This is a genomic window from Alkalilimnicola ehrlichii (assembly GCF_003399765.1).
Taxonomy (GTDB): Bacteria; Pseudomonadota; Gammaproteobacteria; order Nitrococcales; family AK92; genus AK92.
Genome location: NZ_NFZV01000003.1, coordinates 170966 through 228067, shown reverse-complemented (window position 1 = coordinate 228067; position 57102 = coordinate 170966). Strand labels below are relative to the sequence as shown.

At 59.2% G+C, this 57102-nt stretch carries 52 protein-coding genes and 3 pseudogenes (2 of these 55 only partly in view); 32 read left to right on the top strand and 23 right to left on the bottom strand.

What is annotated here, in order from left to right:
* A protein-coding gene (locus CAI21_RS04750; RefSeq protein ID WP_220347761.1) for a DUF4879 domain-containing protein crosses the window boundary here: on the top strand, nt 1–63 show its 3' end. 381 nt of this gene lie to the left of the window's left edge; only the last 63 of its 444 coding nucleotides appear in the window; its start codon lies beyond the left edge, outside the window; it ends in the stop codon at nt 61–63.
* Nucleotides 64–124: 61 nt separating this feature from the next.
* Here CAI21_RS04750 and CAI21_RS04745 read toward each other — a convergent pair whose 3' ends face one another.
* A complete protein-coding gene (locus CAI21_RS04745; RefSeq protein WP_116301245.1) occupies nt 125–568 on the bottom strand; it encodes a hypothetical protein in 444 nt (147 codons plus the stop codon).
* A gap of 393 nt (nt 569–961) precedes the next feature.
* Here CAI21_RS04745 and CAI21_RS04740 point away from each other — a divergent pair, with 393 nt between their 5' ends.
* Nucleotides 962–1873 carry a DMT family transporter gene (locus CAI21_RS04740; protein WP_116301244.1) on the top strand — a complete coding sequence of 304 codons (912 nt, stop codon included), beginning with the start codon at nt 962–964 and terminating at the stop codon, nt 1871–1873.
* 6 nt (nt 1874–1879) lie between these two features.
* On the opposite strand, the gene CAI21_RS04735 is transcribed toward CAI21_RS04740, so the two are convergent.
* The gene (locus CAI21_RS04735; RefSeq protein WP_116301243.1) at nt 1880–2731 is read right to left on the bottom strand and encodes a hypothetical protein; all 852 of its coding nucleotides are present in this window, start codon (nt 2729–2731) and stop codon (nt 1880–1882) included.
* Nucleotides 2732–2880: 149 nt separating this feature from the next.
* Here CAI21_RS04735 and CAI21_RS04730 point away from each other — a divergent pair, with 149 nt between their 5' ends.
* On the top strand, nt 2881–3477 hold the full coding sequence (locus CAI21_RS04730) for a hypothetical protein (protein WP_116301242.1): 597 nt from the start codon (nt 2881–2883) through the stop codon (nt 3475–3477).
* A gap of 163 nt (nt 3478–3640) precedes the next feature.
* On the opposite strand, the gene CAI21_RS04725 is transcribed toward CAI21_RS04730, so the two are convergent.
* From CAI21_RS04725 to CAI21_RS04715, 3 genes are all read right to left on the bottom strand, one after another.
* On the bottom strand, nt 3641–4018 hold the full coding sequence (locus CAI21_RS04725) for a VOC family protein (protein WP_116301241.1): 378 nt from the start codon (nt 4016–4018) through the stop codon (nt 3641–3643).
* A gap of 387 nt (nt 4019–4405) precedes the next feature.
* Nucleotides 4406–5032 carry an isochorismate family cysteine hydrolase YcaC gene (gene ycaC, locus CAI21_RS04720; protein ID WP_116301240.1) on the bottom strand — a complete coding sequence of 209 codons (627 nt, stop codon included), beginning with the start codon at nt 5030–5032 and terminating at the stop codon, nt 4406–4408.
* Nucleotides 5033–5074: 42 nt separating this feature from the next.
* A complete protein-coding gene (locus CAI21_RS04715) occupies nt 5075–5941 on the bottom strand; it encodes a pirin family protein (RefSeq protein WP_116301239.1) in 867 nt (288 codons plus the stop codon).
* Between the two features lie 128 nt (nt 5942–6069).
* Between CAI21_RS04715 and CAI21_RS04710 the strand changes: the two genes are divergently transcribed.
* Nucleotides 6070–6735: a LysR family transcriptional regulator gene (locus tag CAI21_RS04710; protein WP_258868899.1), complete on the top strand. Its 666-nt coding sequence runs from the start codon at nt 6070–6072 to the stop codon at nt 6733–6735.
* 8 nt (nt 6736–6743) lie between these two features.
* Nucleotides 6744–6974, top strand: a complete 231-nt coding sequence (locus CAI21_RS24620) for a LysR substrate-binding domain-containing protein (protein WP_258867996.1) — start codon at nt 6744–6746, stop codon at nt 6972–6974.
* A 162-nt stretch (nt 6975–7136) separates the two neighbouring features.
* Here CAI21_RS24620 and CAI21_RS04705 read toward each other — a convergent pair whose 3' ends face one another.
* From CAI21_RS04705 to CAI21_RS04695, 3 genes are all read right to left on the bottom strand, one after another.
* Entirely contained in the window at nt 7137–8447 is a 1311-nt protein-coding gene (locus CAI21_RS04705) for an SDR family oxidoreductase (RefSeq protein ID WP_116301238.1), read from the bottom strand.
* 15 nt (nt 8448–8462) lie between these two features.
* A complete protein-coding gene (locus CAI21_RS04700; protein ID WP_181919267.1) occupies nt 8463–8951 on the bottom strand; it encodes a DUF2269 family protein in 489 nt (162 codons plus the stop codon).
* A gap of 86 nt (nt 8952–9037) precedes the next feature.
* Complete coding sequence (locus CAI21_RS04695) at nt 9038–10105, bottom strand: AraC family transcriptional regulator (RefSeq protein WP_116301237.1); 1068 nt, start codon at nt 10103–10105, stop codon at nt 9038–9040.
* A 386-nt stretch (nt 10106–10491) separates the two neighbouring features.
* On the opposite strand from CAI21_RS04695, the gene CAI21_RS04690 reads away from it, so the two are divergent.
* A complete protein-coding gene (locus tag CAI21_RS04690) occupies nt 10492–10737 on the top strand; it encodes an AbrB/MazE/SpoVT family DNA-binding domain-containing protein (protein ID WP_116301236.1) in 246 nt (81 codons plus the stop codon).
* Nucleotides 10734–11144, top strand: a complete 411-nt coding sequence (locus CAI21_RS04685; protein ID WP_116301235.1) for a type II toxin-antitoxin system VapC family toxin — start codon at nt 10734–10736, stop codon at nt 11142–11144. The genes CAI21_RS04690 and CAI21_RS04685 overlap by 4 nt, the downstream gene beginning before the upstream one ends.
* A 370-nt stretch (nt 11145–11514) precedes the next feature.
* Here the strand turns inward: CAI21_RS04685 and CAI21_RS04680 are convergent, their stop codons facing one another.
* Nucleotides 11515–11967 (bottom strand): hypothetical protein, encoded by a 453-nt coding sequence (locus CAI21_RS04680; protein WP_147305034.1) that lies wholly within the window; start codon nt 11965–11967, stop codon nt 11515–11517.
* Nucleotides 11968–12551: 584 nt separating this feature from the next.
* Nucleotides 12552–13604: an SDR family oxidoreductase gene (locus tag CAI21_RS04675; protein WP_116301233.1), complete on the bottom strand. Its 1053-nt coding sequence runs from the start codon at nt 13602–13604 to the stop codon at nt 12552–12554.
* A 95-nt stretch (nt 13605–13699) separates the two neighbouring features.
* Here CAI21_RS04675 and CAI21_RS04670 point away from each other — a divergent pair, with 95 nt between their 5' ends.
* Entirely contained in the window at nt 13700–14065 is a 366-nt protein-coding gene (locus tag CAI21_RS04670; RefSeq protein ID WP_116301232.1) for a MerR family transcriptional regulator, read from the top strand.
* Nucleotides 14066–14170: 105 nt separating this feature from the next.
* On the opposite strand, the gene CAI21_RS04665 is transcribed toward CAI21_RS04670, so the two are convergent.
* From CAI21_RS04665 to CAI21_RS04650, 4 genes are all read right to left on the bottom strand, one after another.
* Entirely contained in the window at nt 14171–14449 is a 279-nt protein-coding gene (locus CAI21_RS04665) for a YrhK family protein (RefSeq protein WP_116301231.1), read from the bottom strand.
* Nucleotides 14450–14917: 468 nt separating this feature from the next.
* Nucleotides 14918–15532 carry a hypothetical protein gene (locus tag CAI21_RS04660; RefSeq protein ID WP_147305033.1) on the bottom strand — a complete coding sequence of 205 codons (615 nt, stop codon included), beginning with the start codon at nt 15530–15532 and terminating at the stop codon, nt 14918–14920.
* 60 nt (nt 15533–15592) lie between these two features.
* The gene (locus CAI21_RS23645; RefSeq protein ID WP_116301229.1) at nt 15593–15793 is read right to left on the bottom strand and encodes a hypothetical protein; all 201 of its coding nucleotides are present in this window, start codon (nt 15791–15793) and stop codon (nt 15593–15595) included.
* Between the two features lie 39 nt (nt 15794–15832).
* Nucleotides 15833–16237 carry a RidA family protein gene (locus tag CAI21_RS04650; protein WP_116301228.1) on the bottom strand — a complete coding sequence of 135 codons (405 nt, stop codon included), beginning with the start codon at nt 16235–16237 and terminating at the stop codon, nt 15833–15835.
* A gap of 142 nt (nt 16238–16379) precedes the next feature.
* Here CAI21_RS04650 and CAI21_RS04645 point away from each other — a divergent pair, with 142 nt between their 5' ends.
* Nucleotides 16380–17306 carry a LysR family transcriptional regulator gene (locus CAI21_RS04645; RefSeq protein ID WP_116301227.1) on the top strand — a complete coding sequence of 309 codons (927 nt, stop codon included), beginning with the start codon at nt 16380–16382 and terminating at the stop codon, nt 17304–17306.
* A 220-nt stretch (nt 17307–17526) separates the two neighbouring features.
* On the opposite strand, the gene CAI21_RS04640 is transcribed toward CAI21_RS04645, so the two are convergent.
* Nucleotides 17527–18813 (bottom strand): methyl-accepting chemotaxis protein, encoded by a 1287-nt coding sequence (locus tag CAI21_RS04640; protein ID WP_181919266.1) that lies wholly within the window; start codon nt 18811–18813, stop codon nt 17527–17529.
* A 535-nt stretch (nt 18814–19348) separates the two neighbouring features.
* Here CAI21_RS04640 and CAI21_RS04635 point away from each other — a divergent pair.
* Nucleotides 19349–19747 carry a DoxX family protein gene (locus CAI21_RS04635; RefSeq protein ID WP_116301225.1) on the top strand — a complete coding sequence of 133 codons (399 nt, stop codon included), beginning with the start codon at nt 19349–19351 and terminating at the stop codon, nt 19745–19747.
* Between the two features lie 167 nt (nt 19748–19914).
* On the opposite strand, the gene CAI21_RS04630 is transcribed toward CAI21_RS04635, so the two are convergent.
* Nucleotides 19915–21438: a CoA-acylating methylmalonate-semialdehyde dehydrogenase gene (locus CAI21_RS04630; RefSeq protein WP_116301224.1), complete on the bottom strand. Its 1524-nt coding sequence runs from the start codon at nt 21436–21438 to the stop codon at nt 19915–19917.
* Nucleotides 21439–21585: 147 nt separating this feature from the next.
* Between CAI21_RS04630 and CAI21_RS04625 the strand changes: the two genes are divergently transcribed.
* The 4 genes and pseudogenes from CAI21_RS04625 to codA all read left to right on the top strand — a co-directional run bounded on the left by CAI21_RS04625 (nt 21586) and on the right by codA (nt 25968).
* Entirely contained in the window at nt 21586–22473 is an 888-nt protein-coding gene (locus CAI21_RS04625; protein ID WP_116301223.1) for a LysR family transcriptional regulator, read from the top strand.
* A gap of 215 nt (nt 22474–22688) precedes the next feature.
* Nucleotides 22689–23971, top strand: a pseudogene (codB, locus tag CAI21_RS04620) (cytosine permease).
* A gap of 1 nt (nt 23972) precedes the next feature.
* On the top strand, nt 23973–24704 hold the full coding sequence (locus CAI21_RS04615) for a PucR family transcriptional regulator (protein ID WP_116301222.1): 732 nt from the start codon (nt 23973–23975) through the stop codon (nt 24702–24704).
* 13 nt (nt 24705–24717) lie between these two features.
* Entirely contained in the window at nt 24718–25968 is a 1251-nt protein-coding gene (gene codA / locus CAI21_RS04610; RefSeq protein WP_116301221.1) for a cytosine deaminase, read from the top strand.
* 54 nt (nt 25969–26022) lie between these two features.
* Here the strand turns inward: codA and CAI21_RS04605 are convergent, their stop codons facing one another.
* The 4 genes from CAI21_RS04605 to CAI21_RS04595 form a co-directional block, all read right to left on the bottom strand.
* On the bottom strand, nt 26023–26799 hold the full coding sequence (locus tag CAI21_RS04605; RefSeq protein ID WP_116301220.1) for a ferredoxin--NADP reductase: 777 nt from the start codon (nt 26797–26799) through the stop codon (nt 26023–26025).
* Nucleotides 26800–26871: 72 nt separating this feature from the next.
* Complete coding sequence (locus tag CAI21_RS04600) at nt 26872–28932, bottom strand: hypothetical protein (RefSeq protein ID WP_116301219.1); 2061 nt, start codon at nt 28930–28932, stop codon at nt 26872–26874.
* A gap of 108 nt (nt 28933–29040) precedes the next feature.
* Nucleotides 29041–29214: a hypothetical protein gene (locus CAI21_RS23080; protein ID WP_181919265.1), complete on the bottom strand. Its 174-nt coding sequence runs from the start codon at nt 29212–29214 to the stop codon at nt 29041–29043.
* 24 nt (nt 29215–29238) lie between these two features.
* Complete coding sequence (locus tag CAI21_RS04595) at nt 29239–29736, bottom strand: LPP20 family lipoprotein (protein ID WP_116301218.1); 498 nt, start codon at nt 29734–29736, stop codon at nt 29239–29241.
* A 394-nt stretch (nt 29737–30130) separates the two neighbouring features.
* On the opposite strand from CAI21_RS04595, the gene CAI21_RS04590 reads away from it, so the two are divergent.
* The 7 genes and pseudogenes from CAI21_RS04590 to CAI21_RS04560 all read left to right on the top strand — a co-directional run bounded on the left by CAI21_RS04590 (nt 30131) and on the right by CAI21_RS04560 (nt 36857).
* Nucleotides 30131–31399, top strand: coding sequence for an ethylbenzene dehydrogenase-related protein (locus CAI21_RS04590; RefSeq protein WP_116301217.1), 1269 nt, complete (start codon nt 30131–30133; stop codon nt 31397–31399).
* A gap of 42 nt (nt 31400–31441) precedes the next feature.
* Nucleotides 31442–31888, top strand: a complete 447-nt coding sequence (locus CAI21_RS04585) for a metalloregulator ArsR/SmtB family transcription factor (RefSeq protein WP_116301216.1) — start codon at nt 31442–31444, stop codon at nt 31886–31888.
* Nucleotides 31889–31898: 10 nt separating this feature from the next.
* Nucleotides 31899–32333, top strand: a complete 435-nt coding sequence (gene arsC, locus CAI21_RS04580; protein WP_116301215.1) for an arsenate reductase (thioredoxin) — start codon at nt 31899–31901, stop codon at nt 32331–32333.
* A complete protein-coding gene (gene arsB / locus CAI21_RS04575) occupies nt 32330–33415 on the top strand; it encodes an ACR3 family arsenite efflux transporter (protein WP_220347760.1) in 1086 nt (361 codons plus the stop codon). Before arsC ends, arsB begins: the two co-directional genes overlap by 4 nt.
* Before the next feature lie 345 nt (nt 33416–33760).
* The gene (locus tag CAI21_RS04570; RefSeq protein ID WP_116301214.1) at nt 33761–35056 is read left to right on the top strand and encodes a CmpA/NrtA family ABC transporter substrate-binding protein; all 1296 of its coding nucleotides are present in this window, start codon (nt 33761–33763) and stop codon (nt 35054–35056) included.
* A gap of 139 nt (nt 35057–35195) precedes the next feature.
* Nucleotides 35196–35953: pseudogene (ntrB, locus tag CAI21_RS04565) on the top strand (nitrate ABC transporter permease); the annotation flags it as partial.
* A 52-nt stretch (nt 35954–36005) separates the two neighbouring features.
* Nucleotides 36006–36857: an ABC transporter ATP-binding protein gene (locus CAI21_RS04560; protein ID WP_116301213.1), complete on the top strand. Its 852-nt coding sequence runs from the start codon at nt 36006–36008 to the stop codon at nt 36855–36857.
* 48 nt (nt 36858–36905) lie between these two features.
* Here the strand turns inward: CAI21_RS04560 and CAI21_RS04555 are convergent, their stop codons facing one another.
* From CAI21_RS04555 to CAI21_RS04545, 3 genes are all read right to left on the bottom strand, one after another.
* Nucleotides 36906–38198, bottom strand: coding sequence for a nitrate regulatory protein (locus tag CAI21_RS04555; RefSeq protein WP_116301212.1), 1293 nt, complete (start codon nt 38196–38198; stop codon nt 36906–36908).
* 95 nt (nt 38199–38293) lie between these two features.
* Nucleotides 38294–39535 (bottom strand): CmpA/NrtA family ABC transporter substrate-binding protein, encoded by a 1242-nt coding sequence (locus tag CAI21_RS04550; protein WP_116301211.1) that lies wholly within the window; start codon nt 39533–39535, stop codon nt 38294–38296.
* A 14-nt stretch (nt 39536–39549) separates the two neighbouring features.
* Nucleotides 39550–40125: an ANTAR domain-containing response regulator gene (locus CAI21_RS04545; RefSeq protein WP_116301270.1), complete on the bottom strand. Its 576-nt coding sequence runs from the start codon at nt 40123–40125 to the stop codon at nt 39550–39552.
* 461 nt (nt 40126–40586) lie between these two features.
* Between CAI21_RS04545 and CAI21_RS04540 the strand changes: the two genes are divergently transcribed.
* The 11 genes and pseudogenes from CAI21_RS04540 to CAI21_RS04495 all read left to right on the top strand — a co-directional run.
* Nucleotides 40587–41927 carry an MFS transporter gene (locus CAI21_RS04540; protein WP_116301210.1) on the top strand — a complete coding sequence of 447 codons (1341 nt, stop codon included), beginning with the start codon at nt 40587–40589 and terminating at the stop codon, nt 41925–41927.
* Between the two features lie 31 nt (nt 41928–41958).
* Nucleotides 41959–44393, top strand: a pseudogene (nirB, locus tag CAI21_RS04535) (nitrite reductase large subunit NirB).
* Nucleotides 44390–44719 (top strand): nitrite reductase small subunit NirD, encoded by a 330-nt coding sequence (gene nirD, locus CAI21_RS04530; RefSeq protein ID WP_116301209.1) that lies wholly within the window; start codon nt 44390–44392, stop codon nt 44717–44719. Before nirB ends, nirD begins: the two are co-directional and overlap by 4 nt.
* A 72-nt stretch (nt 44720–44791) precedes the next feature.
* Nucleotides 44792–47443 carry a nitrate reductase gene (locus CAI21_RS04525; RefSeq protein ID WP_116301208.1) on the top strand — a complete coding sequence of 884 codons (2652 nt, stop codon included), beginning with the start codon at nt 44792–44794 and terminating at the stop codon, nt 47441–47443.
* The gene (gene cobA, locus CAI21_RS04520; protein ID WP_116301207.1) at nt 47440–48267 is read left to right on the top strand and encodes a uroporphyrinogen-III C-methyltransferase; all 828 of its coding nucleotides are present in this window, start codon (nt 47440–47442) and stop codon (nt 48265–48267) included. The genes CAI21_RS04525 and cobA overlap by 4 nt, the downstream gene beginning before the upstream one ends.
* A 511-nt stretch (nt 48268–48778) precedes the next feature.
* Nucleotides 48779–50500 carry an ATP-binding protein gene (locus CAI21_RS04515; RefSeq protein WP_147305494.1) on the top strand — a complete coding sequence of 574 codons (1722 nt, stop codon included), beginning with the start codon at nt 48779–48781 and terminating at the stop codon, nt 50498–50500.
* Nucleotides 50501–50586: 86 nt separating this feature from the next.
* Entirely contained in the window at nt 50587–53748 is a 3162-nt protein-coding gene (locus CAI21_RS04510; protein ID WP_116301205.1) for a diguanylate cyclase, read from the top strand.
* A gap of 96 nt (nt 53749–53844) precedes the next feature.
* The gene (locus CAI21_RS04505; protein WP_116301204.1) at nt 53845–54153 is read left to right on the top strand and encodes a DUF2288 domain-containing protein; all 309 of its coding nucleotides are present in this window, start codon (nt 53845–53847) and stop codon (nt 54151–54153) included.
* 72 nt (nt 54154–54225) lie between these two features.
* The gene (locus CAI21_RS04500; RefSeq protein ID WP_116301203.1) at nt 54226–55017 is read left to right on the top strand and encodes an alpha/beta hydrolase; all 792 of its coding nucleotides are present in this window, start codon (nt 54226–54228) and stop codon (nt 55015–55017) included.
* Between the two features lie 300 nt (nt 55018–55317).
* A complete protein-coding gene (locus tag CAI21_RS23640; protein WP_220347759.1) occupies nt 55318–55731 on the top strand; it encodes a biotin carboxylase N-terminal domain-containing protein in 414 nt (137 codons plus the stop codon).
* On the top strand, nt 55686–57102 hold the beginning of the coding sequence (locus CAI21_RS04495) for an acetyl-CoA carboxylase family protein (RefSeq protein ID WP_220347758.1). 1502 nt of this gene lie beyond the right edge of the window; only the first 1417 of its 2919 coding nucleotides appear in the window; its start codon is at nt 55686–55688; the stop codon falls past the right edge of the window. The genes CAI21_RS23640 and CAI21_RS04495 overlap by 46 nt, the downstream gene beginning before the upstream one ends.

Genomic DNA, 57102 nt, shown 5'->3' with positions numbered 1-57102 from the left:
TATCAGAACACGTCAACCAACTCGCCATGGAACACTATGTCCACGAATATAAACATACGGTGACGCTTAATAAGGCCGGGCTTCCCGGCCTTATCCTACACGCGGTAAAGCCAGACGGCAGGCTTTAGGCTCGTTTCATGATGTCGATGGCTTCCCGAACTTTTTCGGCGGCATTCAGGTCGCCCCGGGACAAGTAAAAATCAAGGCCATTTTGCGCGATGTCGAAGAAATTCACGCGCTCGTTCTGGATACGCGCATTATCAACCGCCGCCCCTTCAGGGCCTACGGAGATGGCGGCAGTCATCGCAACTAGACTAGACGACTGATCGAGCGACATTGATCCGCTACGGATTTGCTCGTTCATCCAATCTCTTAACTCTTGGCGGGTCATGTGGCTAAAATCGGTCTGGCCGGTTTCGGCCCGCGCTGCCGATTCCTTCCCCACGTCGCGATGAGACTCTTCGGCCATAACGGTTTTGAATGATGCCTGATCGTTCGTACGAGCGGCATTCTTCATTTGGGCCTGTTGGCCAGCAAACAGGTAGCTGTTCCCCCCGTCAATCTTCATTAACAAAACCCCTTCAATTTGATATACGTTGTTATACGGACTAATCGTTTTATCGAATAAATGTAGATAGCCTAAAAAGGGTAGAACGCTTTAAGCGGCAGTAGCGTGATTCATATCACGATTTTTCGACAGGAAGTTCGACAGGAAGAAGGAAAGCTATTTGCTTTCAAAACAACGCCAAAGGAAAAGAGGCAAGCAATAACCTATGCGGCCGTTGACCGCTTTCTCGCCGTCATCTAACGAATACTTTTACTCGTTGACAAGCAAGCTGGCACAGGGGCGACAGGACAGGCACCCGATACCGTGGCAACAACCGCAACGCCTCGCTGCCGAACAAGGCCGTTGTCTTTATGTGGTAGCCTGCGCCCACCACGTTGAACGGGCAAAGTGACGATGCAGCAACACTCGCAGAGCGCCATATTCGCAGCTATTGGCGTGATTCTTACGACATTGTTCTGGGCCGGCAATGCCGTGGTTGCGCGCAGCACGGTTGGCGACATCCCGCCTGTGGCATTGGCGTTTTGGCGCTGGGCCGTGGCGTTGGCAATCCTGCTACCGTTCGGCATTCAACATGTGTATCGAGCACGCGCAGCGCTGCGCCAACACTGGCTAGCACTGCTCTGCCTCAGCCTGCTCAGCGTTGCTACCTTCAACACGCTGCTCTACATAGCGGCTCAGAGCACGACCGCTATTAACATCACCCTGGTCAACTCCGCCATGCCCGTGAGCGTCGCGATCATGGCCTGGCTGCTGCTGAGGCAACCGACCTCGGCAGGCCAGGCCGTCGGTATCGGCGCCGCCGCTATCGGCACGCTGATCATCGTCTCCCGCGGCGACTTGGGGGTTCTGGCGAATTTAAATATACACCCGGGGGATGCGATTATGGTGGCGGCCATCCTGGTCTGGGGCGTGTACTCGGTACTCCTGCGGCGTTGGTCGATTCCTATCCACCCGGTCGGCTTTCTTACCGCGACGATAGCTGTCGGCACATTGATGCTGTTGCCTGTCTACCTGCTCGAATACGCGCTGCTCGACGGCTATACGTTGAACGTGGCGCATGCTCCCGTGTTCCTTTACTTAGCGATATTTCCGGGAATACTGGCCTATTTGTTTTGGAATCACGGCATTGCCGTGCTCGGACCTAGCCGCTCGGCGATGTTCATCTATCTCATGCCGGTCTTTGCGGCGGTGCTGGCAACGCTCTTCATTGGCGAGCGCCTATACGCCTACCATGCCGCCGGCGGTGCGTTCATCCTGGCCGGGCTGTTTCTGGCCACGCAGGCGCGACAGTCGCCGGCTCAGTAGAGCCTCTTATTGAAGCTCATCCATGAAGTCGCGCAGCTCCGCGGCGAGCATGTCGTCGGTGGTGGCAAAGCGGCCTAACGCATAGACGATCACCCAGCCGTCGCGGCGTTCGATATAAGGCTCGCCGACTAGGCCGAGAAAGTCGAGGCCTACCTCGGCGGCTTCCTCCAGGTAATCGCGTTTAAGGGCGTCGAAGTCGTCGCCCGGCCGCCCCCAGACGACCACCGGAAACAACAAACCTTCGGCGTCGGCCGGTGTAATACCGAAATCGATCGTGCGCACTTTAGCCGCAAGCTCTGCTTGGTTGGCGGGCAAATGAGGCGGCAGCAGTTCGCGCCCGGTTTGGCGTTGCGCATCGCTCTGCTCCGGCGGGTAATCCGGAACGCTGCCGGAGATGCCGCCGCCACGGCCGCTGGGCCCGATTCGGCGGTCGTAATACTCAATGTCGATGTGCTGGGGTGGCTGGCGCATGCTGGCAATGAAGGCGGCATCCATTAATAGCTTGAGCTGTTCGACATCCAGCGGCAACTGATCCTGCAGCAACGGCGCGATCATAGCGAGCACTTCATGAGCGCCGTCTTGCCGAATAGGCCCCATCAGCTCGCGAATCTCGCGACGGTCTAGCGGTTTGCCGCTACGAATATCGTAGAACGCCACACCTAAATGCTCCGGCGGAACGCGCATATTTGCCGTGAACGCCGTGCCGAATAGCTGGTCCAGGGTATGTCGATCCAGCGGGCCGGAATGCCCGGCCAGAATGCGGGCGCCATCGAAAGCCGTCGTGGCTTGATTGGCTGAGGCCGTTGCAACGGCGCTTAACATGGCCACCAGCATCAGGTGACGAAGCAATAATTTCATGCCGGGTACTCGCACAGGGCCGCAGCCGACCCCTATCGCCAGCCAGCCGTCGGCACAACAACAGGCAGTATAACTACCCGCCCCCTAGGCATATAATAGCGTACTTATATTTGTAGTTCTGGCTGCGTGAGCGTCGAAAGGGGGGCGAAGTGGCGATCGGTCGTTTGTGTTTATTAGGTTTGTTAGTGCTAGTAGTGGCCGCCTGCACCACCCGCTATCCGTTGGGGATGAGCGAGAGCGAGTGGCTTTCGCTCTCGCCGGAACAGCAAATCGATGCCCGTGAGCGGGAAGAGCGGTTAAATCTAGAGGCCGCCCAGCAGCGGGCCGAACAGGCGCGGCAACGTGCAGAGGCCGAACGGCGCGAGCAGGAGGCACTGGAACAGCGACGGCGCGAGGCCGGCTTTGGGGAGCGGATTCAATGTGTGCTCGACGGCGCGCAGGTCAGAGCCGGTAGCCGCTGGGAAGAAGCCCATCCCCTGGGGTTGGATCTAATCGTCGGCGAAACGGCCGACTTCCGTATTCTGGAGCGCGGCTCCGCAACCCGCGGCGGCTCGGGGCAAGCTAGCTTCGATGGCCAATTGGTCGAGCTATGCGACCGGGCGGGGCGTCACTGCGAAGTAATCGCAGGAACCAGCCGCGATTTCCAGCGCGGGGTACGCCGGCAACTGGAAATCGATGGGCTGCTCCGCGGCGAGCTGCGTTGCGAACTGGCCGAGCCGCTGCCCCAAACGGGACGAAGGCGGTAAAGCGGCCGTCTTCGGATAGCTTACGGCTTTGATAAAAGGGGAACGACGGCCACGAGGTTGTCGTACCGGTCGCTCCTAGTAGCAGCCGGCACACGCGAATTCGATATTATCCTTTGCTAGCGCTCCTTTAGGCTTAGCCTGAAGGAGCGCTAGCGGTTGAGCATCACTTCCACACATTGGCTTCTTGCTCGAATCCGCCCCTGTACGGTTCGCCAACGCAGAATCGATGGCCGCTTGGGGCTTGCATAACCGTCCAACCGTCGTGACGAGATACCGGCACGGCTCCCAGCTTCTCCAAGCGGCTTACTTCTTCGTCAATAGCATCGGTCTCGATATCGAGGTGGGCTCGCGGATCATGATCGACCCGCTGAATTATGATCTGTATATCGCCTGGCTTTGTCTTGAGTTGAATAAATGTATCGCTGGCCTGCGCATCCTTTGGTAATGGGCAACCGAGGGCGGCACTCCAGAATGTCGCCTCTTGCAGCAGATCGCCTGTTCGGCAATCAATGACGATGTTACCAAGACGGCTCTTGTGCATGGGTCCAACTCCTTATGCTTAACCTTACCCGCGCAAACGCCCCTAGGGTCCGACATGAGGCGTGCAACGGCTAGATTGCAAATCCAATCGCGACAATAGCTTATTCGAGCCTCACCAGCATAAACCACCGATCCTGAGTATCGCCAGGCGGCGACGCGATCGTAACGGTGCCTGTCGATGGTCAAACACAACGACAAGAGCATAGTGGAGAGCTTATCTTTAGCTGCCGGTGGTTCGCGCTTCCCTCGAAAAGACAAGAACGCATCGCAAGGTTCCTAAGCTTTCGTTGTTGTTGAGCAATCGCTGTCGAATCGCCGAACTCGGCGCGGGCCTTGTGCGGCGGCGAGAATACCCCCGCAGCCGCGACGCCTGCGGGGGCCATCGACTTTACTGGCCGGAATTAAGGGCCGTGTAGCTGGCGATCAGGTTGCGGTAGTCGGGGATGTGGTTGGAGAACAGCGCTCCTAGACCCTCGACGTCGTTGCGCCAGTCACGGTGCAGTTCGCAGGCGACCGCGAACCAGCTCATCAGCTGAGCGCCGGCGGCGGACATACGGTCCCAAGCAGCATCCCGAGTGACGGCGTTGAAGGTGCCCGAAGCATCGGTGACAACGAATACTTCGAAGTCCTCGGCCAGAGCCGAAAGCGCGGGGAAGGCAACGCAGACCTCGGTCACCACGCCGGCCACGATGAGCTGTTTCTTTCCTGTAGCCTTTATCGCCGCCACGAACTCTTCATTGTCCCAGGCATTGATCTGCCCCGGGCGCGCGATGTAGGGCGCCTCCGGAAAGGCCTCCTTCAGCTCCGGCACGAGCGGACCGTTCGGGCCATTCTCGAAGCTGGTGGTGAGAATGGTCGGCAGATTGAAATACTTCGCCAAATCCGCCAGCGCCAGCACGTTGTTTTTGAAGGTGTCGGGATCGAAATCCCGGACCAGGGACAACAGCCCCGCCTGATGATCGATCAGCAGGACGGCAGCGTTGTCTTTGTCCAATCGCGTGTATTCTCCGCTCATACGTGTCTCCTAGGTTGTAGGTAGGGGCTGAGCTATGCTTGATCAGTCCCGAAGGGAACCGAAGCGACCGCTCCGGAGATCCTTTAGGGCCTGGTCGATCTCTTCGTGGGTGTTCATTACAAAGGGGCCGTAACCGGCCAGCGGTTCGTCGATCGGCTCGCCGCTGAGCACTAGTAGCCTGGCCTCGTTGTTGGCCTCAAGACGCACGGACGTCCCGCTCCGGTCGAGAACGGCCACCTCGGCCTCGCGGAGGATCTCGCTATCGTTGACCAGCACGGTGCCATGCAAAACGACGATGCCGCCGGTCCAGCCGTCGGGCAGTTCCAGCTCGGTGCCGGCGCCAGTCTCCAGGCGCAGATCCCAGACATGCATTGGGGTAAAGGTGCGTGCAGGTCCAACCCGGTCAGCGTATTTCCCTGCAATCACGCGCAAGACACCGGCATCGTCCGGCAACGTTACGGCCGGAATCTGCCCGTTCGCGATGGCCTGGTAACCCGGCTCGACACCCTTGTCTCTGGCGGGGAGGTTCACCCATAGCTGAACCATTTCGAGGGTGCCGCCAGCTTCGGTGAAGGCCTGGCCGTGAAACTCCTCGTGCAAAATGCCTTTGCCCGCTGTCATCCACTGCACGTCGCCCGGCCCGATCAATTCGCCGTGGCCGGCCGTATCGCGATGGGCCACCTCGCCCCGATATACGATGGTCACGGTCTCGAAACCGCGATGCGGATGCGGCCCCACCCCACGCGGCTGATTCGCCGGTTCAAACTCCCGCGGACCGGCGTAATCCAGCAGCAGGAACGGGCTCATGGCTCGGGGGTGGCTCTGATAGCTGAACAGGCTGCGCACGGGGAATCCGTCGCCGACCCAGTGGCCGTTGGCTTCCCGCAGTACTTCGGTAATCGCTTTCATGCGGCCTCCGCTACTCTGATGAATATAGCTAGAGCCTATGCAAAGAACGATTCAAACAGTAGACGGGAAATTTACGACGGATCGTCCTACATTTAGGACGATCAACCTATGGTAGTGAAGCGGGCCCCATGCACGATCTCAACGACATGTACTACTTCGTCAAGGCCGTCGAGCACGGCGGCTTTGCCCCCGCCGGCCGCGCCCTCGGCCTGCCCAAATCCAAGCTCAGCCGGCGTATCGCATTGCTTGAAGACCGCCTCGGGGTGCGCCTGATCCATCGCTCCACCCGCCAATTCGTCGTGACCGAGGTAGGCCGGCGCTACTACGGGCACTGCCGAGCCATGCTCATCGAGGCCGAAGCCGCTCAGGAAGTCATCGACGGTGTCGTCGGCGAACCCAGGGGCGTCATCCGGATGGCCTGCCCCGTCGGCCTACTTCATTTCCACGTCAGCACTATGCTCGCGGAGTTCATGTCTCGCTGCCCTCAGGTCACCGTCCACCTAGAGGCCACCAACCGTCGCGTCGACCTCATTGCCGAGGGCATCGATCTCGCCCTGCGCGTCCGCCCCCTGCCACTCGAAGACTCCGATCTCGCCTTCCGCATTCTCTCCGACCGCAGTCAGCGTCTGGTCGCCCACCCTGAGCTGATCAGCCGTCATGGCACACCCACCGACCCCTGGGCGCTGTCTGACTGGCCAAGCCTGTTCCGGGGCACGGCGGAAGAAAACCCCACGTGGTTTTACGCAACGATCAGGGCGACGAAGTCCATGTCCCTTACAACCCCAGATACCTAACCACGGACATGATGGCGCTCAAGACAGCCGCACTCGCCGGCGTCGGCGTAGTGCAGTTACCGGTATTGATGCTCCGGGACGAACTGGCAACCGGCGCCTTGGTAGATCTTCTCCCGAGCTGGCGGCCGCGCCGGGAAGCGATTCACGTTGTTTTCCCGTCGCGCCGCGGGATGCTGCCATCGGTGCGCGCGCTGGTGGACTTCTTGTCGGAGAAATATGCGGCGATGGATGAGGATTAGTTTGCCTGCCAGACTCCGCCTTGAGATCCTCGACAAACACCTCCGACCCCATCGCCAGCAACGACGACTTAGGAACGCTCGCTGAGGCAGCGGCGCGTCCTGCGCCAGACATAGTCCGATAGCGCTCAGCGCCGACACGTGTCTTGCGAGGAACAAGCGCCCTTATCTTTTAGCGAGAGGCCTTGGCCCAGCCTCGGTTCGGCCCCCGGTTTCGAGCAAAAGTAGCAGCGCCGTCAGCGCTAGCAGCGGGAAGTTCTTGGTGACCGAGCCCAAGGGGTCCAGCCAGGCGGCAGGCAGAATCACGCTGACGATGGCCATGTAAGTGAGCATCAGCCCGATTTGCAGGCCGTACGCCAAGCGCCGCCACCTTCGGTGCAACATCATGAATCCCAGCACTAGGTCGACCGCGCCACCGCTGTAGATAAGCACACCGGCCAGCAGCCCATGAACGCCCGCATTCGCCAGTAACATATAGCCCGCCGGCACATTCCACAGCACCGAAACGAGCCCCGTGAAGATCCACACGAAGGCAATGCTGACGATTAGCGCAGGCTTAAGGGCGGAGAATACCGCGTACCAGGCCTCGGCTCGCTGTGCGGGACGCGCCGACAGCGCCTGCGCCAGTGGGCGCGGGGGTGCGGCGGCATAGGTAGACGCCGGCGTGTTGGCCGCATGCAGCATCTCCAGCGTGTCGGACCGCAGCAAGGTATCCGGCTTCAGGCGCTCGGTAACCTGTGCGGCAAACCGCAAGAGCGGCATCGGGATAGCGACGAAACGCGCCTTGCCAAGGTCCATCCACTCGCGCAACAACGCATACAGTTCGCGTATCGAGTAGGCACTGGCGCCTGTGAGCAGGTAACGCTGCTTACCCTTGGGCCAGTGCTCCACTAGATGAACGATCGCGGCGGTGAGGTCGTCGATGTGAATGGGGTTAATGCGCTGGCTGCCGTCGCCGGGCAACGGCACGAGGGGTAGCGCCGCCATGCGGCAGAAAAGTGCCGTACTGTTGCCGCCCTGGCCAATGACGATGGCGGGATAGACAATGGCGCAGTCGCCGGGTAGGCCCCAGAGATAATCGTCAGCCAGCTGCTTGCTTTGCAAGAATGGAGAGCTGGCCCCAGGCCGCTCCGCGCCCAGCGCGGAGATCTGGATCACCCTGACGCCCGCGCGGCTGCAAGCCGCGAAAAGCGCCTGCGGGGCCTCTGTTTGCACCTCGGCAAAGCGCTGCTGACGGCTCTCGTTGATAATGCCGACGGCGTTGATCACGAGGTCGACATCGGCCACGCGTTCCGCCCAGTCCTGTTCATTGGTATCGCGCATGAAGTCGCAATGGCGCCATTCCCACTCGGGTAGGCGTGCGCGCCAAAGGGCGTCTTGGCGCGTGGCCGCGACGATGTCGTGGCCCGCGGCGGCCAGCCGCTGCGCGAGGTGGAAACCGATGAAGCCGGTAGCGCCGGTTACTAGGATTCTCATAACGGCACCTCCGGCTCAAGCTATCCAGGGTTTGTAGACCATTAAGGCGAATACCAGCGGGCCGGAGAGGAAGGCGGGGTAGCCAAGCGCCTCCCAAACTTTGACCATCCGACTAAAACGCGGCGGCAGCGGCGCCCCTTCCGGCAGCTCCCGCAGCATGTTGCGCAGTACAATCTGCATCCACACCACCGGCAGCCATAAAGCCCCCACGAATGCGGACAGCGCCATCACGACCAGGAACCAGGTGGAGGTGAAGGAAAGCCCCAACAGCTCCATGAGCAGGAGCCCGGTTGCGAACTGCACGATCACCGCGGGCGTGGTGAACAGCCAGTCCGCTAACACCACGGTGGCGGAGGTTACTCGCAGTGCCTCCGTGTTGCCGCTGCGAGCGGCGCGAATCATGAAGAAGTAAGTTCCCAGCCCCGTGCCGAATAAGAGCGTGGCGCTGATGATGTGGAGGGTCTTGAGTAGGTTGTAGTCCAGCCAGGGCAGTAGTTGAGTCATGTCCGGTTCTCCAGTAGTTGGCGAACCCACCATGCGCTAGCTGCCGGCTTCTAATCTTCCGGATTTATAAATCTGCAAACGACTTTTCAGTCGGCGGCATCCTTTAATGCCTTAACCTGCTTACGGTATGTACCCGGCGCGACGCCTTCGACCTCGCGGAAGGCGGCATAAAAGGACGAGAGCGAGTTGAAGCCGACTGCGAGCCCCACGTCCAGCACCGACATCGCCGGCTTCTCGATCAGCAGGCGGCGCGCTTCGGCAATACGATACTGTTTGATGAAGCGGGGGATGTTGATGCCCAGGTGCTCGTTGACGAGTTCCGAAAGCTGATGCGGGGTCAGCTCCACTGCGGCGGCAAGTTGAGAGGCGGTCAGCTTTTCGTCGCGGTATAGATGCTCGGTCTCCAATTTCCGGCGCAGTGCCGCTAGCTTGGCGTCGATGGAGATACCGGCTAGTTGGCTGCGGCGTTTGTCGGGGGCGAGGCCTACGGCCTCCGCCGCCTCGCGCAGCTCGTCCCCGACCACTTCAACCAGAGCCGGAAAGCGTTGGTAGAGCAAGTAGCCGCCCGCCAGCAAGGCGGTGATAGCACTACCGTAGAATAGAGGAAACGCCGGATGCTCCAGCGCCACCCCCATGAAAACCAGCAACGCCGCCGCAACCCCGGTAATCACGATTAGGCTCAGGATCATCGTCTCCGCCCGCACCAGACGGCTTTCGTGGGCAAGTCGGCCCAGGCGCTTCAGCACCAGCAGGGCATAGCAGGAACCGGCAGCGAAGGAGGCGGCATAAATACCTTTCTCTATAGCTAGCTGCCATTCGGGGCGGACGATCTGGAGCACCGCCAACGCGGCGATTACGCCCAGCGGCGATAGGTGCAGCGCGATCAGCCTGCCTCCCACAGCCGTTCCCAACAGGCTTTGCACACACAGGAAAAGCAAGGGGGCTACGCAATAAAGCGCGAGTTCGTGAAGCAGAAAAACGGGCAGGGACGAGACGCCCATCACCGTCAGTAAGACATGCAACTGAATGAAACCAAGGGCCAGCACGCAGCCGGCAAGCAACCAGGCCCACTTCTCCTCGCGCCACCAAAGCGGCAATACGTAGAGGGCAGAAAGGCCAAGCCCAAAAGAGATCCAGTGCGAGAACCAGCTCATTGTCGATGCGCGGGCCTTACGGTGATGATGCGCCGGATCTTAGCAGAACCGGGGGCCTATCGGTTATACACACGACATAACACGCCACCTATCGGCAACGCACCAAGCCATAACAAGATATTATCGAACAAGCAAGGCATTCATAACCCTCTGTAAAAAAACAATTTCATGTATTGCTGAAATATTGAACAATTTACCCAAGTGTTTGATATGCCTTGCCCGGCGATAACTTCACGCAGCTTGTGCACAGAGTTATCCACAGGAATTGTGGAAAGCACCGTAAGCAATTGATCTTCCGTTTGGCTGCCTCATCGACCGCGAGAGATTGCGACCGCCAACCGGTAATACTACTCTAATGGTAATACCGAATTTTTGAGGTGGATGTTATGCGGGTCACGAGCAAAGGACAGGTTACGGTGCCACAACACGTCCGCGAAGACTTGGGCATCCAGGCCGGCGAGGAGATTGATTTTGAGAAGTTGCCGGACGGCGGCTACCGAATCGTCAAGGCAAAACCCGGCAAGGGCGGCAACCGACAGCCTCTTAGGAGCCCGTTCCGTGCTGCCCGTGGCTCGGCAACGGTTAAGATGAGCACGGATGAGATCATGGCCCTCGCTCGGGGCGAGAAGTGAGCCGGTCGCCTGTTCTCGTCGACTCCTGCGTGTTACTGGATGTGCTTACGGACGATTCGGCCTGGGCCGATTGGTCGGTGGAGCAACTTGAGCACTACAGTGTAACCTTACCGCTTCTTATCAACCCCATCGTTTATGCAGAGATTTCTATCGGCTACGCGCGCATCGAAGAGCTGGAAGCACAGATCAAGCCGATGAAACTCAAAATGCAAAACTTCAAGCGAGAAGCACTCTTCTTAGCCGGCAAGATTTTCGTGGACTACCGGCGCCGCGGCGGTACACGCCGTTCTCCGCTACCTGACTTCTTCATCGGCGCACAGGCGGCGACAGAGGGTTGGCAATTATTAACCCGCGATGCGAAGCGATATCGCACGTATTTCCCTACTCTTGCGTTGATCTGCCCTTAGCAACCGCCGCAGCGCTATTGGCTGGATCGGCGTCGCCGTGCTTCGACACGGCCTTCGGCGTGCCGATGGTTATACACACGGCATAGCACGCCACTTAGCGGCGGCCCAGCGGTTGTTAACAGGCGGGGGCGGCATCAATAACCGTTTCACAATTGATTGATTAATAAAGAGTTTCGAAAAGTGCCGAAATGTTGAACAATTGAGGTAAGTGCTTGATACGACTTGCTCAGCAACAACTTCACGCAGCTTGCACACAGAGTTATCCACAGGAATTGTGGAAAGCGTCGTAAGCAATTGATCTTCCGTTTGGCTGCCTCACCCCAAGGCCGCTTTCCGGGCACCCGCTTGGCGGGCCTTTGGTTGGCGCTTGTTAATGCTCCAACCTGACAATCTTGAAGAACCAAGCCAACTGTTCTTCATCATCGGAAAATTCGACTTTGCCTGCGGCTTCAAACGCTTTATGAGAGTTGCTCGACTCTACCGACAGCATTTGTCCGTATTCGAGAAATATACCCAACACGTCGATTGCCTCCCCCGGAACATCGACGGCCCGCATTGAATACAGGTATATGATGGCATCGCCGCCTTGTCTTAACGCCTCGATTTTGCACTCCCTCACTGCACTTTCGTAAGTGGGCATTTTGAAAAGCAAAAGCTCTCGCAGCGACGCTCCGCCATAACACTCGTAAATTGAAATAGCCGTATGTGGGGGAGCCAACTCCAGACTCTCGAAGTATTGTACGCTCTGTATTTTTGCGTCACTAAACGTCGCACAAGAGCTAATGAACATTGACAGAAAAACAAACAATGCAACTTTTTGCATTTGAGAGGTCCGCCCGAAAAGACTCATTATTAATAAGGCAGTAGAAAAACTCCCCTCGGCACAGAGGGATCATAAGGAAAGGCAAATCCGGGCAGGGACGCGCGATCTTCGGCCTGCTCGAGCAGCAGATCCATGTAGCGATAGCCCAGCCCCCCCGGCAACAGATCCAGGTAGTTCCAGGGCGTGGGCAGGACCTCAGCACCGACAGGCCTACGCCCTGGATCAGTTTCTTCGTGCTGCTCTGCAAACCGCCATCGTGCTGCAGATACCAACTTGATGCCGCCTGCGGATCCAGATCCCAGAACAGAGTCTGGCACATTGTTCCTGGCCGCTTCCCAGGCAACATTGACGGCCGCCGTCTTACAGGCTACGAACTTAATGCAACAAAAATGTCATCAATGCAATACGTACAGTAAATTGTAAGCTTCTCAATTTCCGTTACATGTCGATTAAGTTTTTGTGACACAAAGACTTCGGCGTCAGAGCAAACATCCCCTTTCGGCGCATCGAATCTGATGCGCACCCGCGCGAGCATCGACAGGCCTGCGGTTTCAGCCGGTGGCTACGCTCTGGCTATTATCGATCTAAGGTACGGCCACCTCAGTCTTGTCACGATATGCTTGCGCAGTGGCTCGCACCACCGTCTCGATGGGCGGCATGACGATCCCCTGTGCCGTTAGGAATCGCTCCGTCGCCCGGGTGTCGAATCGGCTCGTCTGAATAAAATGCAGCGCTTCTGGCTCGGTGTTCATCAACGCCGGCAGGCCCGGCACCTTCAATAGTGCTGACAGCATAGGTAGCGGGATATGGCGCCGGGGCGGCTTACGGCCGAGCTCATCGGCCACCAGCGTAAGCAGGTCCGCCAACGACGGCGTGGCGGCATCCAAAGCCAATATCTGCCTCGGCACCGGCGACGCCGTCGCCGCTACCGCGATCAGCTTGGCCAGGACATCGACGGCCACCAGCGGTAACCAATGCGACGGCGTACCCGGCACCATCGCTAGCCGGCCGCTCGCCAGATTGTCGATCAGTTGGTACAGGGGCTGGGACCTATCCAACTCGCCGGTACGGCTGTGGCCGGCCACCGTGGCAGGCTGCACCTCGACCCCATCCACATCTTTCTCCAGTGCGAAAGCCCGAGTCTTCAGCGCCGCCTCCAACTTGCTCGCCTCATAAGCACCGACTCGCCGGTAGACGCGCGGCCAGTTCACGCCATCGGCGACGTTGGGATTGATGCCCAGCGCCTCCAGATGCTCCCGATTCTCCAGCATAAAGCCGCTGGCGAATACCAGTCGGGCACCCTGTGCCCGTGCCAGCTCCGCCACGCTCAGACTGCCCTCGACGTTGACCCTGCGGGCGGTCGGGACGTCCAACTTCCAGGCGAAACGGGCGCCCAGGTGCACAACCACGTCCAGCGCCGGTACGACTTCAGCTATACCCAACCCCGGCTGCCCCAAGTCCCCCGCTAGGCAGGAAAGCCGCCGCGAGTCGCCACCCAAGGCGGCGATACGCTGCCGCAGCAGATCCAGCTCCTGCGGACGGCGCATCAGCGCCACCACCTCATGGCCCTGCGCAGTCAGCAGTGCACAGACATGGCGGCCGATGAACCCGGTGGCTCCGGTGATAAAAATATTCATTATGAACTCCTGTGGATGGGGTTACCGGCTACGGTAAAGTATCGAGTATCCTCTAAGGTCAAGCCCAAAACCGAAGGCATCACAGGAGAGTAGCTATGCAGATTGCCGAACTGGAAGAGCGCACCGGCGTCAGCCGTCACACGCTGCGCTACTATGAGAAGGAAGGCTTGCTGACGGAAGTGGCCCGCGGTTCCAACCGCTACCGAAACTACCCAGAGCAGGCGGTACGCCAGGTCAATCTAGTGCGCCAACTGAAAGAGCTGGGGTTCTCGCTGCGGGAAATTCGAGAAGTCATTGAGGCACTGCGAAGCAACCGCATCGACTGCGCCCAAGGGGCAAAGCTAATGGCAGAGAAACGAACCGCCGTTGAGCAGCGTATTCGCGAGCTGCAGGCGGTCAGCGAGCTGCTGAGCCGGGAGCAGAAGCGGCTGGAGCTCAGCGCTGCCCAGCAGTGCCGGTAACAAGACGCATCTTCAAGACATCCGTTAAGCTCGACTTCCAGAGGCTGGGCCTACGCCCGCCACTCCACCCCATAAAAGCGTGATCCGAAATAGTTGCTTCTATTGTTAAAGTTGCCAATGGCTCTCTGGTACTCGTTGCAGGTGGAGGTGTGCTAAGAGACGTATCATTGGCCGAATCAGAAACTGAGTGCTGCCAATAATGAACAGCCAGGCAGCGGCTTTCTCCAACGATTGATAAAGAAAAAATATGCTCCCCAACAGAAACCAGATCGCTATGAAGAAATCATTAAGAATACTAACCATTTCATAGCGGCGCCGGATAACTAACTGTTCGTGGCCGATGGTAACGGTGAGCGGGCTGTCGATACGCTGATCGTCTTTCATAGTAAATCCTTTTATCTGTATTAGTGACAAATGAGCAGTGCGATATAACGCCAAGGCAATCCTCGCACAATGATTCTCGCATCCACAGACGACATTGAGAGGGAAAGCTGTGGTGGCACAATCAGAGATAAAGATGGCCATTAATCGGGTTGCCAACAACTGGCCAAAGCGCCTGCATGCCGAGAAAGAACTAAGTCAAACTCAGCTCTAGGATTACCTGGACGTTAGCTGAAGCTGCATTTCCAAGGAGGGACAGGGAAAAAAGCCGTTGCCCCTGTAGCGACTAGTGCAACTTTGCCAAGCCTTGGATGCTGATCCAGCAAGTGCCATTGAATGGACCTCGAAAGAGGCATGTGTGAATGAGGAATCGAGAGGATAGCGATTATTAAAGACGCGCCTCTACGTCCCTAACCAGATCGGATGGCCGACAGGCAAGCCCCGCAGCCAGCGCAAACAGACTCGCCCTTTTCAATATAGATCGGTGCGTTTCTTTGGCTTGACGGCCTGAAACACGCTGTATCCCATCAAAATATCGGTAAAGAAGCGTGCAACGACAGCCGGCCCGGCTATCGCGACGTGAATGCACATGGCTAAAACACAGTAGCCACCGAACTCTGCCGCGCGCAGCAGCAAGCCCGGCCGCGTACGCTTTACTTCAAGGCAGTATGTGCGTAGCTCAGCCAGGTCGTGCCACCTTCCGGCATCCACCTCCGCGCGAACGACGGCGGGGTATAAGTTTCGGCTCCTAGTCCCGCGTAGGAAGGCCTGCCACATCCGTCGCGGCCGCAAGACCAAGCCCGTTGAAAGCGCGATCAAATTCATGAGCCCGAGAGTCGGCGAGACAAAGGCGGACCCGGTACCGAGCTCCCACGCACTGACCTCGCCTTCCCCGATTCGCCCGACGGAATAGCCTGTCACTAAATGGTGTAGATCGTGATACTTCAGATATCGGTGTCGCACCTCGATATTAGGTAATGGAACGAGCAAACAGCCGGTGAAGACCGGCACCGTGCGTGGCCTTTCACCCAGCACTGGACCAAACCCATTCCGCTCATAGAAGGCTGCAAGTTCATCCTGAAGCATCAATTAAACCCCGGAAAGTTAACCCAAATTAGACACCGCGAGCGGCACTGCCTTGGGTGTCTAATCCGCCGCGACTTGCGGCTTTTTCTTATTCTTGTCCTTATCCTCGCGGGTTATACCCGAAATAACAACATGGGAAGCGCCACTTGGGGCTTTGCGATAAGCCGCTACGCCCATTAACGGCCGTTTGAATCGTCTGGTTGGCGTGGTTGTGCCGTCATTACGAACAATGACGATAACAAACGGGGCGCGGGCCGCCATGGCGGCCCGCTTTGAGGGATGCGTCGCCGGCGGGCGAGATCAGTCCGCTGTTGCCTCCGGTAGCTTTGCGATTACCTTGATTTCAAAATCGAAACCATAGAGCCAGGTCACGCCGACAGCGGTCAGCGTGGGGTGCGGCGCGTTGCCCCAATACTCCGGCACAACCTTCCAAATCCGCTCGAACTTCGGTTCGGGGTCGACAATAAACACGGTGACGTCGATCACGTCGTCAAACGTGCAGCCGGCAGCCTGCAAAATGCCGTTCAGATTATCGAATGCGAGCCGAACCTGCTTCTCCAAATCGGGCTCGGGGGAACCGTCCTCCCGGCTGCCCACTTGCCCTGAGACGAACAATAAGCCATTGCAACGGATCGCCGGCGAATAGCGATTACGCTCATAAAGAGCTTGGCGCCCAGGTGGGAAAACGACGTCGCGCTGTGCCATGGGTATATCTCCATCAATGGGTCGAGTCCGACCGAGGTTAACGATGGAAGCACTTTAAAGGCCCGCAACCGGCCGATAAACGAGCAACTTCGGCCAACACTGTTTGTATAATCCAAACAATCGTGGGGCATCTGGAGCCGAGATGGACCGTTTCAATGCAATGCAGGCGTTTGCCCGGGTGGTGGAGACCGGCAGTTTCACCAAAGCGGCCGAAACGCTTCATATGAGCAAAACCAGCGTGTCGCAACTCGTGCAGCAGTTGGAGGCCCGGTTGCGGGTCAAGTTACTCAACCGCACTACGCGCAAGGTCAACGTCACCGCCGACGGCGCCGCCTACTACGAACGCGTGGTAAAGCTGCTGGCCGATATGGACGATGCCGAGACTAGCCTGCCCAGTGCCTCGGCTTCGCCCCGAGGCCGGTTGCGGGTGGATGTTCCCAGCCCGCTGGCTCGCATGATCCTGCTGCCGGCCTTACCCGCGTTCCACGCTCGGTACCCTGACATCCAGCTGGATATGGGCGTCAGCGATCGCCCGGTCGACCTGATTGACGAGGGAGTGGACTGCGTCGTGCGCGGCGGCGAGCTTAGCGAGCTGTCTATGGTGGCGCGCCGGGTAGGCGACTTACAGCTCGGGGTTTATGCGGCACCGAGCTACCTGGAACGTGTCGGCTCGCCCTCGCACCCGCAGGAGCTGGCGGGCCCCGACCACTACATCGTGGGCTTCACCTGGGCACGCACCGGCAAGGCCCTACCGTACGCCATGCAGCGTGACGGCGAAAGCCTCAAAGTGCGCGGCCGCTACGTGATCGCCGTCGATGACGGCAATGCTTATCTTGCGGCCGGTTTGGCCGGTTTAGGTGTACTTTGGCTGCCGGACTACATGGCCAAAGCACACCTGGCACACGGCGAGTTGGTGCGCTTGTTTGACGATTGGCGCCTCGACCCGATGCCGGTGTATGTAGCATTTCCACCGCATCGGCATGTCAGCGCTAAACTGCGCATATTCATCGACTGGGTCGCCGAACTGATGGCGCAGCACGCGCCTATTATCGACCGCCGAAACGTATAACGAGCAGCGCTCGTCAGCCGTCTGCTCGCGGTCCCGCTGCCATGTGGCGGCCCGCCCAGCCGTCGTTACGGCTTCACCAACAGTCGTAATCCTCCCCAATGCCGGCCACGGACGTAGATGGGGGCCGAGATGTCTTTCATCAGTACATATTGCCCGCCGCCCATGTCGCGCCGGTAAAGTTGAATAAGGAAGGGCTTGGTATTTCGACCCGCGGCTAGGCCTACGCGGTCGTTGAATAGGGTACGGTTACGGCAGTTGGCGCGGTTCCAAACCGGGTCGCCCGGCCGTTGCGGGTGAGAAACGTGCAAGGCGTGAGTAGCGATAAAACCGTCGTTATCGCAGGTGCAAGCGGCCGTGATTTTTCATCGTTCCGATGGATGGGCTCCTGGATGGGGGGAAGCCGTTCGTCGGTAAGTTTCGCGTAGCGGGTTGTGTATTGAATGGGGTCGGTCCCCGGAATAGGTTTGTAGTCACGATCGAACAGGTCGGCCTCGCTGATGCGGCCCTCGGCCAATGCCGCCTCGAACGCCTCGCTAATTTGTCGGGCACCCCGTTGTGCGGCGTCGATGTGATCGCGTTCTTGGCCGGGGATCTCGACCTCATGCGTTATGTTAATCAGCTCTTCCGTGTGACGAAGCAGGCCGGTGGTCAATTCGCTGGCTTGTTTTAGGTTATTCGAGGACTTGGCGACTTCGTCGGCCAGCGACTCCAGCCCCGCGACCGTTCGCTCGGTATAGCCGTCGATCTGTTGAACGGCTTCGACGATGCGGGCCGATCCGCTGTCGGTTTTTCGGATTGCGTCGTTGACCGTTTCGAACACTTGGCGGATAGCCGACGTGCCGGCGCTTGCTGCCGACGCATGGGCGGTGGCTTGCTCGCCCAGCCCAACAAGGTCCTGAATCTGCTCCCGGAGTTCGGCCAAGGAAGTGCCGATCTGCTGGGTAGCGTCGCCGGTTTGTTGCGACAGCTCCTTGACCTCTTCGGCAACGACGGCAAAACCGCGACCGACTGCGCCGGCGCGGGCAGCTTCTATGGTGGCATTCAACGCCAGCAGGCGGGTCTGACGGGCGATGCTGTCGATGCCGCCGGCGACCTCGCCAATGCGAGCTAAGGCGTCGTTCACCCCGCGCAAGCGCTCATGCAGATGGGATACCGAGTCGGTCAGCTGGCGAATATCGGCCAGGGCCTTGCCCAGCGTTTGCTCGGACTGAGCGATCTCCGCGGCTGCCGTCGCGCCGGCATCTCGCGAGCCCTGGGCAGCCTGTGCTACCGACCGATTGCTCAGTCGTAGATCTTCGGCGATGGTGCGCAGATCGGTAAAGACGGTAGCCTCGTGTGCGGCACGACGATTGACATCGTCGACGTGAGCGGCGATATCGGCTATTTCGATTCCGAGCGGACCGGCACGTTCGGCAACGGCTTTCAGTACATTATATTGGTGGTCCGCTCCTTGGGTGGCATTGATTTGCAGCGAGTCGGGCCGGGACCAAAGATGAAGTAGTTTCATGACTCCCCTCCTCAAGGTGGACACCGATGGCAGCGCCCTGGGCCAGGGCCGCGATAGCGCTGAAAGCACGTTCGGCGTCTCGCTTTTTGTCATAGTTCGTGTGCTTCCGGAACGTGTTGCCAGTTCCGTGCCAGATAGGGCATTGCCGCGAGTAACCGCGTCGGCGAGGAGGGTGGGCGGCTATCGGTGATACGCGAAGTAACACACTAATGTGACAACTTGTAACATTAGCTGCCCAATTGCGATACGGGGTTGGAGCTGCACATCCTTTTGCAGGACCGGATTAGACTTCCGGCGGCTACGCACCAGCCGGCAAGAAGCAGTTAATACCGCGCTATCGAAAGTCATGACCGCCCCTAACACGGGAAGGTAGACCGTGTATCGGCACGACCTCCGCAAAGGCCGAGAGTACACGCTGCCGCCATACAACAGACTCGGACGATGAGGTTACTTTTTCGGTGTTTTAGGCATTCTCACACCAACGGCAAGCATCGATGATGAATGCAACTCCGCCTAACACCACGATGAGGTACCCATGGCACACGATGCGACTCTGCTGGCAGCACGCGTTCTGCTCATGCTCATGTTTCTGATCTCTGGTTTCGAAACATTGGGAGCACCAAGCCATTTTGCCGGCTTTCTGGGCAGCATAGGCGTTCCGCTACCGCTTTTGGCAACCTGGATTATCATTGCGCTTAAACTGCTTGGAGGCGCGGCCATCGTCGTGGGCCTCCAGACTCGCTGGCTTGCCTATGCCTTTGCCGCCTTTTGCGTAGCAACGGCCTTTCTCGGTCATTTCGATCCTTCCGACGTAACCCAAATGCGCATTTTCTGGAAAAACTTTGCGGTAGCCGGGGGCTTTCTTCTTCTGTCGGTAGCCGGTCCGGGCAAGTTATCGCTGGACGCCAGGCGGGGCGTCGTCGCCAGCGCCTGACAAACAGGCTTACTTTAGCGTTAACCTGCGGCCGCTAACCGCATGCGCCTTCCCGCTCAGCACGTTTCGCACATACACGGATACAACCCTATCTCGAGCTGCCGCGGTAGCTTGGAACGATAGGAAAACGATACGGCCGGAGCTTCTACGCCGAGCCGAGCTTACCGTTACTCCAAGGTCGGCATCATGAAAGCCGAGCCCTCGGGCATGCCTTCCGGCCAACGGGCGGTGACCGTCTTCATGCGAGTGTAGAAGCGCACGCCGTCGGTGCCGTGCATGTGCAGGGCGCCAAACAGGGAGCGCTTCCAGCCGCCGAAGCTGTGGAAGGCCATCGGGACGGGGATGGGCACGTTAATCCCGACCATGCCGACCTGAATCTCCTGGGTAAACTGGCGCGCGGCGTTGCCGTTGCGGGTGAAGATGGCGGTGCCGTTACCGAATTCGTGCTCGTTGATGAGTTTTACCGCCGCTTCGTAGTCCGGCACGCGCACGACACACAGGACGGGGCCGAAGATTTCCTCGCGGTAGATGCGCATCTGGGGCGTTACGCGGTCGAATAAGGTGCCGCCAATGAAGTAGCCTTCCTCGAAGTCGCGCGCGCGTCCGTCCACAACCAACTCGGCACCTTCCGCAACGCCCAACCCTACGTAGCTACGCACCCGCTCCAGATGCTCCTGCGATACCAAGGGCCCCATTTCCGGCTTCGCGTGGGACGACCAAGCACCGATGCGCAGCGCCTCGACCTTGGGCCGCAACCGCTCGATGAGGGCATCGGCGGCTGCATCGCCGACGGCGACCGCGACCGAGATGGCCATGCAGCGCTCGCCGGCCGAGCCGTAGGCGGCTCCCATGAGGCTATCGGTAACCATGTCCAGGTCGGCATCCGGCATCACGACCATGTGGTTTTTGGCGCCGCCTAATGCCTGCGCACGTTTGCCGTGGGCGCTGGCGGTGGCATAGATGTACTCGGCCACCGGGGTCGAACCGACGAAACTTACTGCCGCGATGTCCGGGTCGGTGAGCAGTACGTCGACGGCTTCTTTGTCGCCATTCACCAGGTTAAGCACGCCTTCGGGCAGCCCCGCTTCGTGCAGCAGTTCGACCAAACGCAGGGTGGCACTCGGCACCTTTTCCGACGGTTTCAGTACGAAGGTGTTCCCGCAAGCCAACGCAATCGGGAACATCCACAGCGGCACCATGGCCGGAAAGTTAAACGGGGTAATGCCGGCACAGACGCCGACCGGTTGCATCAGGCTATAACTGTCGACCCCGGAGCCGACGTTAAGGGAGTGCTCGCCCTTGAGCAGGTGCGGAATTCCGCAGGCGAATTCCACGACTTCCAAGCCGCGCACGAGCTCGCCCTTAGCGTCGTCGTACACCTTGCCGTGCTCGCTGCCGATCAGGCGAATAAGCTCGTCCATGTTCTGCTCGATCAGCGCCTTGAAGCGGAACAGGATGCGGGCTCGCTTAAGCGGCGAACTCGCCGACCAAGCCGGCAATGCTTGCCGCGCTGCGCGAATGGCCGCGCGGGTCGTGTCGGCGCTGGCGAGACTGACGCGGGCCGTAACCTCGCCGGTAGCAGAATCGTGAACCTCGGCCCAACGGGACTCGGTTTCGGAGAAGGAGCGGCCGGCAATGAAGTGGCCAACCTCGGCCTCACGGGCAGTCGCAGTATCGAGAACGGTGCTCATGGCATTTCCTTTCGTTGAATAACTATGCGCATGGAGAAGCAATGGCCGGTCGGTGCGGTCGATTGCGATGCCTTTTACGTTGCGCCTTGCATGAACGCATAGCAATGCGTAGATTTTCTTACCTGTTGTGCAAAATTTGGCGTAACAATGAATTGGGATCATGCTCGCTTCTTTCTTGCCGTGGCGCGCTCTGGCCAGATACTGGCGGCGGCACGCCAGCTCGGAGTGGACCACGCGACGGTCAGCCGGCGTATTTCGGCACTGGAAGAGGCGCTTCGCACCAAGCTCTTAGAGCGGCGTACGGCCGGCTGCACGCTGACCAGCGCGGGCGAGCGCTTTCTTGCTATTGCCGAGCGGGTGGAATCGGAAATGTTGCAGGCGGAAGCGGAGGTAAGCGCGGCGGACCTGGAGCTGGAAGGCACGGTGCGAGTCGGCGCGCCGGACGGCCTGGGTAATTATTTTCTCGCCTCGGAGCTGGCGCAGCTGGCCCGCCAACACCCCAGGCTTACGATTCAACTGGTGCCGCTGCCGCGTTCGTTCTCGTTATCGAAACGGGAGGCCGATATCGCGGTGACCATCGACCGCCCCAGCCGCGGCCGAGTAGTCGTGAAGAAGCTCGCGGATTACGACCTGCACGTGTATGCCTCTCGAAGGCATCTGGAAACGTTCGGCCCGATTAGCTGCGTCGCCGATCTTGCCGACCGCTGTCTGGTGACCTACGTCGAGGATCTTCTGTATAGCGCCGCATTGGATTACGCCGAGGAGCTGCGCCGCCACATGCCTATACGCTACGAGTGCGCGAGCGTCGCGGCGCAGCTTGAGGCCGTTCTCTCCGGTCAGAGCATCGGCATTTTGCACGGCTATGCGGCACGCAAATACCCGGAATTAGTGCCGGTGTTGCCGGAGATGTCATTTCAGCGCACTTATTGGATTACCGCCCACGAGGACGTGCGCGACCTGAGGCGGGTAGCGGTAGTGCATGAATTCATCGCGCGGCGGGTGGAGGAACAGCGCCCGCTGTTTATGGCGAGGTAAGGCACCCGCCTCTGTTCGAGAACGGAGCGGAGATCCGTATTATTCACCACAATAGTGCACGGGCGGCGATAAGTGGCCCGCTTAGTTGAACAAATTGTGCATACTGCACAAGTATTTTAGGGTTGTTTTATCGCCGAAAGGGGAAAATCGGCCCGATGGCATAGAGGTTGCCATTCCTCTAGCGGTTAAGAGCAAAACCATTGGAGACTTGGGACATGGCAACATCCACCGCTTCTCGGGAACAAGACTTCCCTCTCAGCGCCGTGCCGATGGAGCAGAGGAAGAGCCTCTGGTCTATGGGTGTCGTGTTACTCGGCTTTACCTTCTTTACCGCCACCATGTGGGCGGGCGGCAGCGTCGGAGTAGCGTTCGATTTCACGACGCTACTGATGGTGCTGGTTGTAGGTAATCTCTTGTTGGGCATTTACGCTGCGATCCTCGCCTATATTGCGGCGAAGTCGGGCCTTAATACGGTGCTGATGAGCCGTTTCGCCTTTGGCGAGGCGGGTAGTAAGTTATCCGACCTCATCCTCGGCTTTACCCAAATCGGCTGGTATGCCTGGGGCACGGCGACCATGGCGATTCTGCTCGTTAAACTCACCGGGCTACCGGAGAGTTTGACCGTACCCTTGATGATCCTGTTTGGGTTCGGTTTTGCGTCACGGCCTTCGTCGGTTATCGCGGGCTTGAGTTACTTTCGCGCTTTGCCGTCCCGGCCATGATTATCCTGGTGGCGATCAGCATGGGCATGGCGGCCTCGGACGCCGGCGGTTTAAGCGGCCTGCTCGCCATCGAGCCGATCGAGAACATGAGCGTGGCGGCCGCGATTACGCTGGTGTTCGGCACCTTCGTCAGCGGCGGCACACAAGCTACGAACTGGACGCGGTTTGCACGCTCCGGGAAAACGGCAGTGATTGCCACGCTGGTCGCGTTCTTTCTCGGCAACGGGTTAATGACGCTGATCGGCGCCTTCGGTGCGTTGGTTTATCAGCAAGCGGACATCGTCGATGTCATGGTGGCGCAGGGGCTGGCGACCTTGGGTATTCTGATGTTATTCCTCAATCTATGGACCACCCAAGACAACACCGTGTACAACTTTGCGGTGGCCGGCTGCAATCTGCTCCGTACCCAACGGCGAAAGACCGTCACCATCGGCGGCGCGGCCATCGGGACCGCGTTGGCGGTACTCGGCATGTCCGACTGGTTGATTCCGTTCCTAGTCTTGCTCGGGACGTTTATCCCGCCCGTTGGCGGCGTCATTATGGCGAACTTCTTTTTCGCCTGGAAACGGCAGTACCCGGACCTCAATACCGCGAGCTTACCGCTTTTTAACGTGCCGGGGCTGGCCGCTTACGCGATCGGGTCGATAGCGGCCTATACCTCGCCTTGGATTGCGCCCATCGTGGGTGTAGCGGTCGCCGCGCTGAGCTTCACGGCCATTCATTTCGTACTGGAGGCGGCTCGCGAGCGGCGGGGCGACATTCCGGGCACTATCTGAGATGGCGTTACACTGCCGCCAAATCCCCTTGCTACCCGGCCTCGAAGCCATCCGGCTTCGGGGCGGGCAGGATGGCGCGGATAACATCGTCCGTTGGCCTTATGTCGCCGAAAATCGCTCTTTCAAAGCCTGGACGCATGGCGGAGAGCTGGTGTTCGTCACCGGCATCGGTCGCCACCGCGACGCACAGAATCTGGCGGAGTGTCTGTACGAGGGCGTTGAGAGCGGCATTTCCGGCTTAGTGGTTTTAACGGGCGATGCCTACATCGGGCAGATTCCTTCGGCCTTGGTTCGCCTGGCCGACGAACTATCGCTGCCGCTCTTCGAACAGCCCTATTCCTTGCCGATGGTGACAGTCACGGAAGTAATCTCGCGCGCCATCGTGGCAGCAGAAGCGCATGACGCATCTCTCCCCGCTCAGAACGCGCCGGGCCTGGCTGCGGCTATCAAGCGTCAAATAGGGCAGCAAACCCTGGAAGCGCTACTGCAAGAGCACTTAGGCAATGGCCTGACCAGCGTTCGCCAGGCTAACGCAACGCTTAAGGCCTGGTGCACCTGCCACGGCAACCTGAGCGAAGCGGCGAAAGCCCTAGGTTGCCATCGAAATACGGTGAGAAACCGTATGCAGCGGATTTTTCAGGCAACCGGCCTCGATCCGAACGCCGCCGAAGATATCGAAACCCTACTACTCGCCCATTTGCTGCTAAACGCAGACCAACACTCGCATTCATAAGACGGAGAACGCAATGGCAATGAAGGTCGACGCCGTTATCAATGCGCGCCTGCAAGGGCGCGCAGGGCTTTACCGCCTCGCTATCGAAGCAGGGCGGTTTTCGGCTATCACAGAGCAGGCGGAACTCGCCGCTGCGGCGGACAACGAACTGGATGCGCGGGAGAATCTGGTGTCGCCCGCATTTGTAGAGCCGCATATTCACCTGGATGCAGCCCTGACGGCGGGGGAACCGCGCTGGAACCAGAGCGGCACGTTGTTCGAGGGTATCGAGTGCTGGGCCGAGCGCAAAGCGCAACTCTCGCGGGAAGATGTCATTCAAAGGGCGGAACGGACCTTGCGGCTTTTCGCCGCCAACGGTATTCAGTACGTGCGTACGCATGTCGATGTCACCGACCCTTCGCTAACGGCCTTGAAAGCTTTACTGGACGTGCGGGAGCGGGTGGCGGCATTCGTCGATCTGCAGATCGTTGCCTTTCCGCAGGAAGGCATTTTGTCCTTCGACGGCGGGCTTGAGCTGCTGCACGAGGCGGTCCGCTTAGGCGCAGATGTAGTCGGCGGTATTCCGCATTTTGAATTCACTCGCGACTACGGAGTCGAGTCCGTTCGCAAGTTAATGGATTTGGCGGAACGTCACGACCGCCTGGTCGATGTCCACTGCGACGAGATCGACGATCCGCAGTCGCGCTTCCTTGAAGTGCTGGCGGCGGAAGCACTGAGCCGGGATTACGGCGCGCGCGTCACGGCTAGTCACACCTGCGCCATGAGTTCTTATAACGATGCGTACTGCAGCCGCCTGTTCCGCCTGCTGAAGAAAACGGGCCTGCGCTTCGTTGCCTTGCCGACCGAGAACCTGCACCTGCAAGGCCGCTTCGACGGTTACCCCAAACGCCGCGGCGTCACCCGCGTCCCGGAGCTGCTCGATGCGGGCTTACGGGTGGCATTCGGGCAGGATTCGATACAAGACCCCTGGTACCCGATGGGCAATGGCAATTTGTTACGAACGCTGGACGTCGGGCTACACGCTTGCCACATGTTGGGCATGAACCGTATCGAGACAGCACTGGAACTGATTACCGACAACGGCGCCGCCGCCTTGGGCTTAACCGACTACGGCTTGCAGGAAGGCGCACTGGCACGTTGCGTGGTACTACAGGGCGCCACGCCTTATGACGTGCTGCTGGGGCAAAAACCGGTGTTGGCTTCGGTACGAGACGGCAAAGTAATGGTTCGCCGCGAGCCCGACAACGCTGAGCTAATGCAGTGAGGGTGAGGGCAGGTGGGACGTTCCAGCTGCCCTTAACTATCGCGTAAAAAGCGGCTATTTCTCGACAAATGCCCGTTCGATCACGTAATCGCCCGGCTCGCCGATGCGGGGCGAGATGTGGAAATCGCGGGCGTTGAGCAATTGGCTGAGGTCTTCCAACATGTAGGGACTGCCGCAGATCATGGCGCGGTCGTGGGCGGGATCGAGCGGCGGAAGGCCGATGTCGTCGAACAGGCGGCCGGTTTCGATCAAGGTGGTGATCCGGCCCTGGGTGCGGAATTGTTCGCGCGTTACGGTGGGGTAATAAATGAGCTTTTCGCGGACTTCGTCGCCGAAGAATTCGTTCTGCGGCAGCTCTTTGGTGATGAAATCGGCGTAGGCCAGTTCGCTCACGTAGCGCACGCCGTGCACTAAGATGATTTTCTCGAAACGCTCGTAGGCTTCTGGGTCTTTTATGATACTCAAAAACGGCGCGAGCCCCGTGCCGGTCGCCAGCAGGTAGAGATGCTTGCCCGGTTTCAGGTCGTGCAGCACCAGAGTGCCGACCGGCTTGCGGCTAACCAGCAAAGTGTCGCCGACCTGCAGGTGTTGCAAGCGAGACGTCAGCGGCCCGTCGGGGACTTTGATACTGAAGAATTCCAGGTAATCTTCGTAGTTGGCACTGGCAATGCTGTAGGCGCGAAGCAGCGGTTTGCCGTCTATCTTGAGGCCGATCATGACGAACTGACCGTTTTCAAAGCGCAGGCTTTCGTCGCGTGTCGTGGTGAAACTAAATAGTGTGTCGTTCCAGTGGTGAACGCTCAGCACCTGCTCGTTGATAAAGCTCGTCATGGTCGGCCGCACTCCTTCGTCTGTCACAGGGGCAGTATAAACTGCCCCTTATTCTTCCCATCTTGTGCAAAGTCAATAATGCGTGCCTTCGCGTGCACGCACGGTTGCCGGGTGCCGATGACCACGCGTCATGAAGGCCCAACCGATACCAATGTGGACGTAAGGTTCAAATTTCTCGCTCGGAACGACGGCGGAGAAGGTCAATCCGAAATTCTCCAGCACGGGGGATAGATCCAGGTGATTGCTGAGTTCGATATATCCATAGCGGTTGCTGACGCTGGAGGAAGATAAGCTCTGCCAATTGCCCTGAGCGTCGCGGAAACGCACCGTGGTGTCGGTATCCCAACTGGTGTGCTCAAGGCCCTGGTTATAGGTTAAGGCGCTAATCAGCCGATCGTTGCCGAAGGAGTACCAGAAACCGGCCCCTGCCGAGGCATACCAGCTATCGAGCTTGAAGTCGGTGCCGCGACCGTTCTGCGTCAGGGTGATTTCGTGGTTGGCAGCGCCTACTTTACCCTGCAAGGTGAAGTTGAAGCGGTCGAATAAACGATGCACGGTCAGCAGTACATTGTTGCCGTTGAAATCGACATCCGATGCTCCGGTTCGCGCTTCCAGGTCGGTATAGGCGATTCGTTCGCCGTCGGCCCAGGGTAGGCGATAATCGCTTTCCGGCTCGCCGCCAAAGCGACCGACATTGATCGCAAAGCGCCAACCGTGGTGGAAAGGCTCGCGATAACGCGGGGCGCTGTAGGCGCGTTGGAATTCCATACCTTCGAGCAAGGTTACGTGGTCGAGAATTTGCTCGTAGTCTTCATCGTCGCCCCGGGAGACACGAATTTCGTACCGGCCGACATCGAGTTCGCGGGCAAAGCGGTTGCTCTCCGGTCGGTATTCGTCGTCGCGCGCCAGACTCCGCACCCGCACTTCGCTTTGGCGGCCGGTAGCGTTCACGTCGATGAAGCCGAAACGACGCTCTCTGAGCTCTAAGCTAACGAAAGCGTAGGGGGCGCCCTGCGGTATGCTGATTACTTCTTCCCGCCGGTCGTAATCGGCGCCATGCTGGGCAATGACCCGGTAGCGGGCGCCGGAGCTTAAGGCGATAACGCCGGGCGAAAGTACTTCGTGCTCGTTCAGCACCACCACGGCACCGGCCGGCTCGGTGTGCACAAAGACCTGGGCCCGGCGCGACTCGGTCAGACTGTCGCGGTCGATACTATCCGAGCGCAGCAGCGCTGCGTTCGGGTGGTGCCACTCATCCGAGGCGTTTTTCTGCGAATAGCCCAATACGCTAATGTCGATCCTTGCCGGAAGGTCGTTGATAGCCACCCAGCCGGTAACACCCTCGCTATTGGTCTCCAGCTCCTGACCGCCGATACCCAGCATCAACCCCGGCTGCGGGGTAAAGGTGTTGCGCTCGATAGCAAGGAAGCGGACCCGCTCGCCCTGGACCAGGGGCAGTACGCGAATACGATCGACGCCATCGGTAATAGCATCGAGGAAAAACGCTTCGAAGGTCGTCCGCCGATCGCCGGCGAAAACGCCCGCATCGGCTAAGTTGCGGTCGTATACGACGGCTAAACCGCGTAACGCCGAACGCAGCTGCCGACCCGGCGCGGTGTCCGCCGCTGCTTCGGTCGCTTCCACACGCGCCAGCGCCGGTGCATTACGACGGGCGCGGCGGCGCAGCTCGTCCATCATATCGTTGGGCACCCGCAGGCGGACGTACCAGCCGCCTTGGCCGCGTTGCTCTTCGTCGACCTGTATGCCTTCGAGTTCAACGTTAACAGCGGCGATCGAGGAGCTGCTGAACTCGCGCTGGTACTGGCGGCGAGTCTCGCCGCTTTCCTCTACTTGTAACTCGCGCTCTAAGGTACGCATCTCGCTGCGCACCTGGGTGAGCAGTTCGCCGGCGAGCTGCTCGCGCGCCGCTTGGTGTGCCGCCTCTCGTGTATCGCCGGTTCCGTGGCCATAGGCGAAGCTACGGTCGTAACGAACCGCGTCGGCGCCAGCCGCTTCTAACTCTGCCAATGAAACGCCCCGGTCGGACAACATCGCGCAGCCGGGCAACAAGAAGGCAAGCAGCAAGATACCGAGCAGGCGTCGGCTGAAGGCGGAAGGTAATTCTTTTCGCATAGCTCGTAACCTCCGACCTCTACAGGGCCGGTACCAACGGATACAGATTAAGGTGGGAAACGGGCAGCCCGGCCAGCGCCGAACTGCCCGCAATAGGCACACCTGGGCTTAGCGCGTGTGGCGATCCAGCTGATCAAGCGAGGAACGCCCCGCCTCGTGCTGTTGCTGCCGCTCTCGCTCGGCCTGCATTTCTTGAGCAATACGCTCGTCGAGCTTGGAAGAACAAGCCGCCAGCGTCAGCGCCAATAACGCAAGGCCCATTAGGCCGGTAATGGTCTTCATATCCGCACCTCCTTCGGAAAGCGCTTACCGCGCGCCGAGCTGGCGGTCCATTTCGTCGATGACGCTGCGACCGATACGGTCGGCTTCGTTACGCGGCATCCGCATACGGATAAATACGCGCACGCTGCCATCGTCTTGGCGCACACGGTGCACCTGGTCGGGCTGGGCGTCAGAGAGGCTGGTATCGACCAGCGAGCGCTGGGCGGACTCGAACACACCACGGACTTGCGGATCGTCCAAAGACTGCTGGGCACCTTCTTGCGCCAGAGCCTGGACGCGGGCATCGACGGCCTGCGCCAACTCGGTCTGAGCGGCCAAACGCGCCTGCTGAGTGGCCATGTTCAAGCGGCTGCTGTGACCTTCGCCGAAACCGTAGAAATATTGCTCGTCGGCGTCATAGACCTGATACCAATCCGGCCAGCCGGCATCGACCGTTCTCGGTTGTTCGGGCGTGGAAGCGCAGCCGGCAATCAGAAAAGCAGCAGAGAATGCGCCACCAAGCAGCAACTTACGGTCAAACATCTTGGTATGTCCCCCAAAAGAAGGTGTAGTGAAGGCGTGCCCCGTTACGCCGAGGCACGCCACGAAGAAGGTGGCTTATCTTCGTAACAACGGCAGAAAATTAGAAAACCTTAATATTTCGGTTACAGGTCTGCCGCACCCTCTCCCACAAGCGACGGCCTGCTCGGCTCGATGTTGCCCACCTTGTTCGTTGCGCCCTGCCTTTACATCTGCGGACCTGGATCACCAGGGCAAAGCCTATTTCTTAAGCGGGAGGGCATTTACTAGTACACTGACCCCCGCCGTCGCCACGAACCGCGCGGCGGCATCCATGTATCATCAGGGGGTCCGACATGTCGCAACCACCACGTAAGACGCGTGCCGGTTTTTTATCATCGCCGGCATTAGCATCATCATGTTCATTCTCATGTTGGTGTTCACCTCGCAGAACGAAGGTAAATACCAACGGGTGGAAGCACGGCCGACGCTGCAAGTGGCGGCCGTGTACGACGATGAGCAGTTCCAGTTGCGGTATCGGTTTGAAACCGACAGCCCTAGCTGGTATCACCAAGTCCTTCGCTATGAAGACGGCCGCTGGGTGCGCTACGGCACCAGCGGCCCCGAAGGCGACCCCCACGGTTTATACGAAGATCGCATTTCCATGATGCTCGACGACGGTGCCGTCGACGGCTTCGGCCTCTACGGCGGCTTCATGACGGCCCATCAGGGCATGCGCACCACATATAACGAGGCAAGCCCCGAAACGGTCCGGCAGAATGCCTACCTGGGGCAGGAACTGGGCCGCAGCGACGTACGTAAGTACATCCCGCAATCGCGCACAACGGCAAACCCGGCCGATGTCAGTTGGCATCACGTCCGGCCCGTTGCGGAGCTGGAGCAACTGCGCGACGAGGGTGTGTTCATCGACCTCTGGCAATGGCGCGCCCACCGCAGCAACCCCCTTGGTTATGCCGACAACGGTTATATCCTCGAATACCGCCATTCCTCGGAAGGGCAAGGCATGTACACAAGCAATTGGGACGAGGAAACCGAGCAACCGTTATGGATGTTCGATGCCGAACAAACCGGCTTCCATGCACTGGACTGGGAACGGCTGATCGAGCAGGGCTACGGTCAGGACGATTTCTACTACTTGGCCGAAGGCCACGCCGTGCCTTTCGATCCTAACCATGACTGGCAGGAAGGGGACGTGATACCCCAACGCCTGCTGCGCACACCCAGCGGCAGCCGCGGTGCCATCGAAGCCGATGGTCGCTGGCACGACGGCGCTTGGGAAGTGCGCCTAACCCGTAGTCTGGAAGCACCCAACCCGCAGGACAGCAAAACCCTAACCGACGGCCAGATATATAACGTCGCTTTCGCCGTCCACCAGGCTACCGGCCAGCGTTGGCACCACATCTCGTTGCCGCAAAAGCTTAGTCTGGGCGCCGAGGCCGAAGCCGATATCGTCGCCCGCCGCGTCGACGGTCCGCTCGACGAAGCGGAGGCGGACTGGGCGGAGATTCCGTTGGTCGAACCGGGCTTGATAACCTGGCAATGGCTTAACTCCCAGCACCCCGGCAGCAACTTGCTACAGCGCACGGACATGAGCGTACGGCAAATGCATACCATCGAATTCCTCGAGCAGCGCCTGCGCCGCGTCGACAGACGCCTCGAGCAATAAAAGCCTCCGATTCGGCGCCGGAGCGTACCATAAGGTATTAACATGGGCTGCTGCCTGGCAGTAGCCGTTCCGCCATTAACTAACCCAAGCCTTTACACATCCCGAGCACGCTCTGTATCATATGCACATATTCGGCTATCCACATATGTGCATATCCATGACCCCAGAACTCTTTTTCGAGCGCTCGCCGACAGCACGCGCTTGCGCTGCCTGCTCCTGCTCTGGGCGGAGGATCAGCTCTGCGTGTGCGAGCTGGTGCACGCCTTGGACATGACGCAATCGCGCATCTCCCGCCATCTCGGCCATTTGCGCGATCTTGGCATCGTTAAGGACGAACGGCGCGGGCAATGGGTGTTCTACCGCCTACACCCGCAGCTGCCCGCCTGGGCGCGCGAAGTGTTGGCAACCACCTTCGCTGCCGAAAGCGTGAGCGATATTCGTCAGCGACTGGCGGGCATGCCCAACCGCCCGCTGGCGGAATGCAGTTAGGAAGCACCGCATGCACCGTAAACCCCTTACTATTCTGTTCCTCTGCACCGGCAACTCCTGCCGCTCGCAAATGGCGGAAGGTTACGCCCGCCATTTCGGCGGCGAGCACGCCCGCGTGCAATCGGCCGGTATCGAGGCTCATGGCAAGAACCCGCGCGCCATCGCGGCCATGGCCGAAGACGGCATCGATATCAGTGGCCAAGAATCGACGCGGGTCACCGATGCCATGCTCGCCGAGGCCGATCTGGTAGTGACCGTCTGCGGCCACGCCGATGAGCACTGCCCCGTGCTACCGCCTGGCACTCGGCGAATACACTGGCCCTTGCCCGACCCGGCCAAGGCGACCGGCAGCGAAACCGAGATTACCGCCCAATTCCACGCGGTGCGCGACGACGTCAAACGCCGCGTGCGCGAACTGCTATCTAAGGAACTCGCCGACGCATGAGCACGACGCAATCCTCCTTGCAAGAAACGCCGGACATTAAAGAAGGCATGGGGCTATTCGAGCGCTGGCTGTCGCTGTGGGTGGCCTTGGCGATCATCGGCGGCATTCTCTTGGGTCAGTTCGCACCGGCCGTACCTGAAACACTGGCGCGCTTCGAGTATGCGCAGGTATCGATTCCAGTCGCGCTGCTGATCTGGGCTATGATCTTCCCCATGATGGTGCAGATCGACTTTAGCGCCATCGCGGGCGTACGCCGGCAACCGAAAGGCTTGGTCATCACCACCTCGGTAAACTGGCTGATTAAGCCGTTCACCATGTTCGCCATCGCCTGGTTTTTCTTCATGGTGGTGTTTCAGCCCTTCATTCCCGAAGGTCTCGCGCGGGAGTACTTAGCGGGCGCCATTTTATTGGGTGCTGCTCCTTGCACGGCAATGGTGTTCGTCTGGAGCCATTTAACGCGCGGCGATGCCGGTTACACCTTGGTGCAGGTGGCGCTTAACGACCTCATCATGCTGTTCGCCTTCGCCCCTATCGTGGTGCTGCTGCTCGGCATCTCGGACATCAGCGTACCGTGGGATACGGTGGCGCTGTCCGTGCTGCTGTACATCGTGATTCCCTTGGCGGCCGGCTATTTCACCCGCGTAACGTTAATCCAGCGCCGTGGGCGTGAATGGTTCGATCAGGTGTTCATGAAGCGCTTGGCGCCGGTCACGCCCGTCGGGCTGATCCTGACCCTGGTGCTTTTGTTCGCGTTCCAAGGCGAGATTATTCTGAACAATCCGCTGCACATCGCTTTGATCGCCGTGCCGCTGATTATTCAAACGGTGTTTATCTTTTTCCTCGCTTACGGCTGGGCTAAGGCTTGGCGCGTTCCCCACAACGTGGCCGCACCCGGCAGCATGATCGGGGCAAGTAATTTCTTCGAACTCGCCGTGGCGGCCGCCATCGCTCTGTTCGGCCTGCAATCCGGCGCCGCACTCGCCACCGTGGTTGGTGTGCTGGTGGAAGTACCGCTGATGCTGTGGCTGGTGCGCATTGCCAACCGCACCCGCCACCATTTTCCTGCCGCAGCGCCCGCTTAGCGGGCCAACTGTGGGCACTGCATAGCTTCCTGTGCACCAAAGTAGCGCAGCTGGAGGAGCAAGACTTGACCCCTCAAGCCATTAAAAACACTCTAAAACTCCAACGCTTACGGCCGCTATCACGGCCCTGGCATAGTTTCTGCTGTTATAACGCCAGAGGCTAGCCAACGGCGGCCGGCCTCGCAGGGGAAACACCGAGTAGTTCCCTCATCCCGAGCGCATTTTATGTGCGGAGGGGGCTACTCAGTGTTTCCCCAACCAGGGCAAAGGCGTCCATTCATCGTCCGCGCACAGCGCGTCGACGAGGAGTGGGCGCTTTTTCGTTTGAGGCACAGGAGTTTTCCAATGACTAACAAGAATGGGATTAACCGTCGCAGCTTTCTCAAAGGTATGGCTGCCGCCGGCGGCGCCGCGCTCTGGGGCGGCCTGGCACTCCCCGGGCAAGCGCTCGCCTCCGGCGGCGGCAATCTCGAAACCCGTTCGGCCAAACTAGGCTTTATCGCGCTTACCGATGCCGCACCGCTATTCGTCGCCTTGGAGAAGGGCTTTTTCGCCAAGCACGGTATGACCGATGTCGAGGTGCTGAAGCAGTCTTCTTGGGGCACCACGCGGGATAATCTCGTTCTTGGCTCGCGCCGCAACGGCATCGATGGCGCGCACATTCTCACGCCTATGCCTTACCTCATCGCTTCCGGCGCCATGACGCCCAACAATGTACCGCTACCGATGTACATCCTGGCGCGGCTTAACCTGGCTGGGCAGTGCATTTCGGTAGGCCGCGAGTACAACGATCTTAAGGTCGGACTCGACACGACGGAATTCGGTAAAGCACTGGCCGAGAAACGGGCGGGCGGCGACGAGGTGCGCGCTGCGATGACCTTCCCCGGCGGCACCCACGATATGTGGATCCGCTACTGGCTCGCCGCCGGCGGCATCGACCCGGACCGTAACATTTCCACCATTGTCGTCCCGCCGGCGCAAATGGTCGCCAACATGCGGGTGGGCAGCATGGACACCTTCTGCGTCTGCGAGCCGTGGAACCAGCAGTTGGTCAATCAGGGCATTGGTTATACCGCTAACACCACCGGCGAGATCTGGCACAACCATCCGGAAAAAGCTTTTGCGATGCGGGCCGATTATGTCGACGCCAACCCCAACGCCACCCGCGCACTGCTGATGGCGGTGATGGAGGCGCAGATGTACTGCGAAGACCCGGCCAATAAAGAAGAGGTGGCCCGTATCTGCTCGCGGCGGCGTTGGATTCACGCGCCCTTCGACGACATCATCGATCGCATGCAGGGCAACTTCGATTACGGCAACGGCCGCGTGGTGGAAAACCACCCGGACCAGATGCGGTACTGGAACGACCACGCCTCCTACCCGTTCAAGAGCCACGACTTGTGGTTTCTCACCGAGAACATCCGCTGGGGGTACTTGCCGGCCAACTTCGACAGCACCGCCTTGGTCGAGCAGGTCAATCGCGAGGACCTCTGGCGGGACGCGGCTGCGGCCCTGGGCGTTGCCGCGGCGGATATTCCGGACGGCACATCCCGCGGCGTGGAAACCTTCTTCGACGGCAAAGTCTTCGATCCGGAGAACCCGCAGGCCTATCTCGACAGCTTGACCATTAAACGCATTTAAATTTCCTCTCACTGGAGGGTATACCGCCATGAGTACATCGGTTAACCAAGCGGCCAGCGTGCCGCTCAAGCTAAGCTTGCCGTCCCGCACCGCGGTTCAGGCGACCGCGGAGAGGATCGGCAAATACGGTATGAGTCATGTATTGCCACCGGCGATCGTCCTGGCGGTGCTGCTGGCGGTCTGGGAGGCCTTATGCTCGGTGCCGGGAGCAACTTTGCCGGCGCCGTCAAAAGTCGTTGCCGATACCTGGGAGCTGATCGTCAACCCCTTCTACGATTACGGCGGCAACGACGTCGGCATGGGTTGGCAGATTCTGGCCAGTCTCGAGCGTGTCGCCTACGGGTATTTGTTGGCTGTGGTGGCCGGTATCGGCCTCGGGGTGCTGGTCGGGCAGTCGACCTGGGCCATGCGCGGGCTCGATCCGATTTTCAGGTGCTGCGCACCGTACCGCCGCTGGCCTGGCTGCCGCTGTCGCTGGCGGCGTTTCAGGATAGCTACCCGTCGGCCATCTTCGTGATTTTCATTACGGCGATCTGGCCGATCATCATCAACACCGCCGTCGGCGTACGCAATATCCCGGAAGATTATCGCAATGTCTCTCGCGTGCTGCGGCTCAACGGCGTCGAGCATTTCGTCAAAATCACGCTGCCGGCCGCCGCGCCTTATATCTTCTCCGGCCTGCGCATCGGCGTCGGCTTGTCCTGGCTCGCCATCGTTGCCGCCGAGATGCTGATTGGCGGTGTTGGTATCGGGTTCTTCATCTGGGATGCCTGGAACGCCTCGATGATCAGCGACATCGTGCTGGCACTGATCTACGTCGGTATCGTCGGCTTCATTCTCGATCGCATCGTCGCCGCCCTGGGCAAGTGGGTTACTCGCGGCACCACGACCGCCTGATTCGCACCGCAGGGGCGCAGCCCCTGCACGCAACCGCGCAGGAGAAACGATTATGAGCAAGCATTACCTGACCATCGAGGACGTTAACAAGACGTTCCACACCGGCGGCAACACCACGGAAGTCCTAAAGCAAATCGATTTAACCATCGATCGCGGCGAGTACGTGTCGATTATCGGCCACTCCGGCTGCGGTAAATCCACCGTCTTGAATATCGTCGCCGGGCTCATCCCGGCCACCTCCGGCGGCGTGATTCTCGACGGCAAGGAGGTTAACGCTCCCGGGCCGGATCGCAGTCTGGTGTTTCAGAACCATTCGCTACTACCGTGGCTCACGGTGTACGAAAACGTGGCCATCGCTGTCGATAAAACCTTTAAGGGCAGTAAAACGGCGGCGGAACGGCGCGAATGGGTGCTGAAAAACCTGGACATGGTCAATATGAGCCATGCCTTGAACAAACGTCCGGCGGAAATCTCCGGCGGCATGAAACAGCGGGTGGGAATTGCTCGCGCCCTGGCCATGCAGCCGAAGGTATTGCTACTCGATGAACCGTTCGGCGCGCTGGATGCGCTCACCCGAGCACATCTACAAGACGAAGTCATGCGCATTCAAGCGGAGCTGCAAAACACCGTCATCATGATCACGCACGATGTCGACGAAGCTGTGCTGTTATCCGACAAAATCGTGATGATGACGAACGGCCCGGCCGCGACCGTCGGCGAAGTGTTGAGCATCGATTTACCGCGCCCGCGCGACCGCATCGCCTTGGCGGAAGACGTGCGGTACAACAAATACCGTCAGGCGGTACTCAGCTTCTTGCATGAGAAACAACGCAAGGTGGAGACTCTACAGCAAAAGCGCGAAGAGAAGGATGCCCAGCCACTGCACTCGGCGCAGAGCGCCTAAGGTAAGCAGGGCGCGGCACTAAGCCGGCGCCTGCGCAGTGGCTCAAGGTTAAGCCTTATGCAGTATGTCGCGCATGGCGACGGTCGCAGCGGCCACCTCGGCTAGTTTACGGCCTTGGCTCATGGCGAGCCGACGGAGGAATTTATAGGCTTCTTCCTCGCTCAACCGGTGATATTCCATGACTAAGCCTTTGGCCTTCTCGATCGTTTTCCGCTCCCGCAGGGCTTGGCGGGCAGCATCCAACTCTTCGTGCATGCGCTGTAGCCGCTGCGATTGCGACTGCACCAAGTCGATGATTGACCGACCGAGCTGCGGCCCAACACCGCCGGAACTGTATGCCCCGGAGTCGACCGCCGTGTCGCCGCCACACTCGCGAAAGAACACGGCAAAGGCAGGCTCTTCCAGCGCCATGTCGGCCAGGGCGGCAACATGATCTCGATGGTTGGCTAAATCGGCGTTTGCATCCGCTATTTTTTGCTCGCACAAGGCACTCAAGACGGATTGCAGGCGGTTTTCGACCTCTTTCATGGCATCGATGCGGCGGGTTGTGCGGGTAAACCAGGCATCGCTCTGCGCAAAATCCTCGCTCGCATCGGAGGTGCAGGCGATGCGCCGCAAACGTTCGACCTCTGCGGTATGCGGACCGCGCACTACCGCATCCCATACCGCGACCACCTCCGGTTCGGCAAACTCGGCGAAGCTTTGGAAGCAACGCTCCTGACTTTCTATCAGCCGTAACAGTTGCCGACGCGACTCGGCGGTGAAACCCGTCATCGCAAACGAAGCCGCCCCTAAGGCCCGCTCCTGCCCGGCCAGTTCTTTACCCTGCATAAAGTTGAATAACGCGACCAAGCTACGCGATACATCGGGGTCGGCAGCGGCATCCGCAGCCTCGAACACCACGTTCAACAAGCCCTTTATTAGCGCACTATAGCCGGCAATAACGACATCTGGGGTGATTTGTAGCTCGCGCACGCGGCCACGCACGCTTTCCAGTTCGTCAAACCCATGCACTACATACGCAATCCGGCTAAACAAACGGCTACCGGCATAAAAACAAGATGCATCGGTATCGAGTCCTTGCAAACAATCCCGCAGACCTTGCTCCATCTGGCGGGAGCCGGCTACGTACTCGACCACAGCGTTGCCGTAGCGCGTACCGCCGGAACCGAGAAACATATTCGACGCCCCTCGCTCCCGCTGTAGCGCATGCACCAGGTTACTGATGGCGACGACCAAGCGTCCCATGCTGAGCAGGTGTTTGAGGCTCTCGATCTCGCATTGCTTGGAAATGATCAGGTAATCGAGCGCGCTATGCGCAACTTTTGCGTTCGATGTCATAGCATGGCTCACTCTTGCAGCGATGAAATGGGCGGTGCGAAGCGGTGCCAAGCCGTGTGCACGGTGATTGCGACGGCCTAAAGCCGTCGCAACGCTTAGTGAACTCGTCCAGCCGGCTGCTGATGTACGGCCTCCCGCACCGGGTCAAATCGCTCGCCGGTAAAGAAGGCGTTGGGGCCCATCGCGATGGGGGCGGTCGCCTCTTGCAGAGTCCAGGCGTGGTGCTGAACCCCCTCGGCTTTGTAGTCGATAGTCGGCACGGGCATATCGATCTCGGCGACCGCCTCGCGGAACACATCGGGCCGATAGCTACGTTCGACGACGGCCGATACGTCAACGTTCGGCGGCAACTGGCCGCGTATCCGCATCTGCTCGCCGTACCATAACCCCTGGGAGCGCCATGGGAAGTTGGCGGCCGAGCGACCGAAAACGAGAAACTCCGGCTGCGGGATGCCGTGCTCGCCCGGTCGGTGCGGCCGAACCCCCATTAAGGCCGGCTCCAATACCTGTTGCGGCACATCGACATAATCCGCCCGACTCAACAGAATGGCGGCCAGCTCTCGGTGGCGCGGCTTTTCCAGCCAACGACAGGCCCGGACAACGGCACGGGTAAGGGCGAGCGTTGTCTGCGGGTGGCGAAGGTGCCAGGCCTCGGTCATCGCCAAGACCTTTTCCATAGCGTTGTTCCAGATCTCGTAACTACTGATCAGACTGACGCCCAGCCCCAAATCAACCGCCAGGCCGTTCCAGGGCTCGCCGACGCAGAACCCGGCAATCTCGTCCATTTCCAGCGCCCGCACCATATGGGGGGGAGAAATCACCTTTAGGGTGAGATCGCGTAGCGGGTCGATGCCCGCCGCCGATAACCAGTAACAAAGTTGATAGTAGTGAGTCGAGGTCGGGAAGACCGTCGCGAAGACTAACGGCGGCTTATCCAAAATACGCCGTGCTTCGATCACGGCGCGTAAAGCATCCGCGGTGTAGGGCGGCTCGCGCAAAGCTTCCGGCGCCAGAGCCAGCATCTGGCGGAACAAGTCGTGCGACACCGTAATCGCGTTGCCGCCCAGGTTTAGGACGCAAGGGGTAATCATCGGCACCCGCGGCCCGGCCACACCCAATGTGGCCGCCAGCGGCATCGGCGCCGGCATCTGGGCGGCATCCAATGCACCGAGCATGACCTTATCGCGGATATTGGCCCAAGAGGTTTCCCGGCACAGGGTGACATCCAAACCCTCGGCAGCAAAAAAGCCCTGTTCCTTGGCAACCGCTAACGGGGCACAGTCGGTCAGCGATATGAAACCGACGCGAAGCGCGGTTTTCTCCAATGCATGGGACATCACGTATAACTCCCTTAGTCGACGGCCCCTGTCGAGAGAATCTCCCGGGCCAGGTCATTAAGATTAAGACGACGGTCCATCGCCAGTTTGCGCAGCCGTTGATAAGCGGCCTCCTCGCCTATGCCATAGCGCTCCATCAATCGACATTTAGCGCGATCTATAAGCTTGCGGCTCTCCAAGGAGCGCTGCACCTTGACTAATTCGGTGCGCAACAGCGCGTGCGAGCGGAAGTGCGCAATGGCGACATCGACCAAGGAGCGAACGACCGGCGCCGATAACGTTTCTACCGCATAGGCGGTTACTCCCGCACGAGCGGCATCCAGGGTGAGTTCGGGGTCCACGCTTTCGGAAAGCATGATCATCGGCTTCGGGTAACGCTGCCCGAGGCTTGCCAAGTGTTCTAAGGTATCCCGGCCCGGCGAGTCGGTATCGACCACCACGGCATCGGGCGCCAGCTCGCATACCTTGTCATGCAAAGCATCCTCGCCGTCGATAACCGCTACGACTTCAAAACCGGCTTCGCGCAGTGACTGCTCTAACTTGCGCGAACGTTGTGGTCGTGTATCAACAATCAGTACACGAACTGCCATCGCTAACCTCCCTTTGATGTCCCTTCGAACCATTTCCTTATTGCCATTAAGCGGTAGGAAAGTGTGGCGCAGGTTGTGCCGACGGCTCAAAGCAAGGCCCGGTGCAAAGGAACACGAACCGCTAAGCAACAACCGTGCCCATAACGTCATGGATACGCGATTCCCGCTAGCCAGCGAGCTTAAGCGCGTCATCGCGCGCGGCGCGCGCGCGCGCGCGCGATGACGCACCGCAGCAGTGCAGGCATGCACCGGATTAGGGCCAAACGGCCCGTCCAAAATTGTGCACATGCACCCAGACACAAGCTATCCAATTGTTTTCATTGACATACCCTCTTCTTGGCATAGCTGTTGAATAGATAACTACGTCAGACGTGGACCAGGCCGTCCTTCGGTACGAGTGCGTCGATTGAATACCTTCGAAGGGGAAGGTTCATATCGATCTCGCGTAGAGAGGGTTTGGCATGGAACTGCGCAACAAAGCCACCAGAATACGTCTGTTTAGCTTCAATACACCGCAAATGCGGGCGTTTCATCTGAGCTGGCTCGCATTTCACGTGTGCTTTTTCGGCTGGTTCGGTATCGCCCCGCTAATGGCGGTGGTGCGAGAAGACTTAAGCCTTACGCAATCCCAAATTGGCAGCACCATCATTGCCTCGGTAGCGATCACCATCGTCGTGCGCCTGTTGATCGGCGTGCTGTGCGACAAAATCGGTCCGCGGCTTGCCTATAGCGGCTTGTTGGTCCTTGGCTCGATCCCCGTCATGGGCATCGCCTTTGCCAATAGCTTCGAAACCTTCTTATTAGCTCGTTTGGCCATCGGCGCCATCGGCGCTTCATTCGTTATCACCCAATATCACACGACGGTAATGTTCGCTCCCAATGTCGTGGGCACCGCCAACGCCACCACGGCGGGCTGGGGTAATCTCGGCGGTGGTACGACGCAGATTCTGATGCCGTTGATCTTCAGTGCCATCCTGATGCTGGGCGTCAACGAATTTCTCGGCTGGCGGCTCGCCATGGTCGTGCCGGGTGTGGTGCTGTTCTTCACCGGCATCGCCTATTACTTCCTGACGCAGGACTGCCCGGACGGCAATTTTAAGGACTTGCGCGAGCGCGGCGAGCTGCCGCCGGCGGTTAAAGAGCGAGGCATGCGCGGCAGTTTCCTGCTGGCGGCTAAGGACGTTCGCGTCTGGGCTTTGTTCATTGTCTATGCCGCCTGCTTCGGGGTGGAGCTGACGATCAACAACATCGCCGCCCTGTATTTCTTCGATCACTTCGAACTCGACCTGAAAACCGCCGGCATCATCGCGGGGCTGTTCGGTCTAATGAACCTATTCGCCCGCACCCTGGGCGGTTACTTCTCGGACTTGTTCGCCCGCTGGCACGGACTGAAAGGGCGAGTGCGCTTCCTGTTCTTCGCGCTGCTGCTGGAAGGCATTTTCCTGATCGTGTTCTCGCAAATGACGGTGCTATCGCTTGCCATCGTCGCTCTGATTACCTTCAGCCTGTTCACGCAAATGGCGGAAGGCGCAACGTTCGGCCTGGTGCCGTTCATGAACAAGAAGGCGCTCGGCGCGGTAGCGGGCATTGTCGGCGCGGGCGGTAACGCAGGCGCCGTTGCGGCCGGCTTTTTGTTCCGTACCGAAGGCATGACGTACCAAACGGCCTTGTTATATCTGGGGCTAGCGGTGGTGGTGTGCGCTTTTGCCGCTTTCGCCGTGCGCTTCTCGGCCGAGACGCAGGCCGCCGAAGACGAAGCCTTTAAAGCCGCCTTGGCCGAACGCGAAGCAGCCCCCGCGTAAGCGGCGTGGATTAGTAAAGAGGACCGGAACCATGAAAGAAAAACTCGTAATGGTCGGCAACGGGATGGCTGGGATGAAGGTCATCGAAGAGCTGTTGGACATCGCACCGGAAAAGTACGAGATCACGATTTTCGGTGCCGAACCCTACGGCAACTACAACCGCATCATGCTATCTCCGCTGCTGGCCGGCGAGAAAACGGTCGACGATATTATGCTCAACCCCATCGAGTGGTATGCCGAGCACGGCATCACGCTCCACGCCGGTAAGCAGATCGTGGAAATCGACCGCGTCGGCCGGCGCGTGATCGCCGCCGACGGCACCAACGCCAAGTATGATCGCCTGCTGCTTGCCACCGGTTCCGATCCTTTTATCATCCCGGTGCCGGGCAAGGATTTGCCCGGCGTCTTAAGTTATCGAGACATCCACGACGTCAACCGAATGCTGGAAGCGTCGAAACAGCACAAAAAGGCCGTCGTGATCGGCGGCGGCCTGTTAGGGCTGGAAGCGGCCTACGGCCTGATGAAGCAAGGCATGGATGTGTCGGTAGTTCATCTGATGGACACTCTGCTGGAACGGCAGCTGGATAAAACCGCAGGGCAGATGCTGCAACAGTCGCTGGAAGAGCGCGGCATGCGGTTTTGATGGAGAAACAAACAACCGCCATCCTGGGCGAGGAGCACGTCCAAGGGATTCGTTTCTCCGACGGTACGGAAGAAGAGGCGGATTTGATCGTCATGGCGGTCGGTATCCGGCCCAATATCGACTTGGCGGCTCGGGCGGGAATTTACTGCGAGCGCGGCGTGGTGGTGTCCGACACGTTACAGACGTTCGATCCCAAAATCTACGCCGTCGGCGAGTGCGTGCAGCACCGTAACCAGTGCTACGGCCTGGTCGCGCCCTTGTTCGAACAAGCGAAGGTCTGTGCCAACCATCTAGCGGGGCTAGGTTTCGGGCTCTACCAGGGCTCGGTGACCTCGACCAAGCTCAAAGTCACCGGCATCGACCTGTTCTCAGCCGGCGATTTTCATGGCGGAGAGGATTGCGAAGAAGTCGTTTTCCACGATCCGGGCGCAGGCATTTACAAAAGAATCGTTATCAAAGACAACCGGGTCCAAGGCTGCGTACTCTACGGTGCCACCGGCGACGGTTCCTGGTACTTCCAGCTGATGCGGGAAGGCACGTCGGTCATCGATTTCCGCGACACCTTGCTTTTTGGTCAGGCCAACCTGGGCGACGCCGGCCATGGCGGCGTCAATCAAGTGGCCGACCTGCCGGATTCGGCCCAGATCTGCGACTGTAACGGGGTCTGCAAGGGCACCATCGTCGATGCGATCACCACCAAGGGGCTGTTCACGGTCGACGATGTGAAGGCGCACACCAAAGCGGGCAATTCCTGCGGTTCCTGCGTCGGCTTGGTCGAGCAATTGTTGGCGAACACCGTCGGCGGCGATTACTCTCAGCCCAAGATCAAACCGATATGCCCGTGCACCGACTTCAGTCACGATCAGGTGCGAGAGGCCATTCGCAAGCAAAAGCTCACCTCCTTACAGCAGGTTTATGACTTTCTGGAGTGGAAAACGCCGGACGGCTGCGATAAGTGCCGACCGGCGCTGAACTATTACCTCATCTCGACCTGGCCGAACGAGGCCGACGACGACCCGCGAGCCCGCTTCGTCAACGAACGTATGCACGCCAACATCCAGAAAGACGGTACCTATTCGGTAGTGCCGCGGATGTGGGGCGGCGTTACCAACCCGAAAGAGCTAAAAGCCATTGCCGAGGTGGCGGAAAAATATAACGTGCCGACGGTCAAGCTCACCGGCGGGCAGCGCATCGATCTGCTCGGCGTCAAGAAAGAGGACTTGCCGGGCGTCTGGCGCGAACTCTCACAGGCCGGCTTCGTCTCCGGCCATGCCTACGGCAAGTCCTTGCGCACGGTCAAGACCTGTGTCGGCAGCGAGTGGTGCCGATTCGGCACGCAGGACTCTACGCAGTGCGGCATCGAGTTGGAGAAGATGACCTGGGGCTCGTGGACGCCGCATAAGTTCAAAATGGCCGTCTCCGGCTGCCCGCGCAACTGCGCCGAAGCCACGATCAAAGATTTCGGGGTAGTGGCCATCGAGTCGGGTTGGGAATTGCACGTCGGCGGTAACGGCGGCGTAAAAGTCCGCGCGACCGATGTGCTCTGCCGGGTCAAGACCATGGACGAGGTTAAGGAGCATGCCGCCGCCTTCATGCAGCTCTACCGCGAAGAGGCGCGCTACCTGGAGCGTACCGCGCCTTGGATCGAGCGGGTGGGACTTTCCTACGTCAAAAGCCGTGTGGTCGAGGACGAAATTGGCCGCCGCGCACTTTACCAACGCTTTCTCGAGTCGCAAAAACACGCCCAGAAGGATCCTTGGGCGGAATATGCCCGGCCCGAACGTCGTGCCGAGTTCGTTCCCTTGCAGGAGGTCAAATCATGAGCACGCCCGTAGCAGAGCTTCGCACCCGCTGGGTCGCCGTCGGTAGCCCTGACGATATCCCGGCCCAAGGCGCCCGCGTAGTACTGACGCAAGATGCGGCGATCGCCGTGTTCAAGACTGTCGACGGGCGGATCTTCGCGCTGGAAGACCACTGCCCTCACAAAGGTGGGCCGCTGTCGCAAGGCATCGTGCACGGCGATTGCGTTTCCTGCCCGCTGCACGGAATGAAGATCAGCTTGGCCGAGGGCAAAGCGCTCGCCCCCGACGAAGGCGAGGTTCGGCGCTATCCGGTCAAATCGACGACGACGTGCTGTATCTGGATTTAGGCAGCGCGGCGTAAAACACACGGCGCAGCGGCTGGATGCCGCTGGTCTGCAAGCTGTGAATTGAGGTATTCGATGTCTACACAAACCACCGCTACGACGTGTCCCTACTGCGGCGTCGGCTGCGGCGTCTTGGTCGACCGCGACGCCGCCGGCACAGTAAGCGTGCGCGGTAATCCGGAGCACCCTGCCAACTTCGGCCGACTCTGCTCAAAGGGCTCCGCCTTGGCAGAAACCCTCGGCCTGGAAGGTCGCCTGCTCACGCCGGAAGTAAACGGCCAGGCCTGCGATTGGGATCAGGCGCTCGATACCGTGGCGAGCGGCTTCCGCCGCATCATCGACGAGTACGGGCCGGATGCGGTTGCCATTTATGGCTCCGGACAGCTGCTCACCGAAGACTACTACGTTGCCAATAAGCTAATGAAAGGCTTCATCGGCAGCCCGAATATCGACACTAATTCGCGCCTGTGCATGGCCTCCGCAGTAGTCGGCCACAAACGCGCCTTCGGTGCCGACGCGGTACCGGTATGTTACGAGGACCTGGAGCTGGCCGATCTGGTCGTGCTCACCGGTAGCAACCTTGCGTGGTGCCATCCGGTATTGTTTCAGCGGCTGCGCGCGGCGCGCGAGCAGAACCCGAACCTTAAGGTGGTCGTGATCGACCCCCGGCGCACCGATAGCTGCGATATCGCCGACCTCCACCTACCGCTAAGGCCGGGCAGCGACATTGCGCTGTTCAATGGCTTGCTGACCCATTTAAGCCGTTACGGCAAAGTCGATTACCGTTTTCTGGAACAGCACGGCAACGGCTTCTCGGACGCCCTGGAAGCGGCCGAACAATCCGGCAGCCTACCTGAAACCGCCTTTCTCTGCGGGCTGCCGGAACAAGATGTGCTGCAATTTTTCCGCTGGTTTGCCGCCACCGAAAAAACCGTCACGGTGTTCTCGCAAGGCATTAATCAGTCCTCGGTCGGCACCGACAAAGTCAACGCCATCGTCAACTGCCACCTGCTCACCGGCCGAATCGGCCGCCCCGGCATGGGCCCGTTTTCCATCACCGGCCAACCCAATGCCATGGGCGGGCGCGAAGTCGGCGGCCTGGCGAACCAACTCGCCGCGCACATGGATTTCACGCCGGAGGATATCGACCGTGTGCGCCGCTTCTGGGATGCGCCGAATATAGCCGACAAACCGGGGCTGAAGGCGGTTGATATGTTCGAAGCCATCGGCCGCGGCGAGATCAAAGCGGTATGGATTATGGCGACCAACCCGGCGGTAAGCCTGCCGGATGCCGATAAGGTCCGGGCCGCCTTGGCCGGCTGCGAGTTGGTGGTGGTTTCCGACTGTATGCGCGAAACCGATACCGCGCGCCTGGCCACAGTCCGCTTGCCGGCCCTTACCTGGGGCGAGAAAGACGGCACGGTTACTAACTCGGAGCGACGCATCTCGCGGCAACGCCGTTTCCTTCCCGCCCCCGGTGCAGCCCGCGCCGATTGGTGGATCATTTGCGAGGTCGCCAAACGGCTTGGCTTTGCCGAAGCTTTCGATTACGTTGCGCCCTGCGAGATCTTCCGCGAACACGCACGCCTGTCGGGCTTTGAGAACGGCGGCCGGCGGGCTTTCGATATCGGCGCTCTGGCCGAGATTAGCGCCGCAGAATACGAGGCCTTGACGCCTTTCCAGTGGCCACGCCCGGCCGGCAGCCGAACCGGGCAAACCCGCCTCTACGGCGAAGGCGGCTTCCACACCCCGTCGGGGCGGGCGCAGTTAGTGCCGGTCAGCCATCAGGCGCCGCAAAACGCCCCAAACCCCGACTATCCGCTAATCCTTAATACCGGCCGTGTGCGGGATCATTGGCATACCCTCACACGCACCGGTAAGGCGCCGCGCCTGTGTGCCCATATGCCCGAGCCGCTGGCACAGATACACCCCAGCGACGCCTATCGTTTAGGCCTGTTGGAGGGCGATTTGGTCAGCATCGAAAGCCTTTGGGGCAAAGCCGTGGTGCGCCTTCGCCTGGACGAGCAACAACAAGAGGGCTGCGTGTTCGTGCCGATGCACTGGAACGATAGCTTTAGCGCTCAGGCGTGTATCGATGCGGTGGTCAACCCGGCCCGCGATCCGCTCTCCGGCGAGCCGGAATTCAAGCATACGCCGGTTAAGGTTCAGTCTTGCCGTTATCAATGGCACGGTTTCTGCCTTAGCAGGGAGACGGTGTCGCCTATCGGCGATTATTGGACGCAGCTGCCGGTGGTCAACGGCCAGCGCCTGGAGTTTGCGTGCAGCGAAGGCGTTGACTGGCACAGCTGGGCGCAAGCACAAGCCCCCGCCGAGGTCGAATGGCTGGAGTTTAAAGACCCCGGGCGCGGCCTATTTCGCCTAGCCGCCGTTCAAGATAATCGGCTGGCGTTCTGCCTTTTCATCGGCCCCGAGCCCAATCTGCCGGAGCGGGAGTGGTTAACCACCTTGTTAAGTGCCGACAGCCTGAGCGTCAACGAACGGCTGGCGCTATTAAGCGGCGCACCGCCTGCCGGCACGGGCAGCCAGGGGCGCACCGTTTGCAGTTGCTTCGGCGTCGGCGAAAATACCATTTGCGCCGCAGTTCGAGCAGGCTGCCACAGCGCGAAAGAGATCACTCGCCAATTGAAGGCCGGTGGCAATTGCGGTAGCTGCCTACCGGAAATAGAACGGCTCATTGCCGAGAACAAACGGGAGCGTGCCGCATGAAACGTCGCGACGCCTTACCGGCCCTGCTGTGGCGCCTGCTACAACGCGGCACAACGCCGCCGGGCCGCGTCTATCTGATTGGGGCCGGCCCGGGAGACCCCGAGCTGCTTACCCTCGGGGCACTGAGTCGCCTGCGAGAGGCCGATATCGTCCTGTACGATCGCTTGGTTAGTCAGGCGATTCTCGACCTTATTCACCCCGACGCCCAGCAAGTTTATGTCGGCAAGCGTTGCGGACGACATAGCGTGCCGCAAACGGACATCGAAACACTCATGATCGATTACGCTCGCCAGGGCAAGCGCGTCGCCCGCTTGAAGGGAGGCGACCCCTTCATGTTCGGCCGCGGCGGCGAGGAAGTCGAAACGTTGGCCGAAGCCGGCATTGAAGTGGAGGTCGTGCCGGGCATTACTGCGGCGACCGGGTGTGCGGCTTACGCCGGTATTCCGTTAACGCATCGGGATTATGCGCAATCCTGCCTATTCGTAACCGCTCACCGACAGGAGGGGGCCGGCATCGTTGACTGGCAAGCCTTAACGCGCGCCCGGCAAACGGTGGTGGTTTATATGGGCTTAGGCAGCCTGCGCCAACTCTGCGATGGCCTGATAAGACACGGCTTGACGCCGGATTGGCCGGTCGCTGTGATTGAGAAAGGCACCACCAAAGATCAGCGCATCGTCGTCGGCACTCTCAACGATATCGCATGCCGCGTTGTAGACGCTGAGCTAAGCAGCCCTGCATTGACCGTTATCGGCGAGGTGGTCCGCCTGTACGGCACCACCCATCACCGTACCCCCGCGGAAACAGCTTCCTCACTCGCCGTGTAAGCGAAGCCCTCCTTTGCCGGCATAGCCCGCTAGCAGCGCCCTGCCCGGCACCGGCAAGGGAGGGAAAGAGCAAGCACGTGCGATCAATTACGCCATTTACCTACAGCTTCCTGTTTCACGGTCTATTATAGAAGGACGGAAGCACTACCGCCTGAGATAGCCCAGTGCCGCTTACTAAACCAAACGGTCGGTAGTTCCTTTTTATTTCTTTCCTATAGTAAGGTAAAACGATAATTAGAAATTATGAGAGGAAGCGGGCTCACTTATGTGATTCGACACCTAGCGTGTCGATCCGATAGGCATAAGCGAATCACCCGGCGTTTTCCCAGCGTACGACCCGCCATTGGAAAACTATAAAGGACGAAATTTCGTCACGTCGACGTTGGCCGATCATCACAGCAAAAAACCAGCGACGGTAACGGTCAGCCGGACTAACAGGCCACAGGGAACATGCGACGCCGTCAGCATCTGAGGTGCATTCCCAGTCGCCGGCTAAGGACAGAGTCCGGATGTGAGAAGAATAATTATGATTCCTGGGTACACCGCATTCGGCCATATACATACAGGTTCCGCCAACCTTATCGAGCAGGCTAGGCGAGAATACGATGGACGCCCTGTTGTACTGAAACAGCCGCTCAGCACGACACCAACGACTGAACAAGTAAGCCGCTATCGCCACGAGTTCGAGCTGTTGCGACAACTACATCTGAATAGCACCGTGCAGGCTTACGGCTTGGAATTGAGCGACGGTAAGCCGGTGCTCGTACTTGAACGCTGCCCAGGGCACTCGTTAAATACGTTGATGAAGGAAGGCGCTCTCGATCTTGAAGAGCGCCTTCAAATCGGTGCCGAACTCGCGGCGGCCATCAGCGAACTGCATAGCGCGCGGGTTATTCATAAAGGCATTCAGCCAAAACATGCCGTATACGACTCGACGACCGGTCGCATAAAACTGATCGATTTTAGTCAGGCTTCTCGCCTGAATAGCGACGAGCCCGATTTTAATCGCTTATCGCCTAGCGTCGACCTACGCTACATATCGCCTGAACAAACCGGGCGCATGCAGCAAGTCGTGGACTATCGAAGCGATCTTTACTCGCTTGGTATCACGCTCTACGAACTACTCGGCGGCGCTCATCCGTTCGCCGAACGCGAACCGCTAGAAATCGCGCATTGCCATATCGCCCACCAGCCCCCTCACCTCGCCAGTATAGCGCCCGATTTATCGCCTTCGCTCTGCGCTATCGTTATGAAATTGTTGGCCAAGAACCCGGAGGAGCGGTATCAAAGCGCACTTGGCGTGCAACGCGATATCGAAGCCTGTCTGCACTATTGGCGAACCGATGGAAAAATTCCGACGCTCCCTCTGCAACGCTTCGATATTCCCGACCGGGTTGTCATCCCACAAGCGCTTTACGGCCGCGAAGAAGAGCTCAAACTGCTCCTAAAAGCATTCGATCGTGTCGACCACCAGCACAAAGAGTTGCTTTTGGTCAGCGGTTATTCGGGCATTGGCAAAAGCGCGCTGGTACACGGTCTACAGGAGGCCGTTACCGGACGGCACGGCTGGTTCATTACCGGCAAAGCACAGCTCCACGAACGCAATCGTCCCTATAGTGTCTTGGCAACGGCACTTCGAGAGCTGGCGAAACACTTGCTAACCGAACCGGAAAAGCGCCTTAAACAATGGCGGGAAGCGATTCTCAGCGCCGCCAACGGCAACGGTCAGGTTATCATCGATCTCACACCGGAAATCGAACATATCATAGGCCCGCAACCACCCGCGGCAGCAGTAACGCCCGAGGCGATCCGTAATGTTTTTCAACATGTCCTTCACAATTTCTTCCGGATTTTCTGCCGCCCCGATCACCCCTTAGTGCTGTATCTCGACGACTTGCAGTGGGCCGATAGCGCCTCGCTTAGCGTCGTCGAACGACTGCTACGAGACAGCGATCTCGGCCATCTCATGATCGTAGGCACCTACCGCCACAACGCTGTCGACCAGGACCACCCGCTAACGACGCTGCTCAACCAGCTAAAATCTGTCGATTTGCCAGCCACGCAAGTCGAACTCGGCCCTTTGCCGCTATCGGCCATTACCGCCTTCGTCGCCGACGCCCTACACAGTCCCCCCAACGCCGTTGCTCCGTTAGCGGAATTGGTGTACCAGAAAACGGACGGCAACCCGTTCTTCGCCGGTCAGCTACTTCGCGACTTACACAGTAAAACCTGATTACCTTCTCTCACGAATACGCCTCTTGGCACTGGGATCTGTCGCAAATTCATGCGGCAGCCATTACCGATAACGTTGTCGAACTCATGCGTGCCCGGCTAAAGCGCCTCAACCCCGCTACACAGCGAATCGTAGGCGAAGCAGCATGTATCGGCAACCGATTCAAACTGGATATCCTACAGCTTATCAGCCACTTACAACGTCACGAGATGATATCTCCGCTTAGCGAACTGCTGGATGAGGGGCTGCTTAGCGCGCAGGGCGATATCGAGGCATGGCTGGAATCGCACGACGATGGCCCGGTTCCCGAGCTGCGTTTCGCTCATGACCGGGTACGCCAAACAGCCTACGAACTCGTCGACGAATCCCAGCAACCGGCACAACACCTCGCCATCGGTCGAGCCCTATTTGCGCACACACCGCCGGAAAAACAAGAAGAATGCGTTTTCGATCTGCTGCATCAGCTCAACCCCGGGGCGCATCTCATCGAATCGCAAACCGAGCGCGATACGGTAGCGCGACTTAACGTCATCGCAGGCCAGCGCGCAAAATCCGCTTCCGCCTTCGAATCGGCCTTACATTACTTCAACATCGCGCTCGAACTGCTCGGAGAGCAAGCCTGGAAGCGTCATTACGAACTGACCCTTAACGCCTCCATCCAGGCCGCCGAAGCGGCCTATTTATGCGGCGATTACGAACGGATCGAAACGCTTACCGAAGCGGTACTCGGCAACGCTCATTCGTTGCTGGAGCAAATAAAAATTCATGAGGTCCGAATTCAGGCCTGCATGGCCAAAAACGAATTGCGCAAAGCACTGAATATCGGGCTGGAAGTCCTTGAACTACTCGGGGTTCGCTTCCCGAAAAAACCTCGAACCTGGCACATTCTGCTAATGCTGTTCAAAACGCAGGCAGCATTCGCCGGCAAACGGTACCAAGACCTGCTTAACCTGCCGCTGGTCACAGACCCGCATGCCCGATCCGTACTGCGCGTATTGGCACGCCTGGGCTCGACAGCCTATATCGTTAACCCAAACCTGCACCCGCTATTAATCTTCAAGGTGCTCGGGTATGCCCAAAAATACGGTAACTCGGCCGAATACACCTTCGCCTATGCAACCTACTCGCTACTGCTAGCCGGAATTATCGGCGATATCGACCGCGGTTACTCCTTCGGTCAGCTAGCGATGGACTTAGTCGACCGAACAGGCGCGCGCCATCTCGAAGCACGCACGGTCGTGCTCTTTAATGCCTTCACGACCCAGTGGAAGCGCCATCTACGCACTACGCTGGCACCGCTTAAGCAAGCTTTCCGTAGCGGACTCTCCTATGGCGATTTCGAATATGCCAGTTATTCGATAACCGCTTTTATTACCCATGCCTACTTTGCCGGCTTGCCGCTGCCCGAAGTCGAGCGGGAAGCTCGTCATTATCTGAAAGCGACCGAGAGCATACACCAAGGGACAGGGCGCAATATCCTACGTTTAAGCCACCAGGCTCTGGCCAATCAACTCAACAAGGAGGGCAGCGATGCCCTAACCTTAATTGGCGAGAGCTTCGACGAACGAGCGTTACAATCCGCCCGCGCCGAAGACAAGGACGTAACGCTGCTGTGCTACTACGGCGTACATAAAATGGTAATGGCCTATCTGCTAGGGGAGTATCGCCAAGCCCGACAGCACGCCGATGAAGTCCGCCGCCGTCTCAGTAACGTCCGTGCAATGCTGATCGTGGCAATTTTTCGCTTTTACGATTCGCTTATCCAGCTAGCGATATATCCGGATACCGATTTCGTCGGGCAGCGGCGCATTCTATGGCGCGTACGACAGAACCAGGCAAAACTACGCAAATGGTCGCGTCATGCGCCTATGAATTTCCGCCACAAATATTTGCTCGTCAATGCCGAAGTGCTACGGGTTAAAGAACGCACCGTTGCTGCCATGAAGGCCTATGAGGAAGCAGCGGAGCTGGCCTGTCAGCACGAATACATTCAAGAAGAAGCATTGGCGAACGAACTGGCCGGAAAGTTTTACCAAACCCTTGGGCAGCATCGAATCGCGGCCCTGCATCTGGATACCGCCACGGAGCGGTATCGTCGCTGGGGCTGCCACGCTAAGCTCATAAACTTGTCGAAACAAACGGCGCGTTATCGCAATCAACCGTCTCCGCCGCCGCAAGGCCCGCTTTCCGATGGCCTGGCAGCCTCTCGGATCGATCTCAGCACGCTGAAGAAAGCGTTGAAAAGCATCGCCGCCGAAGAAGTACATAGCCGCATGATTCAACACATCGTGCGCGCGGCCGTCGAGTTTACCGGCGCTCAAACCGGCCATTTGCTGCTGAAGAAGCCCGACGGCCACTTGTATGTCGAAGCCGAATGGAACATCGACGGGGAACAGCCGCAGCTACTGCAATCGCAACGCCCGGAGGACAACCAACGCCTATCGCTGGCGGTGATCAACTACGTCCGCCGCACTCGACAGAGCATTGTTATTCACGATGCGAGCCAGAAACAGCAGCAACTACCGCAGTTACATCACGACAGCTACATCGCCGCCCACTCCGTCAAATCCATCCTATGCATGCCGATTCTAACCGAAGCCAACGACGAACCGGAGCTGACGGGCGTGTTATACCTGGAGAATAACCGAGCGACCGGCGCCTTCACCGAAGACGGTTTCGAAGTCCTGGAGATTATCGGTTTATCGGCAGCCGGACGGCTGGAGCTGTCCCGCAAGGCGGCTACCGACGGCCTGACGGGGCTCTATAACCACGATCACTTCCGGGCGATATTAAGCAACGAGTTCCGTCGCGCACGGCGTAAGAATAGGCCACTATCGGTCATCATGCTGGATGTCGATCATTTCAAACGCTTCAACGACACCTGGGGTCATCAAGCCGGGGACCATGTGCTGCGAGAAGTTACCCGCACCATTCAGGACTGCTGTCGCGACTCCGATACTGCGGCCCGTTACGGTGGGGAGGAAATCGCACTTATTCTGCCGGAGTCGGACACCGAGTGCGCTTACGGTATTGCCGAACGCATCCGAAAACGCGTCGCCGAGCGCGACATCCACTATGGGGGCCAAAAGCTCCGCGTGACCATTAGCGCCGGTCTTGCCAGCCTAACCCCGGCCATCACAGACGAAACTCTGCTATTGCAGCGGGCGGACGAGGCTCTCTATGCCGCGAAACGGGGCGGCCGCAACCGGGTTAGCGCCCATAACACCCGACTAGAGCTGTCGGAGTAGAAGCCATCGGAACAAAGACCCGGATGGGCCGAAACGATATCCACACCTGCTTTGCAGCTGGTATTCTTAATATCTGCTTATATTAAGGAGAGTGAGATGGCTTCCCAGGAACCAGACACACGCGCCATACTTAATGCGGAAACTGCCAAAATCGGCTGGCAAGAGCTAGAACGGCATTTTGCTCGCGGGGCAGTGATCACCGTCGACCGTAGCCTGGACCTGATCGAAGTCGGCGCTCGAATCATTAACGACGACAAACCGACCGTCGAGCAGTGGCTGCAAGAAGACCAGATTCGACGCACAACCAGCGACGAAGCACGTAGGTGGTCCGACACCGGCACCGAACTGTGGTGCGTGGTGGTTGCCCCTTGGGTATTGGTACAAGAACCGGCACAAGGCTGCTAGAAAGCGCCTGCTAGCACCCCAAAGTAAAAGAACAAGTAGCGCGAATGTGACGTATCGGCGGAGGATTTAACCGTGACCGACTATCCCGTAATTCCCGGTGCGGAACCGTTCTTCTCAGCAGGCAACGACACCGGTTGCCTAGTCATCCACGGCTACACCGGCTCACCGCAGAGCGTGCGCTACCTTGGCGAATATCTAGCGGAGAAAGGAGGCTTTACGGTCTCCGTACCCCGCCTGCCCGGCCATGGGACTGCGCCGGAAGACATGGCCCGGACAACGGCGGAAGACTGGCTCCAGTGCGTACGTACCGCCTTAGCCGAACTCAACGAACGCTGTACGTCGATCTTTGTGGTCGGTCTATCCATGGGCGGCACGCTGAGCCTACATTTGGCCGCCACCCAGCAGGACATTGTGCACGGGGTAGTAACAATCAACACGCCGCTGTTCATCAACAACCCGCAGTTCGCCGCACTCGCCTTCGCCCCCGACGCGCCGCCCTTCTTGCCCGGCGTCGGTGCCGACATCAAAAACCCCGATGCGAACGAGATTTCCTACAATGGCGCACCTTCGGCCACCACCCGGCAACTGTTCGTGCTGATCGCCACCGCCCGCGAAATGTTGCCCTTGATCACGTGTCCGGTGCTGGCCTTCCGCTCGCGCGAAGATCACGTCGTTCCACCATCGAATGGACCGTACCTCATCGACCATGTCTCCAGCGCCGATAAGCGCCTCATTACGCTGGAGGACTCTTTCCACGTGGCAACGTTGGATAACGACCGCGAGCGCATTGCCCGCGAAACACTACAGTTCATCCGCAGCCGGCAACGGACGGAAAAACAAACGTATACAACGATCGCCGACTAAACACGCTATGGGCGGGTGCGCACAGTGAGCGCCCGCCCTTCATGGCACGCCTCTCTACCCAGCCAACCGCTGAGCACCGCTCGGAACCAGCGACGCTCAGTCTTTCCTTGAAACACCGTTTCGCACTATGCTCCTAGTACGCTTTCACGCTTAGATTTGCCAGTTCGGCAAGGCGCAGAGCCTGCTAGAGGCCGTGTTTTCGATAAAAAACTAAAGGAAGCGCTGAACACTTCGCTTAGCCGAAGGGATAAGCCGATTATTCAGCGCTTCCTAAATAAAGAGATAGAGGAGCCCCATTTCATGAGCATCTCTCGGCTCTTGATTGCTAACCGCGGCGAAATTGCTATTCGCATCGCCCGAGCCGCCGCCGATCTGGGCATCGAAACCGTGGCGATCTATTCAGAGGACGACGCGCGCTCGCGCCACCTATTGGCCGCCGACGACGCCGTCGCTTTGGGTGGAACCGGCGCAGCCGCCTATTTGGATAGCGAGCGAATCGTTGCCATTGCGCGAGAACGGGGGTGCGATGCGATTCATCCCGGTTACGGCTTCCTCAGCGAAAACGCCGACTTTGCCAGAGCCTGCGAAGCGCAAGACGTGATTTTCGTCGGCCCCACCCCCGGTTCGCTGGCTTTTTTGGCGATAAGACACAGGCCCGAGAGTTGGCCATGGATCACGACGTTCCGCTCATCCCCGGGACCGAAGGCCCGGTAAGCCTTGAGGAAGCCAAAGCGTTTCTCGCCTCGCTCGATCAAGGCAGCGCGATCATGCTGAAAGCGCTGGCCGGCGGCGGCGGCCGCGGTATGCGCGCCGTGCGCTCAGCCGAGGAGCTTGCAAGCGCCTATGCTCGTTGCCAAGCCGAAGCGGAAGCCGCCTTTGGCAACGGGGCGCTGTATGCCGAACAGCTTATCGAGTACGCACGCCATATCGAAGTACAAATCGTCGGCGATGGCACCGGTGCCGTTAGCCACCTCTGGGAGCGCGAGTGCAGCCTGCAACGGCGGCACCAAAAGCTGGTTGAAATCGCCCCCAGTCCATCGCTAAGCGAGCCTGTTCGCCAGCAATTGATCGATGCCTCGCTCCGACTTGCGTCGGCCGCGCGTTTTCGCAACCTAGGCACCTTCGAGTTCCTGGTCGACGACGCCGACGGCTATGCCTTCATCGAAGCCAATCCGCGCTTGCAAGTGGAGCACACCGTTACCGAAGCGGTGACCGGACTCGATCTGGTGCAAATACAACTCAAGCTTGCGGCCGGCGCCACACTAGACGATTTAGGGCTTACTCAAGAGCAAGTTCCGCCCCCTCGCGGCTACGCCATCCAAACCCGGATAAACCTGGAGACGTTGGACGAGCGAGGCGGCGTCACGCCTTCCGGCGGTACCCTAGCCGCGTTCGAGCCGCCGACGGGGCCGGGCGTTCGGCTCGACACCTTCGGCTACAGCGGCTATACCACCAGCCCCCACTTCGACTCGCTACTGGCCAAGCTGATCGTTCACACGCCAAGCGACGACTTTAAGGCCGCCGTTACTCGCGCTTACCGCGCCCTTAACGAATTCCGCATCGAAGGGCCGGCCACCAATATTCCGTTCTTGCTGAACCTGCTTAAGCGTCCGGAACTAGCGGACAATGCGGTACACACCCGCTTTATCGACGATCACATTCAAGCTTTAGCACCGAGCGGCGACCACCGCACGCGCCACTTCGCCGCCGAGGCACCACCGCAGGTAGCCCCAACCGAGGCAGAGATTGCGGTGCCGGCGGGCTGTTCGGCGGTGCCGGCGCCAATGCAGGGTATCGTTGTCGAAATCACCGCCGAACCCGGCTTGCCCGTCCGCCAGGGCCAGCAGATCGCGGTGCTGGAGGCGATGAAGATGCAGCACATCGTCACCGCACCGGTCAGCGGCTTTTTGCGAGAAGTTCTAGCGGCAACGGGCGATAGCGTAAACAGCGGTGTGCCGCTCGCCTTCATCGAAGAGGCGGATGTCGCGACGGACGAGGTTCAAGACGAACAGGCTGTCGATCTGGGTGCAATCCGCCCGGACCTTGCCGATACCTTGGAGCGGCATGCCATTAATAGCGACTCAA

Bases quoted from the DNA above. Each gene is read 5' to 3' on its own strand.
- CAI21_RS04630 (WP_116301224.1), bottom strand. From the start codon at position 21,438: ATGAGCACCGTTCTCGATACTGCGACTGCCCGTGAGGCCGAGGTTGGC.
- codA (WP_116301221.1), top strand. From the start codon at position 24,718: ATGGCAATGAAGGTCGACGCCGTTATCAATGCGCGCCTGCAAGGGCGC.
- CAI21_RS04740 (WP_116301244.1), top strand. From the start codon at position 962: ATGCAGCAACACTCGCAGAGCGCCATATTCGCAGCTATTGGCGTGATT.
- CAI21_RS04545 (WP_116301270.1), bottom strand. From the start codon at position 40,125: ATGGCAGTTCGTGTACTGATTGTTGATACACGACCACAACGTTCGCGC.
- CAI21_RS04705 (WP_116301238.1), bottom strand. From the start codon at position 8,447: ATGAGAATCCTAGTAACCGGCGCTACCGGCTTCATCGGTTTCCACCTC.
- CAI21_RS04640 (WP_181919266.1), bottom strand. From the start codon at position 18,813: ATGAAACTACTTCATCTTTGGTCCCGGCCCGACTCGCTGCAAATCAAT.
- CAI21_RS04700 (WP_181919267.1), bottom strand. From the start codon at position 8,951: ATGACTCAACTACTGCCCTGGCTGGACTACAACCTACTCAAGACCCTC.
- CAI21_RS04695 (WP_116301237.1), bottom strand. From the start codon at position 10,105: ATGAGCTGGTTCTCGCACTGGATCTCTTTTGGGCTTGGCCTTTCTGCC.
- CAI21_RS04525 (WP_116301208.1), top strand. From the start codon at position 44,792: ATGTCTACACAAACCACCGCTACGACGTGTCCCTACTGCGGCGTCGGC.
- CAI21_RS04555 (WP_116301212.1), bottom strand. From the start codon at position 38,198: ATGACATCGAACGCAAAAGTTGCGCATAGCGCGCTCGATTACCTGATC.
- CAI21_RS04725 (WP_116301241.1), bottom strand. From the start codon at position 4,018: ATGCACAAGAGCCGTCTTGGTAACATCGTCATTGATTGCCGAACAGGC.
- CAI21_RS04745 (WP_116301245.1), bottom strand. From the start codon at position 568: ATGAAGATTGACGGGGGGAACAGCTACCTGTTTGCTGGCCAACAGGCC.
- CAI21_RS04615 (WP_116301222.1), top strand. From the start codon at position 23,973: ATGGCGTTACACTGCCGCCAAATCCCCTTGCTACCCGGCCTCGAAGCC.
- CAI21_RS24620 (WP_258867996.1), top strand. From the start codon at position 6,744: ATGATGGCGCTCAAGACAGCCGCACTCGCCGGCGTCGGCGTAGTGCAG.
- CAI21_RS04735 (WP_116301243.1), bottom strand. From the start codon at position 2,731: ATGAAATTATTGCTTCGTCACCTGATGCTGGTGGCCATGTTAAGCGCC.
- CAI21_RS04635 (WP_116301225.1), top strand. From the start codon at position 19,349: ATGGCACACGATGCGACTCTGCTGGCAGCACGCGTTCTGCTCATGCTC.
- CAI21_RS23640 (WP_220347759.1), top strand. From the start codon at position 55,318: ATGAGCATCTCTCGGCTCTTGATTGCTAACCGCGGCGAAATTGCTATT.
- CAI21_RS23645 (WP_116301229.1), bottom strand. From the start codon at position 15,793: ATGGCGGCCCGCGCCCCGTTTGTTATCGTCATTGTTCGTAATGACGGC.
- CAI21_RS04585 (WP_116301216.1), top strand. From the start codon at position 31,442: ATGGGCTGCTGCCTGGCAGTAGCCGTTCCGCCATTAACTAACCCAAGC.
- CAI21_RS04540 (WP_116301210.1), top strand. From the start codon at position 40,587: ATGGAACTGCGCAACAAAGCCACCAGAATACGTCTGTTTAGCTTCAAT.
- CAI21_RS04710 (WP_258868899.1), top strand. From the start codon at position 6,070: ATGCACGATCTCAACGACATGTACTACTTCGTCAAGGCCGTCGAGCAC.
- CAI21_RS23080 (WP_181919265.1), bottom strand. From the start codon at position 29,214: ATGAAGACCATTACCGGCCTAATGGGCCTTGCGTTATTGGCGCTGACG.
- CAI21_RS04605 (WP_116301220.1), bottom strand. From the start codon at position 26,799: ATGACGAGCTTTATCAACGAGCAGGTGCTGAGCGTTCACCACTGGAAC.
- arsB (WP_220347760.1), top strand. From the start codon at position 32,330: ATGAGCACGACGCAATCCTCCTTGCAAGAAACGCCGGACATTAAAGAA.
- CAI21_RS04690 (WP_116301236.1), top strand. From the start codon at position 10,492: ATGCGGGTCACGAGCAAAGGACAGGTTACGGTGCCACAACACGTCCGC.
- CAI21_RS04625 (WP_116301223.1), top strand. From the start codon at position 21,586: ATGAATTGGGATCATGCTCGCTTCTTTCTTGCCGTGGCGCGCTCTGGC.
- CAI21_RS04675 (WP_116301233.1), bottom strand. From the start codon at position 13,604: ATGAATATTTTTATCACCGGAGCCACCGGGTTCATCGGCCGCCATGTC.
- arsC (WP_116301215.1), top strand. From the start codon at position 31,899: ATGCACCGTAAACCCCTTACTATTCTGTTCCTCTGCACCGGCAACTCC.
- CAI21_RS04680 (WP_147305034.1), bottom strand. From the start codon at position 11,967: ATGCAAAAAGTTGCATTGTTTGTTTTTCTGTCAATGTTCATTAGCTCT.
- CAI21_RS04650 (WP_116301228.1), bottom strand. From the start codon at position 16,237: ATGGCACAGCGCGACGTCGTTTTCCCACCTGGGCGCCAAGCTCTTTAT.
- CAI21_RS04550 (WP_116301211.1), bottom strand. From the start codon at position 39,535: ATGTCCCATGCATTGGAGAAAACCGCGCTTCGCGTCGGTTTCATATCG.
- CAI21_RS04510 (WP_116301205.1), top strand. From the start codon at position 50,587: ATGCGTGCCCGGCTAAAGCGCCTCAACCCCGCTACACAGCGAATCGTA.
- cobA (WP_116301207.1), top strand. From the start codon at position 47,440: ATGAAACGTCGCGACGCCTTACCGGCCCTGCTGTGGCGCCTGCTACAA.
- CAI21_RS04665 (WP_116301231.1), bottom strand. From the start codon at position 14,449: ATGAAAGACGATCAGCGTATCGACAGCCCGCTCACCGTTACCATCGGC.
- ycaC (WP_116301240.1), bottom strand. From the start codon at position 5,032: ATGAGCGGAGAATACACGCGATTGGACAAAGACAACGCTGCCGTCCTG.
- CAI21_RS04560 (WP_116301213.1), top strand. From the start codon at position 36,006: ATGAGCAAGCATTACCTGACCATCGAGGACGTTAACAAGACGTTCCAC.
- CAI21_RS04505 (WP_116301204.1), top strand. From the start codon at position 53,845: ATGGCTTCCCAGGAACCAGACACACGCGCCATACTTAATGCGGAAACT.
- CAI21_RS04595 (WP_116301218.1), bottom strand. From the start codon at position 29,736: ATGTTTGACCGTAAGTTGCTGCTTGGTGGCGCATTCTCTGCTGCTTTT.
- CAI21_RS04670 (WP_116301232.1), top strand. From the start codon at position 13,700: ATGCAGATTGCCGAACTGGAAGAGCGCACCGGCGTCAGCCGTCACACG.
- CAI21_RS04590 (WP_116301217.1), top strand. From the start codon at position 30,131: ATGTTCATTCTCATGTTGGTGTTCACCTCGCAGAACGAAGGTAAATAC.
- nirD (WP_116301209.1), top strand. From the start codon at position 44,390: ATGAGCACGCCCGTAGCAGAGCTTCGCACCCGCTGGGTCGCCGTCGGT.
- CAI21_RS04570 (WP_116301214.1), top strand. From the start codon at position 33,761: ATGACTAACAAGAATGGGATTAACCGTCGCAGCTTTCTCAAAGGTATG.
- CAI21_RS04660 (WP_147305033.1), bottom strand. From the start codon at position 15,532: ATGCTTCAGGATGAACTTGCAGCCTTCTATGAGCGGAATGGGTTTGGT.
- CAI21_RS04715 (WP_116301239.1), bottom strand. From the start codon at position 5,941: ATGAAAGCGATTACCGAAGTACTGCGGGAAGCCAACGGCCACTGGGTC.
- CAI21_RS04600 (WP_116301219.1), bottom strand. From the start codon at position 28,932: ATGCGAAAAGAATTACCTTCCGCCTTCAGCCGACGCCTGCTCGGTATC.
- CAI21_RS04645 (WP_116301227.1), top strand. From the start codon at position 16,380: ATGGACCGTTTCAATGCAATGCAGGCGTTTGCCCGGGTGGTGGAGACC.